Source organism: Devosia sp. (assembly GCF_017307495.1).
Classification (GTDB): domain Bacteria; phylum Pseudomonadota; class Alphaproteobacteria; order Rhizobiales; family Devosiaceae; genus Devosia_A.
This window is the reverse complement of record NZ_JAFKHE010000032.1, coordinates 1-54,893: the sequence shown is the minus strand read 5'-3', so window position 1 is coordinate 54,893 and position 54,893 is coordinate 1. Positions and strand designations below refer to the sequence as shown.

The 54,893-nt window shown below is 67.5% G+C and carries 58 protein-coding genes (1 of these 58 running past the window's edge); 20 read left to right on the top strand and 38 right to left on the bottom strand.

Features of this window, described 5'->3' with window-relative positions:
• Window positions 1-70: the 5' portion of a D-lactate dehydrogenase gene (gene dld / locus J0I99_RS19670; RefSeq protein ID WP_291399156.1), read on the bottom strand. The gene continues 1,640 nt to the left of window position 1, outside the view; 70 of the gene's 1,710 nt are visible here — the first part of the coding sequence; its start codon is at window positions 68-70; its stop codon lies beyond the left edge, outside the window.
• A 184-nt stretch (window positions 71-254) separates the two neighbouring features.
• On the opposite strand from dld, the gene J0I99_RS19665 reads away from it, so the two are divergent.
• From J0I99_RS19665 to J0I99_RS19640, 6 genes are all read left to right on the top strand, one after another.
• Window positions 255-719 carry a MarR family winged helix-turn-helix transcriptional regulator gene (locus tag J0I99_RS19665; RefSeq protein ID WP_291391645.1) on the top strand — a complete coding sequence of 155 codons (465 nt, stop codon included), beginning with the start codon at window positions 255-257 and terminating at the stop codon, window positions 717-719.
• Between the two features lie 2 nt (window positions 720-721).
• Window positions 722-1,876: an HlyD family secretion protein gene (locus J0I99_RS19660; RefSeq protein WP_291399155.1), complete on the top strand. Its 1,155-nt coding sequence runs from the start codon at window positions 722-724 to the stop codon at window positions 1,874-1,876.
• Between the two features lies 1 nt (window position 1,877).
• Complete coding sequence (locus J0I99_RS19655; protein WP_291391647.1) at window positions 1,878-3,428, top strand: DHA2 family efflux MFS transporter permease subunit; 1,551 nt, start codon at window positions 1,878-1,880, stop codon at window positions 3,426-3,428.
• A gap of 62 nt (window positions 3,429-3,490) precedes the next feature.
• Window positions 3,491-4,012 (top strand): TetR/AcrR family transcriptional regulator, encoded by a 522-nt coding sequence (locus J0I99_RS19650; protein ID WP_291399154.1) that lies wholly within the window; start codon window positions 3,491-3,493, stop codon window positions 4,010-4,012.
• Window positions 3,993-4,343: a helix-turn-helix domain-containing protein gene (locus J0I99_RS19645; protein ID WP_291391649.1), complete on the top strand. Its 351-nt coding sequence runs from the start codon at window positions 3,993-3,995 to the stop codon at window positions 4,341-4,343. The genes J0I99_RS19650 and J0I99_RS19645 overlap by 20 nt, the downstream gene beginning before the upstream one ends.
• Before the next feature lie 170 nt (window positions 4,344-4,513).
• Window positions 4,514-5,800: an NAD(P)/FAD-dependent oxidoreductase gene (locus J0I99_RS19640; RefSeq protein WP_291399153.1), complete on the top strand. Its 1,287-nt coding sequence runs from the start codon at window positions 4,514-4,516 to the stop codon at window positions 5,798-5,800.
• Between the two features lie 56 nt (window positions 5,801-5,856).
• Here the strand turns inward: J0I99_RS19640 and J0I99_RS19635 are convergent, their stop codons facing one another.
• Together J0I99_RS19635 and J0I99_RS19630 are read right to left on the bottom strand one after the other, a co-directional pair.
• A complete protein-coding gene (locus J0I99_RS19635; RefSeq protein ID WP_291391651.1) occupies window positions 5,857-6,066 on the bottom strand; it encodes a cold-shock protein in 210 nt (69 codons plus the stop codon).
• Window positions 6,067-6,264: 198 nt separating this feature from the next.
• On the bottom strand, window positions 6,265-7,653 hold the full coding sequence (locus J0I99_RS19630) for an aminopeptidase P family N-terminal domain-containing protein (RefSeq protein ID WP_291399152.1): 1,389 nt from the start codon (window positions 7,651-7,653) through the stop codon (window positions 6,265-6,267).
• A 183-nt stretch (window positions 7,654-7,836) separates the two neighbouring features.
• Between J0I99_RS19630 and J0I99_RS19625 the strand changes: the two genes are divergently transcribed.
• From J0I99_RS19625 to J0I99_RS19615, 3 genes are read left to right on the top strand one after another with little or no spacing between them, the layout of a single operon-like run.
• On the top strand, window positions 7,837-9,183 hold the full coding sequence (locus J0I99_RS19625; RefSeq protein ID WP_291399151.1) for an Nramp family divalent metal transporter: 1,347 nt from the start codon (window positions 7,837-7,839) through the stop codon (window positions 9,181-9,183).
• Between the two features lie 42 nt (window positions 9,184-9,225).
• Entirely contained in the window at window positions 9,226-9,411 is a 186-nt protein-coding gene (locus tag J0I99_RS19620; RefSeq protein ID WP_291391654.1) for a type II toxin-antitoxin system CcdA family antitoxin, read from the top strand.
• A complete protein-coding gene (locus J0I99_RS19615; RefSeq protein ID WP_291391655.1) occupies window positions 9,411-9,707 on the top strand; it encodes a CcdB family protein in 297 nt (98 codons plus the stop codon). Before J0I99_RS19620 ends, J0I99_RS19615 begins: the two co-directional genes overlap by 1 nt.
• On the opposite strand, the gene J0I99_RS19610 is transcribed toward J0I99_RS19615, so the two are convergent.
• The 6 genes from J0I99_RS19610 to J0I99_RS19585 form a co-directional block, all read right to left on the bottom strand.
• The gene (locus J0I99_RS19610) at window positions 9,704-10,624 is read right to left on the bottom strand and encodes a DMT family transporter (protein ID WP_291399150.1); all 921 of its coding nucleotides are present in this window, start codon (window positions 10,622-10,624) and stop codon (window positions 9,704-9,706) included. The genes J0I99_RS19615 and J0I99_RS19610 overlap by 4 nt on opposite strands.
• Complete coding sequence (locus J0I99_RS19605; RefSeq protein ID WP_291399149.1) at window positions 10,624-11,535, bottom strand: DMT family transporter; 912 nt, start codon at window positions 11,533-11,535, stop codon at window positions 10,624-10,626. The genes J0I99_RS19610 and J0I99_RS19605 overlap by 1 nt, the downstream gene beginning before the upstream one ends.
• A gap of 159 nt (window positions 11,536-11,694) precedes the next feature.
• Complete coding sequence (locus tag J0I99_RS19600; protein ID WP_291391658.1) at window positions 11,695-12,468, bottom strand: sulfite exporter TauE/SafE family protein; 774 nt, start codon at window positions 12,466-12,468, stop codon at window positions 11,695-11,697.
• A 77-nt stretch (window positions 12,469-12,545) separates the two neighbouring features.
• Entirely contained in the window at window positions 12,546-12,875 is a 330-nt protein-coding gene (locus tag J0I99_RS19595) for a TIGR01244 family sulfur transferase (protein ID WP_291399148.1), read from the bottom strand.
• Window positions 12,876-12,919: 44 nt separating this feature from the next.
• Entirely contained in the window at window positions 12,920-13,813 is an 894-nt protein-coding gene (locus J0I99_RS19590) for an MBL fold metallo-hydrolase (protein WP_291399147.1), read from the bottom strand.
• Window positions 13,813-14,034: a DUF2892 domain-containing protein gene (locus J0I99_RS19585; RefSeq protein ID WP_291399146.1), complete on the bottom strand. Its 222-nt coding sequence runs from the start codon at window positions 14,032-14,034 to the stop codon at window positions 13,813-13,815. Before J0I99_RS19585 ends, J0I99_RS19590 begins: the two co-directional genes overlap by 1 nt.
• Window positions 14,035-14,106: 72 nt before the next feature.
• Here J0I99_RS19585 and J0I99_RS19580 point away from each other — a divergent pair, with 72 nt between their 5' ends.
• From J0I99_RS19580 to J0I99_RS19570, 3 genes are all read left to right on the top strand, one after another.
• A complete protein-coding gene (locus J0I99_RS19580) occupies window positions 14,107-14,412 on the top strand; it encodes a helix-turn-helix transcriptional regulator (protein WP_291391662.1) in 306 nt (101 codons plus the stop codon).
• A 136-nt stretch (window positions 14,413-14,548) separates the two neighbouring features.
• On the top strand, window positions 14,549-14,956 hold the full coding sequence (locus J0I99_RS19575; RefSeq protein WP_291399145.1) for a DUF4260 family protein: 408 nt from the start codon (window positions 14,549-14,551) through the stop codon (window positions 14,954-14,956).
• Window positions 14,940-15,494: a TetR/AcrR family transcriptional regulator gene (locus J0I99_RS19570; protein ID WP_291399144.1), complete on the top strand. Its 555-nt coding sequence runs from the start codon at window positions 14,940-14,942 to the stop codon at window positions 15,492-15,494. Before J0I99_RS19575 ends, J0I99_RS19570 begins: the two co-directional genes overlap by 17 nt.
• A gap of 217 nt (window positions 15,495-15,711) precedes the next feature.
• On the opposite strand, the gene J0I99_RS19565 is transcribed toward J0I99_RS19570, so the two are convergent.
• Entirely contained in the window at window positions 15,712-17,580 is a 1,869-nt protein-coding gene (locus tag J0I99_RS19565; RefSeq protein ID WP_291389505.1) for an ABC transporter ATP-binding protein, read from the bottom strand.
• Window positions 17,581-17,819: 239 nt separating this feature from the next.
• Entirely contained in the window at window positions 17,820-19,670 is a 1,851-nt protein-coding gene (locus J0I99_RS19560; protein ID WP_291399164.1) for an ABC transporter ATP-binding protein, read from the bottom strand.
• A gap of 316 nt (window positions 19,671-19,986) precedes the next feature.
• Here J0I99_RS19560 and pepN point away from each other — a divergent pair, with 316 nt between their 5' ends.
• A complete protein-coding gene (gene pepN / locus J0I99_RS19555; protein WP_291399143.1) occupies window positions 19,987-22,629 on the top strand; it encodes an aminopeptidase N in 2,643 nt (880 codons plus the stop codon).
• A gap of 249 nt (window positions 22,630-22,878) precedes the next feature.
• Window positions 22,879-24,129: a HAMP domain-containing sensor histidine kinase gene (locus J0I99_RS19550; RefSeq protein ID WP_291399142.1), complete on the top strand. Its 1,251-nt coding sequence runs from the start codon at window positions 22,879-22,881 to the stop codon at window positions 24,127-24,129.
• Window positions 24,130-24,228: 99 nt separating this feature from the next.
• Here the strand turns inward: J0I99_RS19550 and J0I99_RS19545 are convergent, their stop codons facing one another.
• Genes J0I99_RS19545 through J0I99_RS19535 form a run of 3 tightly spaced genes read right to left on the bottom strand, consistent with a single transcriptional unit; the run spans window position 24,229 to window position 27,674 of the window.
• Window positions 24,229-24,615: a type II toxin-antitoxin system VapC family toxin gene (locus J0I99_RS19545; RefSeq protein ID WP_291399163.1), complete on the bottom strand. Its 387-nt coding sequence runs from the start codon at window positions 24,613-24,615 to the stop codon at window positions 24,229-24,231.
• Window positions 24,615-24,857, bottom strand: coding sequence for a type II toxin-antitoxin system Phd/YefM family antitoxin (locus tag J0I99_RS19540; RefSeq protein ID WP_291399141.1), 243 nt, complete (start codon window positions 24,855-24,857; stop codon window positions 24,615-24,617). Before J0I99_RS19540 ends, J0I99_RS19545 begins: the two co-directional genes overlap by 1 nt.
• A 33-nt stretch (window positions 24,858-24,890) precedes the next feature.
• The gene (locus J0I99_RS19535) at window positions 24,891-27,674 is read right to left on the bottom strand and encodes a bifunctional [glutamine synthetase] adenylyltransferase/[glutamine synthetase]-adenylyl-L-tyrosine phosphorylase (protein ID WP_291399140.1); all 2,784 of its coding nucleotides are present in this window, start codon (window positions 27,672-27,674) and stop codon (window positions 24,891-24,893) included.
• A gap of 170 nt (window positions 27,675-27,844) precedes the next feature.
• On the opposite strand from J0I99_RS19535, the gene J0I99_RS19530 reads away from it, so the two are divergent.
• Window positions 27,845-28,450: a hypothetical protein gene (locus tag J0I99_RS19530; protein ID WP_291399139.1), complete on the top strand. Its 606-nt coding sequence runs from the start codon at window positions 27,845-27,847 to the stop codon at window positions 28,448-28,450.
• A gap of 57 nt (window positions 28,451-28,507) precedes the next feature.
• Here the strand turns inward: J0I99_RS19530 and J0I99_RS19525 are convergent, their stop codons facing one another.
• The 10 genes from J0I99_RS19525 to ccmI all read right to left on the bottom strand — a co-directional run bounded on the left by J0I99_RS19525 (window position 28,508) and on the right by ccmI (window position 37,430).
• Complete coding sequence (locus J0I99_RS19525) at window positions 28,508-28,717, bottom strand: hypothetical protein (RefSeq protein WP_291393701.1); 210 nt, start codon at window positions 28,715-28,717, stop codon at window positions 28,508-28,510.
• 59 nt (window positions 28,718-28,776) lie between these two features.
• The gene (locus J0I99_RS19520) at window positions 28,777-30,195 is read right to left on the bottom strand and encodes a HAMP domain-containing sensor histidine kinase (protein WP_291399138.1); all 1,419 of its coding nucleotides are present in this window, start codon (window positions 30,193-30,195) and stop codon (window positions 28,777-28,779) included.
• 3 nt (window positions 30,196-30,198) lie between these two features.
• Complete coding sequence (locus J0I99_RS19515; protein ID WP_291391102.1) at window positions 30,199-30,870, bottom strand: response regulator transcription factor; 672 nt, start codon at window positions 30,868-30,870, stop codon at window positions 30,199-30,201.
• A 137-nt stretch (window positions 30,871-31,007) separates the two neighbouring features.
• Window positions 31,008-32,564, bottom strand: coding sequence for a Do family serine endopeptidase (locus J0I99_RS19510; protein ID WP_291399137.1), 1,557 nt, complete (start codon window positions 32,562-32,564; stop codon window positions 31,008-31,010).
• 134 nt (window positions 32,565-32,698) lie between these two features.
• Window positions 32,699-32,914, bottom strand: coding sequence for a CopG family antitoxin (locus J0I99_RS19505; protein WP_367115454.1), 216 nt, complete (start codon window positions 32,912-32,914; stop codon window positions 32,699-32,701).
• Window positions 32,901-33,173 carry a BrnT family toxin gene (locus J0I99_RS19500; protein WP_291399135.1) on the bottom strand — a complete coding sequence of 91 codons (273 nt, stop codon included), beginning with the start codon at window positions 33,171-33,173 and terminating at the stop codon, window positions 32,901-32,903. Before J0I99_RS19500 ends, J0I99_RS19505 begins: the two co-directional genes overlap by 14 nt.
• Window positions 33,174-33,213: 40 nt before the next feature.
• Window positions 33,214-33,663, bottom strand: coding sequence for a cytochrome c-type biogenesis protein (locus tag J0I99_RS19495; protein WP_291399134.1), 450 nt, complete (start codon window positions 33,661-33,663; stop codon window positions 33,214-33,216).
• Window positions 33,660-35,627 carry a heme lyase CcmF/NrfE family subunit gene (locus J0I99_RS19490; protein ID WP_291399133.1) on the bottom strand — a complete coding sequence of 656 codons (1,968 nt, stop codon included), beginning with the start codon at window positions 35,625-35,627 and terminating at the stop codon, window positions 33,660-33,662. The genes J0I99_RS19495 and J0I99_RS19490 overlap by 4 nt, the downstream gene beginning before the upstream one ends.
• Window positions 35,628-35,916: 289 nt before the next feature.
• Window positions 35,917-36,360 (bottom strand): cytochrome c maturation protein CcmE, encoded by a 444-nt coding sequence (gene ccmE / locus J0I99_RS19485; RefSeq protein ID WP_291390027.1) that lies wholly within the window; start codon window positions 36,358-36,360, stop codon window positions 35,917-35,919.
• Window positions 36,357-37,430, bottom strand: coding sequence for a c-type cytochrome biogenesis protein CcmI (ccmI, locus tag J0I99_RS19480; protein WP_291399132.1), 1,074 nt, complete (start codon window positions 37,428-37,430; stop codon window positions 36,357-36,359). Before ccmI ends, ccmE begins: the two co-directional genes overlap by 4 nt.
• A 130-nt stretch (window positions 37,431-37,560) precedes the next feature.
• On the opposite strand from ccmI, the gene J0I99_RS19475 reads away from it, so the two are divergent.
• On the top strand, window positions 37,561-38,622 hold the full coding sequence (locus J0I99_RS19475; RefSeq protein WP_291399131.1) for a hypothetical protein: 1,062 nt from the start codon (window positions 37,561-37,563) through the stop codon (window positions 38,620-38,622).
• Entirely contained in the window at window positions 38,619-40,616 is a 1,998-nt protein-coding gene (locus J0I99_RS19470; RefSeq protein ID WP_291399130.1) for an FAD-dependent oxidoreductase, read from the top strand. The genes J0I99_RS19475 and J0I99_RS19470 overlap by 4 nt, the downstream gene beginning before the upstream one ends.
• A gap of 110 nt (window positions 40,617-40,726) precedes the next feature.
• Here J0I99_RS19470 and J0I99_RS19465 read toward each other — a convergent pair whose 3' ends face one another.
• The 5 genes from J0I99_RS19465 to J0I99_RS19445 all read right to left on the bottom strand — a co-directional run bounded on the left by J0I99_RS19465 (window position 40,727) and on the right by J0I99_RS19445 (window position 45,391).
• Window positions 40,727-41,926 (bottom strand): hypothetical protein, encoded by a 1,200-nt coding sequence (locus J0I99_RS19465; protein WP_291399129.1) that lies wholly within the window; start codon window positions 41,924-41,926, stop codon window positions 40,727-40,729.
• Between the two features lie 103 nt (window positions 41,927-42,029).
• Window positions 42,030-42,518, bottom strand: a complete 489-nt coding sequence (locus J0I99_RS19460; protein WP_291393341.1) for a hypothetical protein — start codon at window positions 42,516-42,518, stop codon at window positions 42,030-42,032.
• A 28-nt stretch (window positions 42,519-42,546) separates the two neighbouring features.
• Window positions 42,547-44,028: a HAMP domain-containing sensor histidine kinase gene (locus tag J0I99_RS19455; RefSeq protein ID WP_291399128.1), complete on the bottom strand. Its 1,482-nt coding sequence runs from the start codon at window positions 44,026-44,028 to the stop codon at window positions 42,547-42,549.
• Between the two features lie 218 nt (window positions 44,029-44,246).
• On the bottom strand, window positions 44,247-44,906 hold the full coding sequence (locus J0I99_RS19450; protein WP_291393339.1) for a response regulator transcription factor: 660 nt from the start codon (window positions 44,904-44,906) through the stop codon (window positions 44,247-44,249).
• Window positions 44,907-45,100: 194 nt separating this feature from the next.
• A complete protein-coding gene (locus tag J0I99_RS19445) occupies window positions 45,101-45,391 on the bottom strand; it encodes a hypothetical protein (protein WP_291393338.1) in 291 nt (96 codons plus the stop codon).
• A gap of 95 nt (window positions 45,392-45,486) precedes the next feature.
• On the opposite strand from J0I99_RS19445, the gene J0I99_RS19440 reads away from it, so the two are divergent.
• The 3 genes from J0I99_RS19440 (at window position 45,487) to J0I99_RS19430 (ending at window position 46,832) form a co-directional block, all read left to right on the top strand.
• Entirely contained in the window at window positions 45,487-45,735 is a 249-nt protein-coding gene (locus tag J0I99_RS19440; protein ID WP_291399127.1) for a type II toxin-antitoxin system RelE/ParE family toxin, read from the top strand.
• A 12-nt stretch (window positions 45,736-45,747) separates the two neighbouring features.
• A complete protein-coding gene (locus J0I99_RS19435; protein ID WP_291399126.1) occupies window positions 45,748-46,089 on the top strand; it encodes a helix-turn-helix transcriptional regulator in 342 nt (113 codons plus the stop codon).
• A gap of 71 nt (window positions 46,090-46,160) precedes the next feature.
• A complete protein-coding gene (locus J0I99_RS19430) occupies window positions 46,161-46,832 on the top strand; it encodes a hypothetical protein (RefSeq protein ID WP_291399125.1) in 672 nt (223 codons plus the stop codon).
• A 125-nt stretch (window positions 46,833-46,957) separates the two neighbouring features.
• On the opposite strand, the gene J0I99_RS19425 is transcribed toward J0I99_RS19430, so the two are convergent.
• The 9 genes from J0I99_RS19425 to J0I99_RS19385 all read right to left on the bottom strand — a co-directional run.
• Window positions 46,958-47,236 (bottom strand): hypothetical protein, encoded by a 279-nt coding sequence (locus J0I99_RS19425; protein WP_291399124.1) that lies wholly within the window; start codon window positions 47,234-47,236, stop codon window positions 46,958-46,960.
• Window positions 47,218-50,901, bottom strand: coding sequence for a glycoside hydrolase/phage tail family protein (locus tag J0I99_RS19420; protein ID WP_291399123.1), 3,684 nt, complete (start codon window positions 50,899-50,901; stop codon window positions 47,218-47,220). The genes J0I99_RS19425 and J0I99_RS19420 overlap by 19 nt, the downstream gene beginning before the upstream one ends.
• A 347-nt stretch (window positions 50,902-51,248) precedes the next feature.
• Complete coding sequence (locus J0I99_RS19415) at window positions 51,249-51,695, bottom strand: NlpC/P60 family protein (RefSeq protein ID WP_291399122.1); 447 nt, start codon at window positions 51,693-51,695, stop codon at window positions 51,249-51,251.
• Window positions 51,692-52,582 (bottom strand): DUF2163 domain-containing protein, encoded by an 891-nt coding sequence (locus tag J0I99_RS19410; RefSeq protein WP_291399121.1) that lies wholly within the window; start codon window positions 52,580-52,582, stop codon window positions 51,692-51,694. The genes J0I99_RS19415 and J0I99_RS19410 overlap by 4 nt, the downstream gene beginning before the upstream one ends.
• Window positions 52,579-53,205, bottom strand: coding sequence for a DUF2460 domain-containing protein (locus tag J0I99_RS19405; protein ID WP_291391240.1), 627 nt, complete (start codon window positions 53,203-53,205; stop codon window positions 52,579-52,581). The genes J0I99_RS19410 and J0I99_RS19405 overlap by 4 nt, the downstream gene beginning before the upstream one ends.
• 266 nt (window positions 53,206-53,471) lie before the next feature.
• Window positions 53,472-54,005 (bottom strand): phage tail tape measure protein, encoded by a 534-nt coding sequence (locus tag J0I99_RS19400; RefSeq protein WP_291399120.1) that lies wholly within the window; start codon window positions 54,003-54,005, stop codon window positions 53,472-53,474.
• A complete protein-coding gene (locus J0I99_RS19395) occupies window positions 54,005-54,202 on the bottom strand; it encodes a rcc01693 family protein (protein ID WP_291399119.1) in 198 nt (65 codons plus the stop codon). Before J0I99_RS19395 ends, J0I99_RS19400 begins: the two co-directional genes overlap by 1 nt.
• Window positions 54,199-54,513, bottom strand: coding sequence for a gene transfer agent family protein (locus tag J0I99_RS19390; RefSeq protein WP_291389983.1), 315 nt, complete (start codon window positions 54,511-54,513; stop codon window positions 54,199-54,201). The genes J0I99_RS19395 and J0I99_RS19390 overlap by 4 nt, the downstream gene beginning before the upstream one ends.
• A 116-nt stretch (window positions 54,514-54,629) precedes the next feature.
• The coding region (locus tag J0I99_RS19385) for a phage major tail protein, TP901-1 family (protein WP_291399118.1) at window positions 54,630-54,893 on the bottom strand (264 nt) is incomplete at its 5' end.

The window sequence follows — 54,893 nt, the reverse complement described above, 5'->3', positions numbered from 1 at the left end:
GCTCGCCGACAACGCCTTTGAGTTGCGCTAGCAGCGTTTCACCGCTGATCGAGGACGAAGCCATGGTCATGACAGGGAATTGGTATGGCAAAGGGCGACGCCAGAGATAGGCGGATTTGGCCGCCATGTCGACGGCCGGGAGGCGCGGCGACGCTGCCTCTTTCGTAGCGCTTCATACCACCCATGCAGAAATCGCTGGCCTTCGAACATGCGCCGGCGTTGACTCCGTAAGTGCACTTATTATATGTGCGCTTATGAATTTGAAACAGGACTACAAGGCGCAAGCCCCGCTGGGCTATCTGATCCACGAAGTGGCGCGGCTGATGAAGCGGCGCTTCGAGGACGGGGCGAGTATGCAGGGCATCACCATGCCGCAGTGGCGCGCCCTGGCGCACGTCTCGGCCCATGAGGGGATCACCCAGAAGGCCCTGGCCGACGCCATCGACACCGATCCGATGACCATCTCGGGCATCCTCGACCGGCTGGAGAAGCGCGGGCTGATCGAGCGCTACGTCGACCCCACTGACAGTCGCGCCAAACTGGCGCGGGTCACCGAGGCTGGGGTGGATGTGGTCCGCGGTGCCCGCCAGGTCGGGCTTGCCATGTATGAAGCCGCGCTTGAGGGAATATCTCCCGAGGAACGCGCGGCCGTTGTCGCCGTGCTCGCCAGGATGCGCGGCAACCTAATCGGCCAGACTGCCGAATGCGAGGAAGCCTGAATATGAACGCCCGCGTCACCCCCCCGGCTCCCGGGGAAGCCAAGCCCGTCGAAGTCCCCGCCGCCGATGCACCCAAGGCGGCGCCGGCAGCGGCTGCCGCGCCGGAAGCACCGACGAAGAAGAAGCGCTCGGGCCGCCGCCTCGCGATCATGCTTGCGGTACCGGTCGTTCTTGCCGCCGGTGGCGGCTATTTCTGGCTGACCGGCGGCCGCTATGTCGAAACCGACAACGCCTATGTGCAGCAGAACAAGGTGTCGATCTCCTCGGACGTCGCCGGACGCATTGCCTCGGTGGCGGTGAAGGACAGCCAGGCGGTCAAGGCGGGCGATGCCCTCTTCACCATCGACCCCGAACCCTATCGGATCGCCCTGGCCCAGGCCGACGCGGCGCTGGCCTCGGCGCGCGTCAATGTCGAGCAACTGCGGGTGGCGCACTCGATCGCGCTCGCCAAGCTCCAGGCGGCCAGGGACGCGCTGGACATCCGGCAGAAGGAATGGGACCGCACCTCCAACCTGCGCCAGCAGGGCATCACCGCCGAATCGAGCCTCGACGACTCGCGGCTGGCGCTGCAGCAGGCGCAGTCGACCGTGGCGCTCGAGCAGCAGGACGTCGCCAACACCATCGCCGCGCTCGGCGGCAACCCGGATATCGCGACGGACGATCATCCGGCGGTCCGCGCCGCCCTCGCAGCGCGTGACAACGCCCAGCGCAACCTCGACAAGACCACGGTGGTGGCTCCAGCCGACGGCATCGTCGCGCAGGTCGGCAGCCTCAATGTCGGCCAGTTCATCAACACCGGCTCGACCATCGCGACGCTCGTCGAGAGCAGCGATGTCTGGGTCGAGGCCAACTTCAAGGAAACCCAGCTGACGACGCTCAGGAACGGCATGCCGGCGGAAATCACCGTCGACGCCTTCCCGGGCAAGAAGCTCAGCGGCCATATCGACTCGATCGGTGCGGCGACCGGCGCGGAATTCGCCCTGATCCCGGCCCAGAACGCCACGGGCAACTGGGTGAAGGTGACGCAACGCGTGCCGGTCAGGATCGTCGTCGACTCGACCGGCGGCGAGCCGCTCGTCGCCGGCATGAGCGCGACGGTCAACGTCGATACCAAGCCGGACGGCTCGCAGGCGCCGGAAGCCCCGAAGGCGAACTAGCATGGCCGCCGCCACTGCCATTTCGGCCCCCAACGTCGTGGTCAAGAACAAGGGCCTGCTGACGGCCGCCATCATGGTGGCGGTCATCATGCAGGTGCTCGACACCACGATTGCCAACGTCGCCCTGCCGCATATGCGCGCCAGCCTCGGTGCGTCGCAGGACGAGATCAACTGGGTGCTGACCTCCTACATCGTCGCCGCGGCCATCGCGACGCCGCTGACCGGGTGGTTCTCCGACCGCTTCGGGCGGCGCAACCTGCTGCTGATGGCGGTCGTTGGCTTCACCGCGGCGTCGCTGCTGTGCGGCATCGCGACGAACCTCGAGCAGATGGTGCTGTTCCGCGTCATCCAGGGCGTCTGCGGCGCCATGCTGGTGCCGCTCGCCCAGGCGACGATGATGGACATCAACCCGCGCGAGCTGCTCGGGCAGGCGATGGCCATCTTTGGCGCCGGCATCATGTTCGGGCCGATCATCGGGCCGACACTGGGCGGCTGGCTGACCGAGACGTTCAACTGGCGCGCCGTGTTCCTCGTCAACCTGCCGGTCGGCGTCGTGGCGTTCTTCATGCTCGCCGCACTGATGCCGAACACACCGATCAGGATCCGCAAGTTCGACTTCTTCGGCTTCGGCATGCTGGCGCTCGCCGTGGCGGCGCTGCAACTGCTGCTCGACCGCGGCCAGGGGGTGGGCTGGTTCGACTCGGCCGAAATCTGGCTCTACCTGCTGCTCGCCATCTCGGGCCTGTGGGTCTTCGTGGTGCACTGCCTGACAGCGGACAACCCGTTCATGGACATGGGAATGTTCAAGGACCGGAACCTCGTCACCGGGCTCGTGCTCATCTTCATCACCGGCATCACGCTGTTCTCGGGCCTCGCGCTGCTGCCGCCGATGCTGCAGAACCTGATGGGGTTCCCGGTGATCGAGACCGGGCTGCTGATGGGACCGCGCGGCATCGGCACGATGGTGTCCATGATCCTTGTCGGACGGCTGGTGGCACGGTTCGATCCGCGGCTGCTGGTGATCTTCGGCACGCTGGTAATGGGCTACTCGCTCTACATGATGACCGAGTTCGACATCGTGATGGGCACCGGCCCGATCCTGATCTCGGGCTTCATCCAGGGCGTGGGCATGGGCTTCGTGTTCGTGCCGCTCAACTCGCTGGCCTTCGCCACCATCTCGGCCAAGTACCGGGTCGACGCCACCGCCATGTTCAGCCTGATCCGCAATGTCGGCCAGGGCGTGGGCATCTCGATCGTCACCACGATCCTGGCCCAGATGCAGGTGGTGAACTATGGCGAGCTGGCCGAGAGGGTCACGATGGACTCCGGGCCGCTGCGCGACTTCGCCACCGCCTATGGCGGGTTCGCCAACGTCGTCGGCACGCTCCACCGACTCATCACCCAGCAGGCGGCCATGCTCGCCTTTCTCGACGACTTCAAGCTCATGATGGTGCTGACGTTCGCTTCGCTGCCCATCGTCCTGCTGCTGCGCCGTCCCAGGGCGGCACGGCCGATGACGGCCGAGGAACGTGCCCACGCCATGGGCGAGTGACGGCACCGAGCATACCCAGGCCGCCGAAGGGCGGTCGTGGCAACCACCAAGGCAGACCAGACATGACTCCCGACCACCCCCCTGCCCGCCGCATTCCCAACTTCCGCCGCTTCGACTGCCGCCGCGAGCAGATGATCGACGCCGCGCTGCAGGTGTTCTTCGACAAGGGCTATGATCGCGCCCGCATCGAGGATGTCGCCAAGCTCGCCGGTGTCGGCAAGTCGGCCGTGCTCTATCATTTCCGCACCAAGCTCGCCCTGTTGGCGCATGTCGTCGCCAAGCATTGTCTGCCGGCACAGCCCATGGGCGCGGGCCCCGCCGAACAGGTGATCGAGGCAAGCCTTGCCGATCCGGCCGCAACCAAGGTGCTGCGCTTCGTCATGACCGAGCAGCGCCGCCTGCCGTCGCTGGGGCGCCTCTACGTCGTCGCACTCATGCGACGGGTTGCTAGCTGGCAGAATTTCGAAAGCCTCGAAGCCATGAGGAGCGGTGTCGGGCATGCCTTCGGCCGGATGGCGTCCCGGGTTCTGCTCGAGGGGTATCCCGCTGTCGAAGGAGAGTCCCATGGCGGCAACGCAGTATGAGATCGTCCACGAAGTGCTCGATCTCGCCGGGGCGCGCTGGACGGTCGAGGTCCTGTCGGTGCTGCGATCCGGTCGGAGGCGCTTCAACGAGATCGCCCGCGAGGTCAGCGGCATCTCGCAGAAGCAACTGACCCTCACCCTGCGCACCCTGCAGCGCGACGGCTTTGCCACACGCGCTGCCTTCGCCACCATTCCGCCTCGCGTCGAGTACGAGCTGACCGCGCTCGGTCTCGAATTCGCCAACAGCGTCAGGCCACTCGGGGCCTTCGCCGTGCGCAACCGCGACAGCATCGAGGCGGCGCGCCGCGCGTTCGACGGGCCGGCGGAATAGACCGCCCTCTCCCCAGCGGACACGCGGATCGGGTCACTCCCGGACCTAAGGGCCAGCCCCTGCCCCGCAAGGAGGGGTGACGGAGGCGCATGCCACCCGTGCTCGCCCGTTCATTGGCCCGGCAGGGTTCGCCTCCTACATTGGCAGCGGGGCACTGAACGGGGTTCGATATGACCAACGGGGCTCAACGACATCGCGTCGCCATCGTCGGCGGTGGCTTCGGCGGACTGGCCGCCGTGCAGAAGCTGAAGGGCGCCGACGTCGACATCACCATCATCGACAGGCGCAACCACCACCTGTTCCAGCCGCTGCTCTACCAGGTGGCGACCACCGCGCTCAGCCCGTCGGAAATCGCCTGGCCGATCCGCATGCTGCTCAAGCACCGGCCAGAGGTGACGACGCTGCTCGGCAACGTCACGGACATCGACGTGTCCGCCCGACGGGTCATGCTCGAAGACGGCGGGCAGGTTCCCTATGACACGCTGATCCTCGCCACGGGCGCACGCCACGCCTATTTCGGCCACGACGACTGGGAGCCGTTCGCGCCGGGGCTGAAGACGCTCGAGGACGCAACCGCGATGCGCCGACGCCTGCTCCTCGCCTTCGAGGCGGCCGAGCGCGAGACCGACCCGGAGCGACGCCAGGCGCTCCTCACCTTCGCCATCATCGGGGCGGGCGCCACCGGCGTCGAACTCGCCGGCGCGATCATCGAGCTGGCGCGCACGAGCCTGAAGGACGAGTTCCGCGCCATCAGGCCCGAGCAGGCACGCGTCGTCCTGATCGAAGCGGGGCCGCGCGTGCTCGCCAACTTTCGCGAGAGCCTGTCGATGTACGCGAAGTCGGCGCTGGAGAAGCTGGGCGTCGAGGTCATGCTCAACCGGCCGGTGACCCATGTCACCGCCGATACAGTCGAATTCGATGGGGACGTACTCCACGCCGGCACCATCATCTGGGCGGCAGGCGTGCTCGCCTCGCCGGCGGCCAAGTGGCTGAACGCCGAGGCCGACCGGGCGGGTCGCATCAAGGTCGAGGCCGACCTGACGGTCCCGGGCCACCCCGAGATCTTCGCCATCGGTGACACGGCCACCGTGGCCGGTCCGGCCGGCAAGCCGGTGCCCGGCATCGGGGACGCAGCCAAGCAAGGGGGCAAGTACGCGGCGGCGGTGATCCGCGCCCGGCTCACGGGCCGGACGATCGGCCCATTCCGCTATCGGCACCTGGGGGACATCGCCACGGTGGGCAAGAGCGCCGCGCTGATCGATTTCGGCTGGCTGCAGCTCACGGGCTGGATCGGCTGGTGGACGTGGGGCCTTGCCCACATTTACTTCCTGATCGGGCTCAAGAACCGCGTGTCGGTCGCGATCAGCTGGCTGTGGATCTATCTCACCGGCCACCGCGGCGCCCGGCTCATCACCTGGGGCGAGGCAGGCGCCGCCAAGCCTTCCGGGCGCCAATAGGACAGGGCCGGGCACTCACATGCCCGACCCCTCGAAATCAGACCCCTAGTCGCCGATCAGGCGGCCGAAATCTCCGTGACGGCGATCTTGCCGGTGCGGCGGTCTTCGCCGGTCTCGAACGAGACCTTCTGGCCTTCGGCCAAGCCGTTCAGGCCCGAGCGCTGCAGCGCGGTAGCGTGGACGAACACGTCCTTGCCGCCGTTGTCAGGCTGAATGAAGCCGTAGCCCTTCTGATCGTTGTAGAATTTGACGGTGCCCTTTTCCATAGGGTAGTCCCTCATGCGCAGTTGTGTGGTGGACAGAACGCGACCAACTCGGCCTGCCTGCCCGGTCAGTTCGAAATTGGAGTCCCTTGGTGCGCCTGACCGGTGAGCGGGGGCATACGGCCGGAAATCAGCCAAATGTCGATACAGAACGGATAGAGAGCGCCGAACCGCTTGGCAAGACAGAAGGATACGGTCGCATCACGCCCTGCTAACGATCCGCTCGGGCGCCAGCCAGAACGGCGGCATGGCGCCAGCGAGGTTGGATAGCGGCAGGACTTCCGGTTTCAGGCGTATTCCCAGAACATCGCCCATGAAGGCGCGCCGCGCCTCGATGCGGTTCCATACGTCGGGGAACGAGGCCCTGAGCTCATCCCTGCCCCGCGCGTCGAGCAAGGCGATGCCGTCCTCGATATTGGCGCCGTAGTAGGGCGGACCGGCGGCCGGGATGATGTCGACCTGCACGCACTGGCCCGACAGGAACGGTTCGGTCGATCCCGGATAGACCTGGGTGTTCATCCACTCGTCGATGTGGATGAGGTGGCCCGGGTTGAGCACCAGCTTGAAGAAGGGCGTATCGAGGTGCCGGCGCGCCAGCGCGTCGAGCTCGCCCCCCGTGACGCCGATGCCGATCGTCTCGTACCACTCGGCGGCGCAGGCGAAATACGGGCCGGCGAGCCGTTCGACATAGTCGCGCGCATCGTCCGGCAGGTCGCCGGCGTCCTCGGCGAGCCAACCCATGCGGCTCGACAGGCCGCCCCAGTAGCCGACCGCCGTGGTCATTGGATCGCCCTTCTCGAGCACCCGGCCCGTGGGGCTGTTGAGCCCGACGAGTTCGTCGCCCGACGAGAACATGGTGTGACAGGAGTGCGGCAGGACACCCAGCCGCATGTTCTGAACTGCCTCGAATCCGCTCATTCCGGGCCGCACGCTGCCGATCAGGGCCTTCACCGCCTCCGAGCAGGCGACGGCGCCGAACTCGAACTGGGCGATCTGCACGATCTCGTTGACGGCGCGCAGGCCGGTGACCGGGTGCATCAGCAGGGCATTGGCATTGACCACCCTGCCCTCGGGACCGGCGATCTGGCGCAACGTGTCGATAATGTAGCTGGGCGTTTCCAGCCACGACTCCGGCTTTGACGCTTCGCTGGGGCCGAAATACTTCCAGCCCAGCACGCCGATGCGCTGGTTGGCGGCGATGCCGGCGTTGCCCAGCACTTCGTCGAGGGCCGGCGTCTTGGTGCGATCCTGCCCCATCAGGCCGAATGGCGGGTAGAGCCGCGCTTCGACCTCGATGGCGGCGGCATTGGCTCGTCCCAGGTTTTCCGGTCCGGTCAGCAGGGTTGGCGTGGCGTCGGGCGCAATGACCAGCAGCGCTTCCTCGAAGCGCGGGTCAAATCCGGTGAGGTAGGCCAGGTTGGCGGCGTGCTCGCGGTCGGCATAGACCACCAGCACATCCAGCCCGGCGGCGCGCCGCGCCCGGTTGAGGGCATTGAAGCGCGCGACATGGACGGAGCGGTCCAGTTCGGGACGGGTCTTGGGAACGCCGAAATCCGGCAGCTTGGCGTCGATCAGTTTGAAGGCAGGCATAGAGTGGGTCCCTGGCCCGGAGTCGCACGTGGGTTCGCACAATCGTCACGGAAAGCGCGACCGAAAGCAACCGCCGCGCGCGGCAGTTGACAAGCGCGTCGAAACCAGTTGCTATTGCGAACCATTCGCAACAAAGACCGGACAACACCTGTGCGTGGCCCGGCGAAATCAGGGTTCGAGACGATGGATACGGGATCCGGCGACATTTTCAGCGGCTGGCGGCAGGGTCGGCTCGATCCGTCGCTGGCCGACGTACATCGCAGCATCAAGGTCTCGCAGTCGGGCAGCACCTGGCGCCGCGCCCTGGCGTTCTTCGGCCCTGGCTACCTGGTTGCGGTCGGCTACATGGATCCAGGCAACTGGGCCACATCGCTCGCCGGTGGCAGCAAGTTCGGCTACACGCTGTTGGTCGTCGCGCTGGTCTCCAACATCATGGCGATCATCCTGCAATCGCTGTGTGCGCGCCTCGCCATCGCCTCGGGCCGCGACCTGGCGCAGGCCTGCCGCGATGCATTTCCGCGCCCGGTAGCCTTCGTGCTGTGGCTCTTGGCGGAGATTGCGATCATTGCCACCGACATCGCCGAGGTCATCGGCACGGCGATCGGCCTCAACCTGATCTTCGGCATCCCGCTCGAGCTCGGCGTCGTCATCACGGCGATCGACGTGTTCCTGATCCTCTACCTGCAGAAGCTGGGCTTCCGCTGGGTGGAGGCCCTGGTGATCACCCTGCTCGGCGTGATCGCGGTGTGCTTCGGGGTGCAGATTGTGCTTGCCGATCCCAACTGGGGCGACGTGATCCGCGGCTTCGCGCCGACGACGGAAATCGTGACCAACCCCGAGATGCTCTACCTGGCGCTCGGCATCCTGGGCGCCACCGTCATGCCGCACAATCTCTACCTGCACTCGGGCATCGTGCAGACCCGTGCCTATGGCGAGACGCTCAAGGAGAAGAAGGAAGCCCTCACCTTCGCGACCATCGACTCGACCGTCGCGCTGATGTTCGCGCTGCTGATCAACGCGTCGATCCTGATCCTCGCGGCGGCGACCTTCCACGCCAGCGGCAATACCCAGGTGGCTGAGCTCGGCGAGGCGCACACGCTGCTTTCCCCCCTGCTCGGCCTGGCGATCGCGCCGACGCTGTTCGGCATCGCGCTGCTCGCCTGCGGCATCAACTCCACCGTCACCGCGACGCTTGCCGGACAGATCGTGATGGAAGGCTTCCTCAACATCCGCCTGCCGCCGTGGCTGCGCCGGCTGATCACCCGCGCCATCGCCATCATCCCCGCCGCCGCGGTGACGATCTGGTACGGCGAAAAGGGGACGGCGGAACTGCTGATCCTGACCCAGGTCGTGCTCAGCCTGCAGCTCAGCTTCGCGGTGTTCCCGCTGGTCATGTTCACCGCCGACAAGCGCAAGATGGGCGCGCTGGTGGCCCCGCCATGGCTGATCGTGGTCGCCGGGATTGTCGCCGTGCTGATCGCCGCACTCAACCTGAAGCTGCTGCTCGATTTCACGGGCGCGCTGTTCTGAGGAGCAATTCCGTAGCAACGAAAGATCGGCTAGTCTCCGGCGATGAGCAAAGCGCTTAAGAAATCCGACCACACGACGCCGGCTGGTTCGCGGAACAGGCAGGCAGGCGAAGGCAAGCTCTCGCCCGAGGCGCTGCGTTGGCGTGAAGAGAACGCGGAAGCCATCAAGGCGTGGAATGCGTGGGTCGAAGAGAACGGCTTGCCACTCGAAGAATACCGCATGTTCTGATGGCGCGCTTCGACGTCTATCGCGACGCCAGAGGTCGTTTGCTGCTTGACGTTCAGACGGACCTGCTTCCCGACCTCGTCACGCGGCTCGTAGTCCCACTTCTGCCGGTTGAGGCTGTACCGTCGCCGATGAAGCGTCTTCAGCCGATATTCGCGTTCGACGGCCGGTCATACGTGATGGCGACCCAGCTGATGGCTGCGGTGCCCGTGCGCAGCATGGGCCGGCCGTTGGGATCTCTGGATGAGCGCTACGACCAGATCAAAGCCGCCATCGACATGGTCTTCAACGGCTTCTAGTCCTCCACCACCACCTCGGTCACCACAGCCTTCGACAGCTGCCGCTCGCGCAGCCAGATGTAGAGGCCGGAGGCGATGACGATGGGCGCGCCGACCACGATCCAGACGTCGGGAGGCTGGTGGAAGATGAACCAGCTTGCCCCGGTCATGAAGAAGATGTGCAGGTAGCCGAAGGGCGCCAGCGTCGAGGCGGGCGCATAGCGGTGCGCCGTGGTGACCAGCAGGTGCGCGATCAGCGCTGCGAGACCAATGCCGCCGAACAGTGTCCAGGTCAGTGGATCGGACGGCCAGACCCAGTCGCCGAGCGAGAATGGCGCGATGCACAGCGTCGCCACCGCCGAAGCCCAGAACTGCTGGGTGATGGTTGAATCCACCCCGGCGAGCTTGCGGGTGAGCAGGTTGTAGAGGGCACTGAACACGGCAGTGATCAGCGACAGGATCACGGCCGGATGGAACGCCTCGGTGCCGGGACGGACGATCACCAGCACGCCGATGAAGCCCACCCCGATCGCGGCCCAGCGACGCCAGCCGACCGTCTCGCCGAGCAGCGGAATGGAGAGCGCGCACAGGATCAGCGGCATGGTGAAGGAGATTGCCGAGGTGACGGTGAGCGGCAGGAAGGTGATGGCGATGAAGTTGAAGATGGTCGAGCCGAGCAGGCACAGGCCGCGCGCGGCCTCCAGCTTCCAGTTGCGCGTGGCGCTCAGCGCCCGTGCGCCCTGACGCGGCGCGAAGATGGCCATCACGAGGAGAAACTGCCCCAGGTAGCGGACGAACACGACCTCCATGGTGGGCAGGCCCGAGGCGCTGAGCAGCTTCGCGCAGCTGTCGATGATGGTGTAACACAGGTAGCCGCACAGCATCAGGCTGATGCCGAGGAGGCGCCGATCCTCGATGGGCTTTACTGCCTGCGCCATCAGTCTTCCACCTGGTCGACGGTGATCTGGCGGTTGAGCTGGCGCTCGCGGAACCAGATGTAGATGCCGGAGCCGATGATGATCGGCGCGCCGAGATAGAACCAGGCATCGGGCGGCTCGGCGAAGATCAGCCAGCTGGCGAGCGCCAGCAGCAGCAGCTCGGTGTAGCTGAACGGAGCCAGTGCCGAAGGCGGTGCGAAACGGTGCGCGATGGTGTTGAGCTGGTGCGCGATCATGCCGGTGATGCCGATGGCGATGAAGGCGAACCACCCTCCCCCGCTCGTCGGCCACACCCAGTTGCTGAACGCAAACGGGGTGATGCAGGCGAGCGCGATGATGCCCGAGTAGACCTGTTGCGTGGCGGCGGAGTCGACGCCCGCGAGCTTGCGCGTGATGATGCTGTAGAAGGCGGCCGACAGCGCGCCGGCAAGGCAGATCAGCGAGGCGGGATGGAATGCCTCGGTGCCGGGCCGGACGATGATCAGGATGCCGACAAAGCCGATGCCGACCGCCATCCAGCGGCGCCAGCCGATGGTCTCACCGAGGAACGGTCCGGACAGCGCCGTCACCATCAGCGGCATAGTGAACATCAGCGCGCCGGTCACCGTCAGCGGCAGGAAGCGCTGGGCGAGGAAGTTGGCCCCTGTCACCCCCAGCAGGCAGAGCCCGCGCAGCAGTTCGAGGCGCCAGTTGCGCGTGCGGAACAGGTCGCGCTGCAGCGGCAGGAACAGGGCGACGGCCAGCACGACATGCACCGCGTAGCGAATGAACACGATCTCGCCCAGCGGCAGGCCGATGAACGAGAGATACTTGGCGGACGTGTCGAGCGTGGCAAAGAACAGCTGTGCGAACAGCAGAAGGCCGATGCCGAGACTGCGGCGCTCCTCGACGGGGGCGATGGTGGAGGTCATTTCAAGTCCGCGGCCGCGATTGGTGGGGTCCGGCCTCGTCCACCAATCGGCGGTGACGCACCGCCCTGTCAATGGCGGCGCGGCACCAATGCGTTCGGCGCGACGAAAGTCTTGCTGGGCCCGCAGTTGGCTATGCTGTGCCCCGCCCGCCCGATGCGGTCAGGCCGCGCCCTGCACCAGCGTGCCCACGCCCTGCACCGTCACATAGACTGCGGCCGACAGGATGATCAGCGCGAGCACGGTGTTCAGCGCCCGCTTGTGCTGCGCAAGCCGCCCCGCGACAAGCGCACCCGCGATTCCGCCGCCGATGCCGCCGACGATGAACTTTGCGGCCACCATCCACTCGACATAGCCCGAGAGTGCGTAGTTGAGGCTGGTCAGGAGGCCGAAGACGGTGACGGCAACCAGCGAAGTGCCGACCGCTTCGATGATCGGCATGCGCGTCGCGACCAGCAGGGCCGGCACGATCAGAAAACCGCCGCCGATGCCGAAGAAGCCCGAGGCGGCGCCGGTGAGCAGGGCGAGCACGGGAAGCACCCATCCGGCAGCCGGGGCGCTCGCGGCATCGAGGGCACGGGGCCGCAGCATCAGCAGGCCGACAACGAACATGACGCCGCCGAACAGGACGAGCAATTGCGTGCCGTCGATCGCCTTGCCAAGGGTCGAGCCGGCGAGGGTGCCGGCAGCGCCGATGGCGGAGAAGATGATGGCGGGACGCCAGCGGATCCAGTGCTGGCGCCAGTAGTTGGCGAGATTGAGCGCCGCGCTCACCGAGACAGCGAGCGCGCCAGTGCCGATGGCGACATGCGGATTGGCGATGCCGACCACGTAGAGCAGGAGCGGCGTCGCGAGGATCGAGCCGCCGCCGCCCACCAGGCCGAGCACGAAGCCGACGAGGCCGCCAGACAATATGGCTGCGATGCTGGCATACATGGCGACGCTCCGGGCGCGGCCCTCCCGGACGGCGGATCGATCCGCTGCCCGGGCAGGCTCACTTCATCAGCGAAGGCTCAGGCGCGCTTCAGCATGGTGTAGAGGCTGGCGGCCCGGCCGCCGGAGCGGCAGTAGGCGAGAACGGGCTTGGGCATCTGCTCCATGGCCTGCTCGAACTTCATGAACGCACCCTGCCCGACCACGCCGCTGACCGGCACGTGGACGATCTGCAGCCCGGCCTTCTCGGCCTCGCGCGCCACCTCGTCGAACGACGGCTGGCCGTGGTCCTCGTTATCGGGACGGGCGCAGACGATCGACTTGAAGCCGGCGGCAGCGATGGCCGGAATCTGCGCGGGGAGGATCTGGCCGGAGACGGCGTAGTCCTTGTCGAGGTTCTTGAAGTTCACTTTCTTGTCTTTCGGTTCGGTGGAGGAAGAAAAAGGCCACATGGTCACAATCCGTTGACGGGGACTTTCAGGAAAACCTTGCCGTCCTCGTCCTTGGGCGGCAGGTGTCCGCCCCGCATGTTCACCTGCAGGGACGGAATGATGAGGCGCGGCATGCCCAGGGTCGCGTCGCGGGCTTCGCGCATCTGGACGAACTCGTCCTCGCCGATGCCGTCGCGGACGTGCACGTTGTGCGTGCGCTCGGCGCCGACGGTGGTTTCCCACTGGATGTTGCGACCGTTCGGGCCGTAATCGTGGCACATGAACAGGCGCGTCTCCTCGGGCAGCTCGAGGATGCGGCGCATCGAGCGGTAGAGCGTGCGGGCATCGCCACCGGGGAAGTCGGCGCGAGCCGAACCGGCATCGGGCATGAACAGCGTGTCGCCGACGAAGGCGGTATCGCCGATGACGTGCGTGGTGCAGGCCGGCGTATGGCCCGGCGTATGCAGCACATGGGCAGTCATGGTGCCGATAGTGTAGATGTCGCCGTCCTTGAACAGCCGGTCGAACTGGCTGCCGTCGCGCTGGAACTCGGTTCCCTCGTTGAACACCTTGCCGAACGTCTGCTGCACGACGGTGATGTACTCGCCGATGCCGAGCTTGCCGCCGAGCCGTTCCTGGATGTAGGGCGCGGCGGAGAGGTGGTCGGCATGTACGTGCGTCTCGATCAGCCATTCGAGCGACCAGCCACGCTCGCGGATCGTCGCGATGATGGCGTCCGCACTCTCATAGGTGATGCGCCCGGCGGCGTAGTCCATGTCCATGACGGAATCGACAACCGCACAGGCGGTCGAGCCCGGGTCGCGGACGATGTAGGAGATGGTATTGGTGGCCGCATCAAAGAACGGCAGCACCTCGGGGTGGACCGTCATGTCGGGGGTGAACGGAATGGCCTCCATCACCTGGCCTCGCGCTTGCGGGTCGACAGGCCGAGGGCCGCGTAGATCGGGCAGAAGGCGAGAAACGCCGTGACGACCAGCACGACGCCGAGGACTGGCAGGCCCACGGCGAGGACCGGGTTGGCGAAGGCGGCGCCACCGAAGATCGGCAGTACGATGAGCAGCACCCCGACGATCAGCCTGAAAATCCGGTCCGGCGTTCCTACATTGGCGGTGAGCATGGCACTCTCTCCAAAGGGTGATAGTGATCGGGTTCAATCTCCCGTTGCATTCATATATTCTAATGTTCTAATATGATCAAGATGGAACCGACACGACTGGCCGAAAATTCCGAGACGGCCGCCGGCCTGCTCGCCGCGATGGCGAACCAGAGCCGGCTGATGATCCTTTGCCACCTGCTCAACGAGGAACTGACCGTCACGGAACTGGCCGAGCGCGTGAGGCTCAACCAGAGTCCCCTCTCCCAGCATCTTGCCAAGCTGAGGGCCCTGGGACTGGTGAAGACCCGGCGCGACGGCCAATCGATCTACTACCGGCTGGCAAGCGTCGAAGTCGAAGCGGTGCTCAACACGCTCTACCAGATCTACTGTTCGGTCTGAGCCGTCCTCGCCCATCGCAGGTGCGATCGCGCTGGCGTGTCCTGCTGCAGTGGGTGGGGCGATCCGGCGAGTGCTTGACATAATAGGCTAATGTATGTAGCCATCATAGCTACAATCATTAGCAATGAGGTCTGCGATGCATGCCGCGCCCGGTTTTCCACCCAGCTCCGTTACCCGCCAGTTGCGCATCGAAGGCCTGGCCGGGTTCGCAGCCGCGGTCACCGTGTACTGGTTCCTCGGTGGCAACTGGTGGCTGTTCGCGCTGTTGCTGCTCGCCCCCGACCTGTCGTTCTTCGGCCTCTATGCGGGCGAAAAGACGGGAGCGAAGGTCTACAACCTCGCCCACACCTACACCGTGCCAGCAGTCCTGGGCGCCATCGGCTGGTTCGGGGATATCCACTGGCTCGTCGAAATCGGCCTGATCTGGGCCGCGCATATCGGCATGGACCGTGCGCTCGGCTACGGGCTCAAGTACCCCGGTTTCGACCACCACACCCACCTGGGGCTGATCGGGAAGGCGCGGAAGCTTGCCAACGCCGGCTAAGACATCGCGTGAGGCGCTCGCCCGCATCGCCCGGGAGCTCGTCGAAGCCTCCGGACCCGACGCACTGACGGTGGGCGCCGTTGCCAATGCGGCCGGCATCAAGCCGCCCTCGCTCTACAAGCACTTCGCCGACCGCGCCGCCCTGCTCAAGGCCGTCGAGATCGACGTGCTGCGCGAGCTCGAGGCGCATATCCGGGCCGGGACCGCGGGCACAACCCCGAAGGCACGGCTCAAGTCGATGGCGCATGCCTACCGCGACTTCGGCAGGGCGGCACCCGACCGCTATCGGGTGATCTACTCGGGCAACGCCTTCATCGACCCAGAAATCCGCGCCGCCTGCCTGTTCGCGGCGCAACCGCTGTTCGAGGAACTGCGCGCCGCCGACGTCCCGGACGATCGGGTCCTGCCCCTGTCCCGCACCATCGTCCCCTTCCTCCATGGCTTCGTGCTGATGGAGATCGGCAGTGCGTTCAACCTCGGCGGGGATGTCGACGAAGCGTTCGAAGTCGGGCTGGAAACGATCCTGGCGGGGCTGTGAGGCGCCCATGACGGTGCCCGCATGCCCGACGGGCGCTTGACATGCATCAAGTCCCGTCCTCCGGGCACCTTCATCATGACCGATGTCGCGGTTCCTTTTCCCGTGACCTCGGCTGCCGGTGGCATGTGGCAGTCATATGGTTGCGCGACCGCCTGCACGCGGTGTCGCGCGACTGTCGGGGGCGGACCTCAGCGGCCCGCCCCTTTCCTGACGCCGGCTATTCCGCCGCCTCGGCTTCGCCCTTGATGTCGAGGAACCCGCCGGACTGGCGTTCCCACAGCTGGGCGTAGTGCCCGCCGCGGGCGAGCAGCTCGGCATGCGTGCCCTCCTCGACGATCTGGCCCTTCTCGAGCACCACCAGCCGGTCCATCGCCGCGATGGTCGAGAGCCGGTGGGCGATGGCGATCACGGTCTTGCCTGCCATCAACGACACCAGTTGGTCCTGGATCGCCGCCTCGACCTCGCTGTCGAGCGCCGAGGTCGCCTCGTCGAGCACCAGGATCGGCGCGTTCTTGAGCAGCACGCGGGCGATGGCGACGCGCTGGCGCTGACCACCGCTCAGCTTCACGCCGCGCTCGCCGACATGGGCGTCGTAACCGCGCCGTCCCTTCGGATCGACCAGCCCGGCAATCACCTCGGCGACCTTGGCCTGCTCGGCCGCCCGGATCATCTCGTCATCGCTCGCCGACTGGCGGCCGTACTTGATGTTCTCGCGCACCGAGCGGTGGAGCAGCGAGGTATCCTGGCTGACCAGCCCGATCGCGGCGCGCACGCTTTCCTGCGTCACGTCGCGAACGTCCTGCCCATCGATGCGGATCGAGCCGGATTCCACGTCGAACAGACGCAGCATCAGGTTGACCAGCGTCGACTTGCCGGCGCCCGAACGGCCGACCAGCCCAACCTTCTCGCCCGGCTTGATGGTGAGGTTGAACCTCTCCATCACGGTGCCTTCCTTGCCGCGCCAGTAGTTGAAGCTCACGTCGTCGAACTCGATGCGGCCCTCGTGGACCACGAGTTTGGGCGCCGCCGGCTTGTCGAGCATGGTGATCGGCTGCGCGATGGTGTCCATCGAGTCCCGGGTCGTGCCGATCTGGCGGAAGGTGTTGGAGCCGATGTCGAGGATCCAGCCACTCATGTTCATGATCTGCAGCGCGAACGGGATTGCCGTCGCCACCGCGGCGGCGTTCAGCGTGCCGTTGTTCCAGGCCGAGAGCGCAAGCCAGGTGATCGAGATCACGAGACCGGCGTTCAGGATGAACAGCATCGACCACATGTAGGTGAACACGCGCATCAGCTTGTTGAACTCGACAGCGTGGTCGTTCACCGACTCCGACACATAGGCGTCCTCGTGCTCGTCGCTCGAGAACGTCTTCATGGTGTGGATGTTGGTGTAGCTGTCGACGATCCGCCCGGTGACCACCGACTTGGCCTCCGACAGATCCTCGGAATGCTTGGCAATCAGCGGCATGACGATGGTGAACAGGATCCCGTACAGGATCAGCCAGATCGCAATCGGCACCAGCAGCACCCAGTCGAGTCCTGCCATCACCGTGATCGCCACCACCACGAAGATCGCCGCGTACCATACCGCGTCGATAGTCATGTTGACCGAGGACTCGATCGACTCCCCCGCCTGCATGATCTTGTTGGCGATGCGGCCGGCGAAGTCGTTCTGGAAGTAGCTCCAGCTCTGCCGGATCACGTGCCAGTGGCTCTGCCAGCGAACGATGTTGACCAGGTTTGGAACGATCGCGTGGTTGCGGACCAGCGTGTCGAGGATGAACGTCAGCGGCCGAACCAGCACGATGACCGCGACCATCCACAGGAAGGTCTGCCAGTGCAGCTCGAACATCTGCCCCGGCGGCGTGGTGGCGAGCATCCCCACTATTAGGCCGACGAAGATCGGCATCATCGCATCGGCCACCGAACCGATCGCAACCAGGACCATGCGCAGCGTGAACGCTGCCTTGAACTGGTTGATGAAGTAGAAGGTGAACTTGGTGACCCCCATCGGGGGCTGCGTGTTCTTGGCCAGCGCTACGGGCGAGTAGCGGGTGTTGAACCAGTCAATGACTCGGTTGAGCATCTTGAACTCATTTGTCCGAGCCCCTGTCCGACTATCTGAGTCAGGTCAGGGCTCTAGTGGATTGTTTTCGCTTAGGTTTCGAGCGGAGCAATTGGGGTGCGGCAGTGCGGGCCGTAATCAGCATATTGGGCGTATCCATCTGTCCCTCCTTGGGATGGTTGATGTGGCATTCGCAGAACCAGCAGCCGGCGCCTTCTCCCCTTGCGGGAGAAGAGAGGCCCGCTGCGACAACTCGGCCATTACTCCGCCGCCTCGTCCTGCAGGTCCGGCTCGAGGAAGCCGCCGGACTGGCGGTTCCACAGCTGGGCATAGGTACCGCCGTGCGCGATCAGCTCGGCATGCGTGCCCTGCTCGATGATCCGGCCCTGCTCGATCACCACCAGCCGGTCCATGGCGGCGATGGTCGAGAGGCGGTGGGCGATGGCGATCACGGTCTTGCCATCCATCAGCCGGTTGAGCTGGCCCTGGATCGCCGCCTCGACCTCGCTGTCGAGCGCCGACGTCGCTTCGTCGAGCACCAGGATCGGGGCGTTCTTGAGGAGCACGCGCGCGATGGCGATGCGCTGGCGCTGGCCGCCGGAGAGCTTGACGCCGCGCTCGCCGACATGGGCGTCGTAGCCGGTGCGGCCCTTGAGATCGACGAGGCCCCGGATGAAGTCGTCGGCCTCGGCGAGCCGCGCCGCCGCCAGCATTTCCTCCTCGGTCGCATCGGGCCGCCCGTACATGATGTTCTCGCGCACCGAGCGGTGCAGCAGGGACGTATCCTGCGTCACCACGCCGATCTGCTCGCGCAGCGTATCCTGCTGCACCGAGGCGATGTCGGTGCCGTCGATCGAGATCACCCCGCCCTCGCGGTCGTAGAAGCGCAGCAGCAGGTTGACGATGGTGGACTTTCCGGCCCCCGAGCGGCCGACGAGGCCGATCTTCTCGCCCGGCTTGATCTGCAGGTTCAGGTGCTCGATCACGCCGGAGGCCTTGCCGTAGTGGAAGCTCACGTCGTCGAAGCGGACCTCGCCCTTCACCCGCCCGAGCGGCTGGGCCCCGGGCCGGTCGGCGACGACGCGCGGCAGCGAGATCGAGTTGATGCCGTCGCGGACGACGCCGATATTCTCGAACAGCGCCGACATCTCCCACATCACCCACTGGCTCATGCCCTGGAAGCGCAGCACCAGCGCCGCGGCAACGGCGATCGCGCCCGGGGTCATGGCAGCGCCCAGCCACAGCACGATGCCGATCGCAACCACGGCGGCGAGCAGGATACAGTTCATGATGGTGATGATGACCTGCAGGTACGTCACCATGCGCATTTGCCGGTGCACGGTGCCCATGAACTGCTGCATGGCGTCGTGCGCGTAGGCTTCCTCGCGGTTGGAGTGCGAGAAGAGCTTTACCGTCGCGATGTTGGTGTAGCTGTCGACGATGCGCCCGGTCATCAGCGAGCGGGCATCGGCCTGCTGCTCGGAGACTTTCCCGAGCTTGGGGATGAAGTACCACAGCAGCGCCACGTAGGCCGCCAGCCAGACGAGGAACGGCACCGCCAGCCAGAGGTCGCTCATCGCCGCGAGCACCACGGCGCCGGCAAAATAGACGACCACGAACACGGTGACGTCGAGCAGCTTCATCACCACTTCGCGGACGGCCAGCGCGGTCTGCATCAGCTTGGCGCCGATGCGGCCGGCGAACTCGTCCTGGAAGTAGCTCATCGACTGCCGGATCAGGTAGCGATGCGCCATCCAGCGGATGCGTTGCGGGAAATTGCCGAGCAGCGTCTGGTGGATGATGTGGGTGTCGATGAGCTGCAGCAGCGGCAGGCCGAGCAGCAGGAAGCCGCCCATCAGCCAGAGCTTCCAGCCCTCGGTCTGAAGGAACGTCGCCTTGTCGGCCGTGCCGAGCCAGTCGACGATCGAGCCCATGAAGCCGAACAGCGCGATTTCACCCAGGGCAATGGCCGCGCCGAGCAACGCCATGGCGACCAGCCAGCGCTTTGCTCCCCTGCTGTAGTGCAGGCAGAAGGCGACCAGTCCCTTGGGCGGCTGTTCCGGCTCGCCCAGCGGATAGGGGTTCAGCCGGCTCTCGAACCACTTGAACACAGGATCAATCACGGCAGTCTCCCTCGACCCATCAGATGCGGCACGGCTACGACCTCAACCAGGGTTGAGGTCAAGCGGCCCTTGCCAAGTGAGGCGTCACCCTCATTATCGCTTTGGATTGCGCACGCGACGGGCCAATGAACCCTTCGGAGGTGCGCGCCGGCGGCCAGCCCGGCTGTCGATCCTACTACCGCCCAATTCGGCAGGGATCGTGTCCAGTGGCTGGTTGTCAGCCGCATAGGATACACTAAGGGTTGGATTCGGCTGTTGCGAACGCGCCACAGTTGGTTAACGAGTTGATGTTGCGGAGCATTTGATGCGCGGCGAGAACGAAGAAACGATCTTCCTCAAGGACTACGCGGAGACGCCCTATGCGATCGAAAGGGTCGATCTGGATGTCCGGATCGCTCCTGACACCGCGATCATACGGGCACTGCTGACGCTGGTCCCGCGCCGGGGCACCGAGCCGGGAACGCCGCTGGTGCTCGACGGCGCCGAGACCCTGGCGCTGCGCTCCATCGCCATCGACGGGCTGCCGCTGGCGCTCACCGCCTACGAGGCTACGCCCGAGGGGCTGACTGTCCACCAGCCGCCGACCAGGCGCTTCGTGCTCGAGACCGAGGTCGCGGTCGAGCCGGAAAAGAACATCAAGCTGATGGGCTTCTACCGCTCGAGCGGCACCTGGTGCACGCAGTGCGAGCCGGAGGGTTTCCGCCGCATCACCTATTATCTCGACCGGCCGGACGTGCTGGCGCCGTTCAAGGTGCGCATGCAGGCCGACAAGGCTCTCGCCCCGGTGCTGCTGTCGAACGGCAACCTCGTCGAGCAGGGCAACCTCGGCAACGGCCAGCATTTCGCCGTCTGGGAAGACCCGTTCCCGAAGCCGGCCTATCTCTTCGCCATGGTGGCGGGCGATCTCGGCTCGATCCACGACACGTTCACCACCGCCTCGGGCCGCAAGGTGGCGCTCGGCATCTACTGCACGCACGGCAAGGAGGACGAATGCCTCTACGCCATGGACTCGCTCAAGCGCTCGATGGCCTGGGACGAGCGCCGTTTCGGGCGCGAGTACGACCTCGACATCTTCAACATCGTCGCCGTGTCGGATTTCAACTTCGGCGCGATGGAGAACAAGGGCCTCAACATCTTCAACGACAAGCTGGTGTTCGCCAAGCCCGAGACGGCGACCGATGCCGACTACATCAACATCGAGAGCGTGATCGCGCACGAGTATTTCCACAACTGGACGGGCGACCGCATCACCTGCCGCGACTGGTTCCAGCTCTGCCTCAAGGAAGGGCTCACGGTCTATCGCGACCAGGAGTTCTCGATGGACGAGCGCTCGCGGCCGGTGAACCGCATCGAGGACGTGCGCCAGTTGCGCCAGACGCAGTTCCCCGAGGACGGCGGGCCGCTGTCGCATCCGCCGCGGCCGGACAAATACAAGGAAATCAATAACTTCTACACCGCGACCGTGTACGAGAAGGGTGCCGAGGTGGTCCGCATGCTGGCAACGCTGCTGGGCGAGGCCGGCTTCCGCAAGGGCATGGATCTCTATTTCGAGCGCCATGACGGCGAGGCGACGACCATCGAAGCCTTCATCAAGGTGTTCGAGGATTCGTCGGGCCGGGACCTGCAGCACTTCCAGCAGTGGTACCTGCAGGCCGGCACGCCCGAACTCGACGTCGTCGACCGCTACGATGCGGCCGCCCAGACCTACACGCTCGAGCTGACGCAGACCAACCCGCCGACGCCGGGCCAGCCGGACAAGCAGCCGCTGGTGCTGCCGATCCAGTTCGGCCTGATCGGCCCGAACGGCAGCCCGATGAGCTGGACCTCGGTCTCGGGCGCCGAGGTGCGCGACGACCTGATCGTCCTCGACAAGGCCAGCGCCACCGTCACCTTCACCGGCATCCCCAACAAGCCTGTGCCCTCGCTGCTGCGCGGCTTCTCGGCGCCGGTGAAGCTTACCACCAACGCCACCGAGGCCGACCAGCTCTTCCTCGCCCGCCACGACAGCGATCCGTTCAACCGCTGGCAGGCGCTGCAGGACGTGGCGATGAAGCTCATGGTCGACGCCGTCGGCGGCACCGCCTGGAGCGAGGCGCAGACCTCGGCCCTCGCCGAGGCGCTGGACGAGACGCTCAACTCCAAGGAACTCGATCCGGCCTACAAGGCACTGGCCCTGAGCCTGCCCAACGACCAGGCCGTCGCCCGGCAGATCGCGACCGATGTCGATCCCGACCGCATCCACGCCGTACGCGGCCAACTGATCACCGCCCTCGTCGCCCGCCTCGCGCCGGCGCTCGAGAAGATCTACCTCACCAACGACAGCCGCCTCGCCTATTCGCCCGATTTCCAGCAGACCGGACGGCGCTCGATGAAGAACATGGCGCTCAGCCTGCTCGTTCAGGGGGGCGCTACCGATGCGACGAGGCTGGCGCGCGAGCAGTACAGCCGCGCCCTCAACATGACCGACCGGCTGGCGGCGCTCGGCACGGTCGTCCACGCCTGGACGGACGATGCACAGGGCCTGCTCGACGACTTCCGCGATCGCTTCACCGCCGACCCGCTGGTGCTCGACAAGTGGCTGTCGCTCAATGCCATGGCGTCCGACGAAGGCGTGGTGGAGCGCATGCGCGCGATCCTCGCGGCCCCCGACTTCCCGCGCAACAACCCCAACCGGCTGCGGGCCCTCATGGCCACCTTCGGGATGAACAACCCGACGCAGTTCGCGCGGACCGATGGCGCCGGTTTCCGCTTCCTTGCCGAGTTCGTGGGCGACGTCGACAAGCGCAACCCGCAGGTGGCCGCCCGCGTGCTGACCGCCTTCCGCATCTGGCGCAGCTACGAATCCGGACGACGGGCCGAGGCCGAGAAGGCGCTGAACGCGCTCAAGGATTCAGGCACGCTGAGCCGCAACACGGCCGATATCCTCGACCGCACGCTCGCGGGGTAAGCCGAGCTGCGGGACTGCCCAACCCCCTCCTCCCCCTCAGCGGAGGGGGGAGGCACCAGCCACGGTTAACGAGACCTTACCGTTGGAAGAATTTTTCTTCCGGCGCTAAGTGATTCAACCGACTCATGATTTTGCACTGCGCCGCCACCTCGTCCCGAAACCCCTCTGGACAGTGGCGGCGAAGCGGATTCAAAGTCCCCGCACGGGGCAAATCACTGGGTCGTCCCAATCACATAGGCGGAGAACTTGATGCGGCCGACGGAGCAATCCGGCGACGAGGCGAAGCGATTCCGTGCGCCTGACGGCGTGGTACGAGGCAGCTGGCTGCACCGCACCGTCGTCGGCGTGCTGGAGGGACTGCTCACCCGCCTCACCGGACGCGACGCGACCAGCGGCTATGCCGCCCTCATCGAGACCTTGCCCTTCGGGGTCGCCTGCTGGGGCCCAGATGCCCGGCTCATCGCCAGCAACAGCCGCTTCGCCGAACGGCTGCGGGTCGACGTGCTGCCCTCCGGTGCCGCCTACCACGAGGTGGTCAAGACGCTGGCGCAGGGCGGCTACATGCAATCGGTGCGCGAGGACCTCGAGAACCGCCTGCTCGAACTGCATCGCGAGGATGGCTCGACCCTGCTTATCGAGGAGCGCCCGCTCGATGGCTCCGGCTTCGTCACCCTCGTGATGGATGTCACCGAGAGCCGCCGCACCAACCAGTTGCTCACCACGGTGCGCGAGGAGCAGCGCCTGCTCGCCCGCCGCTACCACGAGGAAAAGCTGCGCGCCGAGGCGGCCAGCCGCTCCAAGACCAGCTTCCTTGCCCATCTCAGCCACGATATCCGCACGCCGCTCAACCACATCATCGGCTTCGCCGACATGATGCGGCAACAGCCCTTCGGGCCGCTCGGCGACGCCAAGTACCTCAGCTATGTCGAGGCGGTGAAATCGTCGGGCGAGCGCCTGCTCGGCTTCTTCGGCTCGATCCTCGAACTGGCCGAACTCGAGGGCGGCCGGCGCGAGCTGCGCCGCGACCGCTTCACCGCCGACGAACTTCTGCTGAGCGTGTTCCGACGCTACACCGGCCAGGCCCAGGCGGCCGGCGTCATCTTCGGCCTTGGCGGCCCCTGCAACGCCCTGCTCAGCGCCGATCGCTTCGCGCTCGAGCGCATGGTCTCCAATCTCGTCGAGAACGCCGTGCGCTTCACCCCGCGCGGCGGCAAGGTCACCCTCGCCGCCTATGCCGGGGCCGATGGGGTGGTGCTGGAGATCACCGATACCGGCATCGGCATGTCCGCCGAACGCCTCGCCACCCTGTCGCAGCCGTTTGTGTTCGGCGACGCCGCCCTGACCCGCGATCGCGAGGGCGCCGGCCTCGGCATCGCCATCTCCCGCGCCATCGCCGAACTGAGCGGCGGGCACCTCGCCATCGACAGCCGCCAGGGGCTGGGCACGACGGTGGCGGTGAGCCTGCCGATCATGACTCAGGAAGAAGCGAAGGCGGCTTAGTCCGTTTCACGGCCCAATTGAGCCGCAGTCATCGCCGTGAGGCACTTTGCTGCCCCCATACAGGGTAAGCGGCATCGTTCAGGCTGACAGCGAAATGCTCTAGAACACCCGGATCGGGCCGGGGTATCGGGCGAGCTGCGCGTCTGCGGTGATGAGTTCCACGCCTTCGACGATCGCCTGGGCGACGAGAAGGCGGTCGAACGGGTCCCTGTGATAATTGGGAAGGGCGGCCACGGCGACGGCGTGCTCGCCGAAGACCGGGAGCTCGACGTAGCCCTCCTCCAGCAAGCGGCGACGCATCACGCTCGGATCCACTTGAAAGTCCGGCCGACCCAGCGCGTGCTTGATCGAAATTTCCAACAAGCTGATCGTGCTGAACAGCGCCTGAACGTCAGGATCCTCTACCAGCTCGAGCACCTCCGAGGGCAGCCTATCGCTGTCGCCTGCCGCCCAAAGCAGCACATGGGTGTCGAGCAGTATCCGGATCATTTGCCGTAGAACATCTCGGCAATCTCGTCCTCGAACATGCGGTCGAAGTCGTCGGGTACCTTGATCTGCCCCTTGAGGAAGCCGACGCGCCGCTTGGGCTTGGGCGCTTCCTCCAGCGGCACGAGTCTGGCCACAGGCTTGCCTGCGCGCGAAATAACCAACGTCTCGCCATTTTCGGCCCGTTCGACCAGCCGAGAGAAGTTGGTCTTGGCTTCGTGGATATTGACGGTGGCGGGCATAGGACACCTGATACTGGACTTAGTCCACAGAACTTAGTCCACTTCACCTCGCTTTTCAATCGCGCCCCGCGCCTTCGCGTACCACGCCTCCGCCGCCGCGCTGACCTCGCGCTCCATGCCTCGGATTTCCGCCTCCAGCCGGTCGAAGCTCGGCATGTTGGTGCGCTGCGCCAGCAGCTCGCGGAAGGCCGGGGTCCAGCCTTCGTCCTTGAACGGATCGGCGAGTGCCGCGCTCATCACCTGCAGCACGGTGGAATAGAGTTCGAGGATTTCGGCCAGCCGCAGCCCCTCCGGTACGAGCCCGGTCTCGGCGAGCCGGCGCAGCACCACGCCGGTAGTGGCCTGCGGGGCCGCGACCCGGTCGCCGGCCACCAGTTGCGCCGACTGGGCCATGAACTCGAGGTCGACCAGCCCGCCGGGGGCGAGCTTGAGGTCGAACGGATGGCGCGGCGGACGTTCCTTGGCCATCAACGCGCGCATGGTCAGCACATCGGCGATGGTGGTCGCGCTGTCGCGCGGCCGAGCGAGGATGGCGGCCACCTCCCGGTCGACGTCGGCGCCCAGCGCGTCGTCGGCGTAGATCACGCGGGCCCGGCTCAGCGCCAGCCGCTCCCAGGTCCAGGCGCTGTCGTTGTGGTACTGCACCAGGCCCCGGAGGCTGGTCGCCAGCGGCCCCGCATTGCCGGAGGGCCGCAACCGCATGTCGGCCTCATAGAGCACGCCTTCGGAGGTCGGGGCGCTGACGGCCGCGATCAGGCGTTGAGTCAGCCGGGCGAAGTACTGGCTTGCCGGCAAAGGCTTTTCGCCGTTCGACTCGTCCGCCCCGGCGAGGTCGTAGAGCATGATGAAGTCGAGGTCGGAGCGGGCCGTCATCTCGCGGCTGGCCATCTTGCCGAAGGCCAGCAGCGCCACCCGTGCGCCGGGCACGACGCCGTGTCGCTTCTCGAACTCGCGCCGCACCGCGTCGAACAGCTTCCCCACGAGCGACTCCGCCAGCGTCGTGAACTGCTCCCCGGCCCGCGCCGCATCGATGCTGCCGGCGAGCAACCCGGCGGCGATCAGGAACATCTGCTCCTGGCCAATGATGCGGGCGCGGTCGATCACCTCCTGGTAATCGCGCGCCTCGGCGAAGAACGACTCGATCTTGCCGAGCAGGATCTCGCGACGGCGCACGTCGTCGGCGAAGGCCGGGTCGATCAGCCCGTCCATCACATGGGCGCGGTGGATCACCGCCTCGGCCATACGCGGCGCCGAGGCCATCAGCGCGACCAGCAGGCTCCTGAGGTTCTCGTGGTTGCGCAGCAGCGCGAAGAGCTGCACGCCGGAGGGCAGGCGCGAGAGGAAATTGTCGAAGCGCATCAGCGCGTCGTCGGGATTGCCGGCCTCGGCGATGGTCGACAGCAGCGCCGGCAGCAGCTCGGTCAGGTGGGCGCGGGCGGCGGCGGCGCGGGTCGCGCCATAGCTGCCGTAGTGCCAGTGCTTCACCGTCGCGATCGCCTTCGCGGGATCGCGAAAACCCATGCCCGAGAGCGTCTCCAGCGTCTCCGGATCGTCGTCGGTACCGGTAAAGACGAGGCTGCCGCCCGTCACCGCCAGGCTCTCGCCCTCGGCGAACAGATCAGAATAGTAGCCGACGACCTGATTCAAGGCCCGCCGGTAAACCGTTTCAAACGCTGGCAAATCCATGCCCATCAGCGCGGCGACGGTGGCGATGCCCGCCTCGCTTTCCGGCATCACGTGGGTCTGCTCGTCGCGCAGCATCTGCAGCCGGTTCTCGACCGCGCGCAGGAACCAGTAGATGCGCGTCAGGTCCTCGGCGGCGCGGCGCGAGATCCAGTTGGCCTCGGCCAGGGCGGCCAGCGCGCCGGCGGTGGGGCGCACGCGCAGGGTGACGTCGCGGCCGCCGGCGATCAACTGCTGGGTCTGGGTGAAGAACTCGATCTCGCGGATGCCGCCCAGCCCGAGCTTCACGTTGTGGCCGGCGACGCGCACATCCCCGACGTTCTTGGAAATGTTGATCTGGCGCTTCATCGCCTGGATATCGGCAATGGTCGCGAAATCGAGGTGCTTGCGCCAGATATAGGGCGCGAGGTCCTTGAGGAACTGCTCGCCCACCGCCTTGTCGCCGGCACATGGCCGCGCCTTGATCCAGGCGGCCCGCTCCCAGTTCTGGCCGCGGCTCTCATAGTAGGCGAGCGCCGCCTCGATCGGCAGCGCCACCGGGGTCGCGCCGGGATCGGGGCGCAGGCGCAGGTCGGTGCGGAACACGTAGCCATGCGCCGTGCGGTCCTGCATCAGCCCGGCCAGCCGCTGCACGATGCGGGTGAAGATCCTGGTCTCCTCACCAGGATCGCCGAGCGAGGCCTTCTCGGGATCGAAGAAGGCGACGATGTCGATGTCGCTGGAGTAGTTGAGCTCGCGCCCGCCATGCTTGCCCAGCGCGAACAGGGCGAGGCCGCAGTCCGCCGCCGACCCGCCGGCGTTCCCGCGCAGCCGCAACAGGGCCTCGAGCCCGGCCTGCAGCGCCGCATCGGCCAGGTCGGACAGCGCCGCGGTCGATTGCGCCGTGGTCCAGCGACCACCCACTTCCGATGCGGCCGCCAGCAGCGCCACCCTGCCCTTGGCGATCCGCAGCTCGCGCCCGATCTCGTCCTCGCTCGCGGCCGTCTCGCCGGCCACCCGGACGGCGTCGAGCACACCGGCGAGCGCTGCGTCCGGCGCTTGCCTGCTGGCCGCGGCGAACCACTCGGCATGGCGCTCGGACAGGTCCTTCAGGTAGGGGGCGGAATCGAGGAGTGTCTGCAGCGCGACTGTCATGTCCCCTCGATAGCCTGCCCCACGGCCGATGTCATTGCGCTGTCTGCAGTAACGGGGGTGAAGTGTTCCTGCCGATCGGCGCGATGTCTGTTGATCGACGGACGAAATCCACTGGATTTCCCCGGGGCCGCCGCTATCTTCCCGCACCAGCCCAACCGCCGCGAGCTCGCATGCCCCCCCGTATCGCCGCCCTCCTTGCCGCCCTCGTCCTGAGCACCGTCCCCGCGTCCGCCGCATCGCTCGGCGGCATGGGGCTCGCCATCTTCGGCAACAGCTTCAACTTCAGCAAGGCCAACCTGGAGAAGGCGCCGGTGAAGACGATTGCGGCCGGCAAGCTCCAGGTCACGCTGCAGCGCACCAAGCTGAAGGACGTTCAGAAGGTCTTTGGCGGCACCATCCAGTCCGATGGCGACGGTGCCGGCCGGGCCGACTGGCTCTGCTACGGCAGCGAAACCGGCAATGTCTGGTTCATCTCCAACGCGCTCGGTGGCTACGAGTTCGTGATGATGGTGGCGGCCGAGGCCGGCAAGCCGAGCAAGGCCTGCGATGCGGCGCCCGCCGATTTCGCGCTACCGGATTTCGGCGTCCCCGGCATCGGCGCCTCGACGGCCGAGCTCAAGGCCAGCTTCGGCGCCGCCTCGGGCAGCAAGATCGCCTACCGCTCCGACCGTCCGGGCGGCTATGCCGACATCGCCCAGTACATCGGATACGTGCTCAAGGGCGGCAAGGTTGCCGGCATCGGCGTCGGCGAAACCTCGGTGCCGACAGTCCACTGACGCGTCTTCATCCTACGCTGCGAAGCGGGGGGAGGGGCAGCCAGGACCAGGGGTGGATCAGTTCCCCAGCAGGGCCTGAAAGCGCCAGTCGGGGAACATCTTGGCCATCTTGTTCACCGTGCGGAACGTGGCGCGCACGACCATGATGGCACGGTCGGGCCTGAGGCTCACGAGTTGAGGCGAGGGCACGCGCTGGACGGCGCCCGGGTTAAACAGCGACATCCGGCAGATGTCTTCGGCCGGCAGGTGAACGACGAAGGTTGTCATGACCCGTTCATGCCATGCCGCCCGTGTTCATATGCTTACACGAGCGGCGCAATTTGCGCCTAGTTCTGGGGCGTTGCGCCCTGGGCGGCCGGCAGGTCCACCACGGCGCGCACGCCCGGCGCGTTGTCCTCGAGCCGCAGTTCGCCCCGGTGCAGCCGGGCCACGGCGGCGACCAGCGACAGGCCGAGGCCGGATCCCGCCTCGGTACGGCTCTTTTCCAGCCGCACGAAGCGCTCCACCACCCTGCCCCGGTCGGCCTCCGGGATGCCCGGACCGTTGTCGGCCACCGTGATCAGCACGCGGCCGCCGGCAGACTTCAGGCTCACCTTGATCAGCCCGGCCTTGCCCTCGACCGGCTCGTGGTACTTGAGCGCATTCTCGATCAGGTTGACCAGCGCCTGCCCGAGCAGTTCGCGATTGCCGTGGATCCTGACGCCCTCGTCGATGTCCGTGTCGAGGGTCAGTCCCTCGTCCTCGGCGAGCGGGCCGTAGAGTTCGGCCACGTCCCCGACGACGGCGCTGAGGTCGATGTCGGTGAGCGCCCCCGACGGCGTCCCGGCTTCGGCGCGAGCGATCATCAGCAACGCGTTGAAGGTCTTGATGAGCTTGTCGCTCTCCTCGATCGTCGTCTCCAGCGCCTCGCGCCGGGCGCCCTCGTCCTGGTTCTCGCGCAGCGCCGATTCCGCCTTGTTGCGCAACCTCGTCAGCGGCGTCTTCAGGTCGTGGGCGACGTTGTCGGTGACTTCCTTCATGCCCTGCATCAGCGTCTCGATGCGGTCGAGCATGGCATTGAGGTTGGTGGCGAGTGCGTCGAACTCGTCGTTGCGGCCGGTCACCGGCACGCGCTCGCTAAGGTCGCCGGCCATGATCTTGTTGGAGGTCGAGGTGATCGTGTCGATGCGGCGCAGCACCCGCACCGAGGTCACGACGCCCGCGATGAGCGAGAACAGCAGGATGCCGCCGACGCCCATGGCGAACCACTGGAACACGATGGCGGTGAAGCCGCGGCGCTCCACCACGTCGCGTCCCACCACGAGGATCAGGCCGCTCGACAGCCGCTCGGTCCGCACCACGGCAGTGCCCTGGCGCTGCGCCGCGCCCACCTCGTCGAACGGCGGCGTACGGGAGTAGTTGAAGCTGTAGGTGCCCGGCTCGGCCACCACTTCCGGCGGCAGGTCGGTGACGTTGCCCACGATCACCTGGCCCGACGGATCGGCGAGGTAGTAGATGCCCGGCCCGGGCAGCGTCGACAGGCGCTGCACCGCGACGATGGTGGCACGGAAGCCGCCGTCGCTGTCGAGCTTCATCAACTGGGCGGCTTCGCGGTCGATGGCGTCGGTCTGCTGGCGCTGCAGTTGCACCGAGGTCTGCCAGAAGACGAGCCCCAGGAGGCCCACGGCAAAGACCACGAAGATCAGCATGAACAGCGCCGTGAGGCGCACCGTGGTCGTACGCCACAGCTGGGACAGCCTGAACATCGGTCAGTCGCGGATCATGTATCCGGCGCCGCGGATCGTGTGCAGCAGCGGGTTGGCGTGGCCCTTGTCGATCTTGGCCCTGAGCCGCGACATGTGCACGTCGATGACATTGGTCTGGGGGTCGAAGTGATAGTCCCAGACGTTCTCGAGCAGCATGGTGCGGGTCACCACCTTGCCGGCATTCTTCATCAGGTACTCGAGCAGCCGGAACTCGCGCGGTTGCAGCAGGATGGCCTCGCCGTCGCGCTCGACCTTGCGGCTCAGCCGGTCGAGCTGCAGCCCGCCGACCTCGAAGGTGGTGGCCGCCTCGGCCGGCGTCGAGCGCCGCGCCAGCACCTCGATCCGGGCAAGCAGCTCGGTGAAGGCGTAGGGCTTGACCAGGTAATCGTCGCCGCCGGCCCGCAGGCCGGTGACCCGGTCGTCGACTTCGCCAAGGGCGGAAAGGATCAGCACCGGGGTGTGGTTGTTCTCGGCCCTGAGGCTCTCGATGATCGAAAGGCCGTCGCGGCGGGGCAGCATGCGATCGACGATGAGCACGTCGTAGTCCATCGAGGAGGCCATGGCGTAGCCGGTCTCCCCGTCGCTGGCATGGTGGGTGACGTGCCCTGCTTCGTCCAGCGCCTGGATCAGGTAGGTCGCCGCCTCGCGGTCGTCCTCGATCAGCAGAATCTTCATGTCACCGGCCCCGGGGTGAGTAGCGAATGGCGAATGGCGAACAGGTTCGTAGCTCAACACCACTTTCTACTCGCTATTCGCTATTCGCCACCCGCTCAAGAAGAGGCTCCGGAGCAATGCCCCGGAGCCCAGATGCGTCAGGAGTTGTTGGCGTCGATCGGCAGGCCGATGAAGCGGGTGTTGCCGTCGCGCTGCGCCTTGACCAGCGCCGTGTTGCGGCCGGAGTCCTTGACCGCCTTGATCGCCTTCTCGAAGTCGGCGACCGACGAGACCGCCGTGTTGTTGACCTCGAGGATGGTGTCGCCCACGGCCAGGCCCTTCTCGGCGGCAGCCGAGTTCTGGTCGACGTCCTGGATCAGCAGGCCGTTGCCATCCGCGTTCGGCACGAGCGTCAGGCCGACGCTGGTCGAAGCAGGCTCCGGCTGGACCGGCTGGGCCGGCTGGGTCTGGTTGTCGTTGGCGGCCAGCTTGCTCTCGTCCAGCTTGCCCAGCTCGACCGAGATCTTCTGCTCCTTGCCGTCACGCCAGATGGTCAGCTCGACCTTGGTGCCCGGGTTCTTGCCGGCGATGGTGCGGCTGAGATCGAGCGCGTTGGTGACGGCCTTGCCGTCGACGGCGGTGATCACGTCACCCGACTTGACGCCGGCCTTGTCAGCCGGGCTGTCCTTGGTCGGCTCGGTCACCAGCGCGCCGGCGGCATCCTTGAGGCCGACGCTGTCGGCGATGTCGCGGGTCACGTCCTGGATACCGACGCCGAGGAAGCCACGGGTCACGGTGCCGCTCTGGATGAGCTGGCCGGTCACCTGCTTGACGACGCTGGCCGGGATGGCGAACGCGATACCCACATTGCCACCATTGGGGGAGAAGATCGCGGTGTTAACACCGACCACTTCGCCGTTCATGTTGAAGTCCGGGCCACCGGAGTTGCCGGTGTTCACCGCCGCATCGATCTGCAGGAAGTCGCCGTAGGACGAGCCCTGGATGTCGCGGCCGCGGGCCGAGATGATGCCGGCGGTCACAGTGCCGCCGAGGCCGAACGGGTTGCCGACCGCGACCACCCACTCGCCGACGCGCGGCTCGACGTCGCTCAGCTTGACGAACGGCAGGTCGGTCTCGCCATCGAGCTTGACCACCGCGAGGTCGGTCTTCTGGTCGGTGCCGACCACCTTGGCCTGCTTCTGGGTGCCGTTGTCGAACACCACGGTGACCTTGTCGGCATTCTCGACGACATGGTTGTTGGTGACGATGTAGCCGTCAGCGGAGATCACGAAGCCCGAACCGGCCGCCATGAACTTGCGCGGCGGGGTCGGCTGCGACTGGCCCTGGTTGCCCTGGCCGAATTCCTGGCCGAACTGGTTGAAGAAGTCCTTGAACGGATGATCGTCGGGCAGGTCGGGGAAGTTGAACTGGAACTGCCCGCCGCCGCGCTGCAGCTGCCGCGCCGGGCTCTTCTCGGCGCCCTCGACGATGATCGAGACCACGGCCGGCTTCACGGCATCCACCAGGTCAGCGAAATTGGGGACGTTGGTGACCGCCGGGGCCGTGATCTGCGCGGCCGGCACGAGCTTGGCGCTTTGCGCGCTGGAGGGCGCGGTCGCAGCAACGAACGCGGTCCCGCCGCCGATGCCGGCAAGGATCGCGAGGGCCGAGGCCCCGATCCAGCGGCGGGCGCGGGAATTCAGAATCGAGCGCATCGTGTTCTCCTTCAGTCAGGCACTCATTGATGGCCCTGACATATGGAGAACGGCCCCTTTCTGCAGCGTGTCGCCCGCGTTAATTATCGGTAAGGTTGCCGGTCGCGTGCGGGTGCGACGGTATGGGGGCCGGCCTACTGCAACCGCTCCGCAATCCACATCTTGATCAGCGACTGGCGCGTGACACCGAGCCGACGGGCCTCACGGTCCAGCCTGTCCACGACCCAGGTCGGAAAGTCGACGTTGACTCGCTTGGCCTCAAGGCCGGGACGGCGGGCGCTCGACCAGTCAATGTACTCGTCGATGTCTTCGCCGTCATCGAACTTGCGGTCGAGTTCAGCTGCGCTGATTGTCTTCATAGCTCTTGGTCTCCGACTGTCGGGCTCGCCTGACCGAAATCAGGCGTACCCTGTCACCGCGCAAGGTATAGAACGCCGCCCAGACCTTGGTTCCAATCCGGCCGACCAAAACCAAACGCGGCTCTTCATCACTTCGAGCATCAAACTCGATCCGATTGTCATCATCCCACAAGGCCTGCGCTTCATCGAAATCGATGCCGTGCTTGTCCCTGTTCGATGCGCTCTTTTTCGGATCGTACTCAAAGGGCATGAGCGAATATAGTATAGAAACTATACCAATTCCACCCCGCCTACCGCTCCAGTTCCTCCAGCGCCTTGCGCTCCTCGTCGCTCAGCTCGGCATCCGTGACCACGGCGCGCTTGCGTCGGGCGCCGATGAACACCGCGATGCCGCCGATCACCAGCGCCACCGGCGCCGCGATCCACAGCAGCAGGGTATGCGGCGCGATCACCGGGTTGAGCAGCACGTATTCGCCGTAACGCGCGACGAGGTAGGCCCGCACCTGGTCGTCGCTATCCCCCGCCGTCAACCGCTCGCGCACGATGACCCGCAGGTCGTGCGCCAGGTCGGCGTCGGAGTCGTCGATCGACTGGTTCTGGCAGACGAGGCAGCGCAGCCCTTCCGAGATGGTGCGCGCCCGCGCCTCGAGCGCCGGATCGGCCAGCATCTCGTCGGGCCGGACGGCGAGCGCCGGCACGCTCAGCACCAGCAGCATCAGCACGGCGAGCAGCGCCCTCATTCGGCCGGCACCCGGCTGGCCGACGGCTGCGGCGCGCCGATGCGCAGGCGCCGGTAGCTCAGCGACAGGAAGCCGGCCCCGGCCATCAGCAGGCACCCCAGCCAGATCAGCGTCACGTAGGGCTTGAACCACAGCCGCACCACCGACTTGCCGTCGGCCTGCGGCTCGCCGAGCTGCAGGTAGAGCTGGCTGAAGCCGTAGGTGAGGATCGAGGCCTCGGTGGTGGGCATGCGGCTCTGCACATAGACGCGCCGCTCCGCCACGGCCGTGCGGATTTCCCCGCCGGGCGCGCGCACCTGGAAGGTGCCGGCATCGGAGGCGTAGTTGGGGCCTTCCTCGTGGGCGATGCCGCTGAAGGTGACCTCATGTCCGGCGATCGTCGCCACCTGCCCCGCCGTCATGGTGGTGACCAGCTCGGCCTGCCAGGCGCTGGCGGCGACGATGCCGATCACCGAGACGCCAAGCCCGAAATGGGCGAGCGCCGTGGCCCAGGCCGTGCGCGGCAGCCCGAACAGGCGCCGGAACGAGGTCACGACGTCGGTGCGGAAGAACTTCGCCCGGTCGACCAGTTCGGCCAGCGCCCCGAACGCCACCCAGAAGCCGAGCAGCAGCCCGAGCGGGGCCAGCGACACCGAGGCCCCGGTCAGCGCAAAGCAGAGCACCGCCGCGAACAGCGCCAGCCCGGCCGCGCCGGCCAGCCGTTGCGTTACCCCGATCAGGTCGCCGCGCTTCCAGGCCAGGAACGGCCCGAACGGCAGGATGATCAGCAGCGGCGCCATGATGGCCCCGAAGGTGAGGTTGAAGAACGGCGCCCCCACCGAGATGGTCTCGCCGGTGAAGGCCTCGAGCAGCAGCGGATAGAGTGTTCCGACCAGCACCGCCACGGTGGCGGCAGCGAGGAACAGGTTGTTAAGGATCAGCGCGCCTTCGCGGCTGATCGGCGCGAACAGACCGCCGGCCCGGAGCGCCGAGGCGCGGAAGGCGAACAGCGAGAAGGCCCCGCCGATGAAGGCGGCGAGCAGCGCCAGGATCACCATGCCGCGTGTCGGATCGGTGGCGAAGGTATGCACCGAGGTGAGGATGCCCGAGCGCACCATGAAGGTGCCGAGCAGGCTCAGCGAGAAGGTGATGATGGCGAGGAAGACCGTCCAGATCTTAAGCGCGTTGCGCTTCTCCATCACCAGCGCCGAGTGCAGCAGCGCGGTGCCGGCGAGCCAGGGCATGAAGCTGGCGTTCTCGACCGGGTCCCAGAACCACCAGCCGCCCCAGCCGAGTTCGTAGTAGGCCCAGTACGAGCCCATGGCGATGCCCAGCGTCAGGAAGGCCCAGCTGAACAGCGTCCACGGCCGCACCCAGCGGGCCCAGGCGGCGTCGATCCGGCCCGAGATCAGCGCGGCGATGGCGAAGCTGAAGCAGACCGAGAAGCCGACATAGCCGGTGTAGAGGAGCGGTGGATGGATAGCGAGGCCGATGTCCTGCAGGATCGGATTGAGGTCCTTGCCTTCGAACGGGGCCGGGCTCAGTCGCAGGAACGGGTTCGAGGTGAACAGCGTGAAGCCGAGGAAGGCCGCCGCGAGCAGGCTCTGCATCGACAGCACCAGCGACAGCAGGTCCTTGGGCAGGTTGCGCCCGAAGGCGGCGACTCCGGCGCCCATGATCACCAGGATCAACACCCACAGGACCATCGAGCCCTCGTGGTTCCCCCACACGGCGGTGATCTTGTAGATCAGCGGCTGCGCGGAATTGGCATGCTCGGCAGCGAGCTTGAGCGAAAAGTCGGAGGTGACGAAGGCCTGCACCAGCGCGGCGAACGCCGCCACGACGAGCAGCAGCTGCAGCACCGCGCCCTGCTGCAGGTAGCCCGCGATCGTCTCGCGCTTCCAGAAGACCAGCCCGGTGACCGCCGAAATCGCCGAGATGGCGAAGGCGAGAACGAGCGCGAAATGGCCGAGTTCGATGCTCATTGGGCAATCCCTCCCTTGAGCCTTGCTGCCCACCATCCACTCGGTGTCATCCCAGCGAAAGCTGGGACCCAACTCACGGCTCGGGCGGGCGGAGAAATGGGTCCCTGCTTTCGCAGGGATGACACCCGAACGGAATTGGCAACTTTGCGCCCAGCAACGGGGCCCCCTCGTTGCGCCCCAATCACCGGGTCATCCCCGCGAAAGAGGGGACCTTCGTTTGCGATTGGGCCGCAAGCGCCGAAAACAGAGGTTCCCGCTTTCGCGGGAATGACATCGCGGATGTGGAAGCTCACAGCGCAGCCCCCTCGCGCTGCCACTCGCCGCGCTTCTTCAACTCGTCTACCACTTCGCGCGGCATGTAGGTCTCGTCGTGCTTGGCCAGCACGTTGGTGGCGGCGAACGTCCCCGCCGGCGAGACGCTGCCCTCGATCACCACGCCCTGCCCTTCGCGGAACAGGTCGGGGAGGAGCCCGACATAGTGCACGCTCATGTCGGTGGCGCCGTCCGTCACCACGAAATCCGAGGTCTCGCCCTCGCGCTTCCAGGACCCCTGCTTGACGAGGCCGCCCAGCCGGATCGGCGTCCCCGCCGCGATGGCTTTCTCGTGAATCTCGCTGGGTGAATAGAAGAACACGATCTGGTCGCGCAGCGCGACGAAGATCAGCCCGGCGGCGACCACCAGGACGGCGCCGAGCCCGGCGATGATTGCGAGTCTTTTCTGCTTGCGAGTCAATTGTTTGCCACCAGTCCATTATCCGCCGCAAGAACGTCGAGCGCGGCGCGATCGGCCGCATCGGGATAGGCCTTGCGGGCCGCGTCATAGGCCTGTTGCGCCAGCTCGGGCTGGCCGAGCACGAGGCGCGAACGAACCAGCCGCGTCCATTCGTCCACCGTGCCGCCGCCCTGCATCAGGCGCGTCGACAGCCCTTCCACCATGCCGGCAATGGCCGAGCCATCCGGAATGGTGCCACCGTTGAGCCCGGCCTCGGCCGCAGCAAGCCCCGCCGTGGCATTGGCGTACCAGGGTTCGTCGCCCTTGCCGAGCTTCAGCAGCGCCTGCCAGTCCGCCTTGGCGGTGGCATAGTCGCCCTCGCGGGTCGCCTCGGAGGCGAGGTAGTAGCGCGAACGCACATGCGCCGGGTCGCGCGCTGCGGCGCTCTTGAACAGCGCGAGCGGCTCTCCCGTGGCGTCGCCCTTGTTGGCCATCATCACGGCCTCGCCGAGGTCGGTCTCGCGGTCGGCGGTCGGGCCGTCGAGTTCGATCACCCGGCGCAGCGCCGCGGCCGCATCGGCGTAACGGCCCAGCTGCATGTAGGCCGGGGCGATCACGGTCCAGCCGCGCAGGTCGTCGGGCTGCTTCTTGAGCTGCGCCTCGATCCGCGCGATGGCGTCGTCGAGGGTCATCTCCGGTGGCGGCGTATCCGCGCGCTCGGCCAACGGCTGTGCCGGCAGGTCGGGACGACCCAGGGCGCCATACACCCCGAGGGCCAGGATCGCCGTCGCCAGCGTCGCCCCGGCGACGATGCCGCGCCGGCTGTCAGCGCCGGCAGGGACCGGCTTTTGTGCGCCCTTGAGCCTGAGCAGCTCGCGCGCCAGCTCGCCCTTGGCCGCCACCGCTTCCGCAGCGCCCAGCCGGCCGTTGGCCGCGTCGGTCTCGATCTCCTTGAGCTGAAGCTTCAAGTGCTGCACCTCTGGGCTGTCTACAACCGGTGCGGTCGCGTTGACCCTCCGCCCGGCCCCCGCATAATAGAGTGCGGCGCAGGCGATGGCTGTGACCACGATAGCGAGCGACCAGAAGATCATGAACAGGTCTTTGCCTCATGTGACGGTGCTGAAACGCGCCCGATCTATAAAGGCATTCGGGCAAATTATGCACCTGCACACTACGATGTGTGGGGGGCGCATTGCCGCAGCCCGTGCGGTGGCCTGATTCATGGCGGACAGCTTCGACCACCTGATCCTGGGCTCGACCCCGTTGGCCGGTCTCATCGCCGGCCTGCTGGCGGCCGCGCACGGCAGGCGGGTGTGCCTCGTGGGCGAGCCGTTCTCGCCCTTCCGCCTGCAGCGTAACCTCGGCCTCTCCATCGCGCCGGTCACCCGTCCCGAGACGCTGATCCTGCTCAAGGCCAGTGCCGCCGAGACCGTCAGGCTGATCGGCGGCTGGGGCAAGGGCCTGCTCACCCGCGCCGACGCGCTCTTCGTCGCCGAGACGCCGGCGAGCATCGCCGCGCTCGGGCACTTCCGCCACCTGGCGCTTGCCCTCGGCTACACTATCGAGCCGTTGGCCGACCGCAGCATTGCCGGCGGCCTCATGCTTCGCGTCCGCGACGCGCAACTGATCGGTCACGGCCGGCTCGAGCCGGAACTCGAATCCTGGCTGGCCGGACTGGGGGTTCGCCATCTCGATGCTGCCGTCACCGACGTGACGCTGCGCAAGGACGGGAGCGCACGCATCGCAAGCGAGGGTCGCACGTTCGAGGCCGCACAGGCCGTGCTGGCAGGGGACAACGTGATCCGCCAGTACCTGGGCGACGACAACCTCGACCGCAGCCTCGAGACGGTCCCCGCCAGCAGCGTGTTGCTCGAGGGCGGCCGGCCCCTGCCCTCGCCTTTCGTCGCCTTCCTCGATCGCGGCGTGACGCTCGAGCAGGACGGGCGGGTCGCCGTTTCCGGTGTCGTCACCGGCGATCCGGCGACGGCGCGCGCGCGGCTGGGCAGTGCCGTGGCCCGCGCCGGCACGCTGCGGCTGGCCGGCGAAACCGCGCTCCACGCCGTCCGCACCATCGATGGCGCGCCCTATTTCGGCCCGGCGCGCGGCGCCAGGACCCTGCTCATCGCCGGGCTCGGCCCGGCCGCCCCCTTCTATGCCCCGGCCATCGCCCGCCACCTTGCTGGCGCCAGCCCGGCCGACGAGGCGAGCTGGTTCGCGGCGCGCGGCCCGACGCGCGGCAACCTCCGCCTCCAGGTCGCGGATTACAGCGCGGTGCCGGCTTGAGCGACACCCCCAACCGCCTCCCGGCCGATGCGCCGCACGGCCTCGGCGGCGCCGCCATCGACCGCTCGCGCCCGCTGCGCTTCCGCCTCAACGGACGGGTCATCGATGGCTTTGCTGGCGACACCGTCCTCTCGGCGACCCTCGCCGCCGGCATCGGGATCGCCGGACGCCACGGCGACGAGGCGCTGGCGCTCGACGAGGGCTTCGCGCCGCTCGTATCCGCCGGCAGGGATCTCGTCCTGCCCATGGATCGCACCCCGGCGCTCGACGGGCTCGAACTGACCACCATCGGCACGCGGCGCGACCCCATCGCTTCGGGTGGGCTGCTGGGCGCGCTGCGCAACCGCCTCCTCGGCCCGGCGCGCACCCTGAACCATCGCTTCGGCGACGTCAGCGCGCCCTTGCCGCCCTGGCACCATGCCGCGCCAAGCGAGACCCTGTCCGTCGACTTCGTTATCATCGGCGGCGGCGTCGCCGGGTTGAGCGCTGCTGCGGCGGCCGCGGCGGCCGGCAAGTCCGCCGTACTGGTCGAGCGCAGCGAAGCCCTCGGCGGCGCCGTCGGCTATTTCGGCGCCGTCGACAACGAGGCGCCACCCGAGGCGACCATAGCAGCGCTCTCCGGCAGACTCGGACCAGCCGTAACCGTGCTGACCCGTGCCGAGGCTTTCGCCATCGCTGGCACCACGGTGCGCGTGCACCAGGTCAGGATCGAGGGCAACCGTCCCGCGGCGCGCGTCCTCGCGATCGAAGCGCGCCATGTCGTTCTTGCCACCGGCGCCGTCGAACGCCTGCCGGTGTTCCCGGGCAACCGGACGCCCGGCATCGTCGGTGGCCTCGCCGCCTACCAGCGCGCCACGCGCCATGGCGTGTGGCCGGGCCGGCGCGCCCTGTTCACCACGCCGCACAGCTTCGCCTACCGGCTTGCGCTGCATGCCGCCGACGCTGGGGTCGCGGTGCAGCGCATCGTCGATGCACGCCTCGCGCCGCAGTCGCGTTTCGTCGATTTCGCCAAGGCCACCGGCATCACGCTCGCCTCGGCGCTGGCGCCCAGCCACGCCGAACCGCTCGCGCGCAACCAGCCCGGCCTGCGCGTCGGCTTTGCCGTCAACATCGACGCCATCAGCCAGGATTCGACCGCCATCGAGACTGACCAGCTGGTCGCCTCGGGCGGCTGGCAGCCCGATATCCGGCTCTGGCTGAGATCGGGCGGTCAGGCGAAGTGGAACCAGGCCGAGGGCTGGCTCGCCCCCGAGGGCACGTTGCCTGCCGTCAGCCTCGCCGGCGCCGCCGCGGGCCTGCGCTCGACCACCGCCGCCATCGCCAGCGGCAAGGCCGCCGTCCTCGCGGCTCTCGGCAAGTCCACCCCGCCCGTCGTCGACCATGTCGTCGACGCAGCCTTCGAGACGCCCGACGCCCGCACCTCGATCGCGCCGTTCCGGCCGCACGCCAGGGGCAACACCTATCTCGACCGGGGAAGTTCGCTGGTCACGCGGCGCGCCGCAGCCGCCAGCCGGCACGGGGTCTCGGGCATCGCCACGCGCGCCATCCAGCTCGGCCTCGGCGACATCGCCGCGGCCGTGGACATCGGCGCGCTGGCTCCGCGCGATGCCGGCCCGGTCGCCGCCGAGCGCTGCGGCCTCGCCGGCGAGATCACCGACAGTGGCTGGCGCGTTCCTGCCCCTGATCCTGGCGTCGGCGACGATGTCCCGGCTCCGCCTCCCTACCTCACCGGCCGGTTCGGCGACAGGCCGCAGGTCTGGACCCTCGCGGCGGCCGACGCCCGCACCTTCGAGCCCGGCTGCCTTGTCTTCGAAAACTCGCATGCCTCCGATCCGCTGAAGGCGATCGGCGTCACCTACGCGGCGCCGAAGGCCCCCGCCAACGGGGCCATCGCCCTGATGGCTTCGGCACCCGAAGGGGTGCAGCTCTTCGTCCGCGACGCCGGCACGGCGGTGGCGGCACGGCTGGTCGAGAGGCTGAGACTGAAGAGCTGATGGCTGCGCTTCCCTCCCCCTTGAGGGGAGGGAGCGAGGGAGGGGGTGGTCCTGTGATCACCGATGGACCCCCACCCCAGCCCCTCCCCTCACGGGGGAGGGGAGCCAAGCTACCCCACCCGGCGCTCCGCCCCGTAGCGGGCGCGGCGCAGCACTTCGGCATAGTCCGGGTTGAAGCGCAGTTCGGCCATCTTGATCGCCGCGTCGAGACGCGCGCCGATCACCCGGTCGGACGGGCTCTGCCGGAACAGCTCGAGATTGCGCTGCACGTGGATTTCCAGCGCCTGCCCGACCTGGTTCCAGATCTGGTCGAACAAGGCATTGAGAGCCAGCGATTCCCGGCAGTCGCGCACCGTCGCCAGCACGTAGCAGCCGTTCAGCGCGGACAACACCTGGTCGCTGTCGATCCGGTCGGTGCCGGAGTGGCGGCGCAGCGCCAGGTTCACGTTCGGCCCGACATCGCGCAGCTTGGGCTCGATCAGCTCGGACACCGTCGTGGTCAGCCCGGCGACGATGGTCGACCAGCGCGTCACCCGCCCGAGTTCGACAAAGCCGGTCACGGCGCGCATCAGGCGGTGGAAACGATCGACGGAGCGGCAGATGAGATCGATATCGGCGAAGGCGCCGAACTGCTGCAGCGCCGGAATCTGCGCCTGCGCATGGCTCAGCATGGCCTCGACCAGCGGGGCGAAGCCGGCGCGCTGCACCGCCTGTTCGGTGGCCGAGTCGGCGATGCGGATCACGGCGCCCATCATCCGGCCGGGGCTCTGCACCTGGCCGAGCGCCGCCTGCATCAGCAGGGCGGTCACCGCCTGGTCCTGCAGCGGCATGGACTGCAGGGCGAGCCCGAGCGCGGCGTCGTCGGTCATGCCGTTGACCGCACGGCCGAAGGCGCGCGCCTTCTCGAACAGGCTGCGGCACTTGACGGCGTGGAGGATGGCCGGCAGCCGGTCGAACACCTCGTCGCCCCCGACCTGCATCCTCAGCCGGCGCTCCGCCTCGCCCCTGGCTTCGGCCAGGGTGCTGCGGGCGCGCAGCAGCAGCTCGGGCACGAGCCGGTCAAGCGCCTCGCGCGCGGCCGGGTCGGCATCGTCGGCATTGGCATCGACGAGGTCCGGCGCGACATCGCGCACCATCCAGGTCCAAACAGCGCGGGCATGATCCTCGGCCACGGCGCCGTCGAAGTCGAAGGTTGGCCGGCCCGGCACCAGCACGGCATCGATCAGGCCGAGAAACGGCCTCTGGGCCGGGCGCTGGCGGCGCGATAGCGCGCTCTCGTTGGATGCGGCAGCGGCAGGACTGTCGTTCATGAAAACCGGTGGGCGAAGGGGCCAGCGTCGTCCCCGAACCTAGCCCTCACCGGTAAACAAATGGCTATTCAGTGGCTTGCGCCCCGATCACGTTTTTCCGGCTTCAGCCGGCGACGGACCAATTGCCGGTTGCGTCGCGGCACGCCGTGCCCTTGCGCGCATGGGGTGCACCGCCGATGGTCACCGTGTGGGTGAAGTCGCGGCAATCGATGTTGTTGACCCGGACATACGGGCCCACGGTCACCGAGCCGGTGACGCCCTTGTCGCCGCTCCAGGCCCGCGGGGCCCCCGGCCGGCCGAAGGTCAGGGCGTTGAACTGGGCGCTCGCTGCCTCGGACTTGTCCTTGGCGCTGAGCTGGGCGACGATCGTTCCGTCGACGAAGGAGGTGACATCGTTCATCGCCACGGTCGAGGGCTGCACGGCGGTCGTCGTCGGCAGCGCCGCGGGCATGAGCGCCGGCTGGGCCGCCAGCGCCGAATTCGGCTGCGGCAGCGTCGGACCCGTTGCCAGGTTCGAGGTCGTCGGGCTCGAGCTGCAACCGGCAAGCAGAAGCATGGCGAGGACGGGAAGGGCGCGAACGGTCAGCTGCATGTCGGTCTCGAGCGGGAAGGCCGTGGCCTTATTCCTTGCGTATTGAGGCGAAAGTGCGGAAGCCGGCGACCTTTGCGGCAGGTAGCCGCAATTCGGCGAGCAGGCCCCCCAGCACCGAACGCTTCAATTGCAGGGAGCCACCGTAAACGTCAACCAGTTCCTTCACGATATCCAGCCCCAGACCCGATCCGGGCGCCTTCTCGTCCAGCCTGACGCCGCGCTGCAACGCCTTCTCGGCTTCTGCCTCGGTAAGGCCCGGCCCGTCGTCGTCGATCTTGATCAGCAGATTCGTCGTGCCGTCGCGCCGCTCGGCCACCACGGTGACGCCGATCGCGGACTTGGCCCACTTGCAGGCATTGTCGAGCAGGTTCCCCGCCATCTCCTCGAGGTCGCCCTCGTCGCCCCGGAACCACGGAAGCGAAGCATCCGGGCGCACCATAGCGATGGTGATGTTGGGGTTGAGCTTCTGCATCACGCGGGTCAGCCGCAGCATCACGTGCGTGGCGTCGGCCTTCTTGCCGACCACGGCCGAGCGCGCCGCGAGCCGCGCCCGGTCGAGATAGGTGGTCACCAGCTGGCTCATCTTCTCGGTCTCGGTGGCAACCACGGCGGCCAGCGGACTCTTGCGGTCGGCGCTCGCCTCGTTGCGCAGCACGGCGATCGGCGTCTTCAGCCCGTGCGCGAGGTTGCCCACCTGGTTGCGGGCCCGCTCGACGATCTGTGCATTGGAGCGCAGCAGCTCGTTGATCTCCTCGCTGAGCGGCGCGATCTCGGCCGGGTAGATGCCCGTCACCGAGGCCACTTCGCCCTCGCGCACCCGCTCCACCTCGCGGCGCAACTGCCCCACCGGCCTGAGCGAGATGCGCGCCACGATGGTCGACATCACCGCCAGCATGATCGCCACCGCGCCGAGCACGATCAGCGTCTGGCCGCGAAACTCCTCGACCAGCGACAGGATCTCGTCCAGCGAACCGGTCACCATGATGTGCAGCGGCAGCCCGTTCACCGTCACCGCCCGCTCGACCACGCGGATCTTGATGCCGAACGGGTCGCTCAGCACCGCCGACTTGGTATTGGTCGCATCGAACGGCCCGGGCAGCGGCCCGAGCACCATGCCAACATAGGAATTGGAGAAATTGAGCAGCTCGCCATCGTCGTTGCGGATGGCCCAGTACCAGCCCGAACCGGTCCGGTCGAAGCGCGGGTCGGCCACCTTGATCTGGTCCGACTTGGGCGTGTCGGCGAGTAGGCTCAGGTCGGTCAGCGTCTCGATGTGGAACTCCAGCGTCTCGACCAGGCTGTTGTCGAGCGCACGCTGGTAGAGCTCGGTGAGCAGGAACGCCGTCGCCACCAGCGCCACCGCCAGCCACCCGGCCGAGAGCAGGAACAGCGACGCCGCGATCGAGCGCTTGCGATGCGGATGCAGTGTATCGGCGACCGGACGGCGCCGGAGGCGGGCGCGGACGGATTCCCACAGAGCGGACGCCCGTTGTATGATTGAGGTGCTCACCCTAGACACGCCGCGGGCTCCAACCTGCCTTCTCCCCTTGCGGGAGAAGGTGGCCGGAGGCCGGATGAGGGGTTCGCAGACGAAGTCTGCGCGGCCGGCGCAATGCGACGGACGACACGGCGCGTTGAGAGAAACCCCTCATCCGCCCTTCGGGCACCTTCTCCCGCAAGGGGAGAAGGCAGGAGAACCGAAGCCGTCCAGTCGGAATGTCCGCCCCCTCAGTCCTCGGCGATCTGATAACCCAGCCCGCGCACGGTCTGGATGCAATCATCCGGCAGCTTCTTCCTGAGCCGCCCGACGAACACCTCGATCGTGTTGGAATCGCGGTCGAAGTCCTGATCATAAAGGTGTTCGGTCAGCTCGGTGCGCGAAATCACCTTGCCCTTGTGGTGCATCAGGTAGCTCAGCAGCCGCAATTCGTGGCTGGTCAGCTTGATGGCGTGGCCGTCGACGGTGACCTTCCCCGCCTTCACATCGAGCCGCACGGAGCCAGCGACGATCTCGTTGCTGGCCTGCCCGGCGGCGCGGCGCACCAGCGCGCGGACGCGGGCCAGCACCTCCTCCATATGGAAGGGCTTGGCGACGTAGTCGTCTGCGCCGGCGTCGATCCCCTGCACCTTGTCGCTCCAGCGATCGCGGGCGGTGAGCAGCAGCACTGGCATCTTCTTGCCGCCGCGGCGCCATTCCTCGAGCACCGACAGCCCGTCCATCTGTGGCAGGCCGATATCGAGCACCACCGCGTCGTAAGGCTCGGTGTCGCCGAGGAAATGGCCTTCCTCGCCGTCGAAGGCGACGTCGACGACATAGCCGGCCTCGGTCAGCGCCTCTTTCAGCTGGCGGTTGAGATTGGTGTCGTCTTCCACGACGAGAATGCGCATTCGAACGTCCCCTTCAGAGCGCTTTCAGGAAAAGTTGCAGACTTTTCCGGTTCGAAAGCGCGACAATTCAAAGACCTGGAGCATATCGACGTTTCAGCGAAACGGGGATACGCGGAAGCCGCCACGACCGCACCCCGCGCCCGGCTGAGCCGGCCCTGCGCGCGGACGGTCAAGCACGGATTCTACGTGAGGCCCTACTGGGCCGGCAAGCTCACAGGTTTGCTTTCGCCATATGCATCCATCACGTTGACCTGCCATTCCCACTGGCCGCCAACCAGGCACACCTTGGCCTGCGACGAGATGATCTTGCCGTCGACGCCCGACTGCGCCAGCGCCTGGCTCAACTGCACCAGTTCCCCGCTGTCGATTTTCTGCTGGATCTCGCGCTTGCTCAAGCACTCCTCCGCCAGGGCCGGCGCGGCAAACCCCACCCCCAGCCCCAGCGCCAAGACGCCGGCCAGCACTGTCGATGCAAAGTTGTTCATGCCAGCGTTATGCGGGCGGGGGGATGAATGGGGGATGAATGGGGTAGGCGCCCCCACCCATTGCGCACTCTGTAGCCATCCGCTACATTTTGCCGATGAAGCAGATCGCCTACACCAGGGACGCGCTGAAGGCACTTAGAAAGATGCCTGCCAACACGGCCGAGAGGATCAAGGCGAAGATCGAAGCATACGCCACCGACCCTGCCTCGCAGGCCAACAACGTCAAGGCGTTGCAGGGCCGGTCCGGCATCCGCCTGCGGGTTGGAGACTGGCGCGTCATCATGGAAGACGGCGTCGTGCTGGCCGTGCTGGAGATCGGGCCGCGCGGCAGAATCTACGACTGAAGGAGACTCAAGATGAACGAGATGGTGACCATCCCCAGGGCGGAGTACGAGCGTCTGCTTGAGGCCGCTGAGGACCTGGCGGACATCGCCGCCTACGACCGCGCCAAGGCTGCCCTTGCCTCGGGCGCTGACGAGCTGATCCCCGCCGACTTCGCCAACCGGCTGATTGCCGGCGAAAACCCCGTGCGAGTGTACCGGGACTTTCGCGGCTTGACCCAGGCCGCACTCAGCGAGGCCTCCGGGGTCAACCGCGTGCAGATCGCCAATATCGAGTCCGGTACGAAGCGGGGGTCTATCGACACGTTGAAGAAGCTGGCTGGCGCGCTGGGGGTGTCGCTGGACGACCTGGCTTGAGTAGCGCCAAGGCGCGGGCGTCACTGGTGACGGCTTCCGTTCAACCCGTAACTACACGGGTGAGACAAGCGATGACCTGCCTCAGCATGGCTCCTTTGCTCGATTCACCAACACAGGGTACCATTCCCGCCATGAGTCTTGGTTGCTGGGGGCAGATGAACTCGATCGATTGGCTGAAGGACTATGCGCCCGTAGCCCAGTTCGCAGCCTACAGCGTACTAACGGTGGCTAGCGTCTTCGTTGCAACGATTCAGTTCTTTTTGGCTAGGCGGCAGAATTTTGGATGGGGTCCAGTCCTCTTTCTGCGCTACAGCGAGCACCTGACGGTTCACCATAGTCCGACCTTCAGCTACCTGAGTTTTGGCTTCGAGTTTTGGAACCGTCGAAGGTACCCACTTCTCGTACGCGACGTGTTCGTTTCAATTGAAAATATGCGATTCCAGCGCACCGAGAACGACGACCCAACTAACGGGTTTTACTTCTTGGGCGACCGCAATCTTGTACAATCCGACGAGCTAATAGTTGAGCCGACCGGCCACATGAGCCGGGACATATCGCTCCCGGTTGTCCTCCCGCCGACTGGCAGCGTTCCTGAGAATGTGAGCGTGCGGATAAACTTTTTCGATCCGAGATTGAACAAGGACCTTAGCCTGACGATGTCGCGGCTCTATCAGGTTGGTGCAGAGAACGCCCACACTCTGCCAGTGCGACGAAAGAACCTGGGTTTTGGGTTACCCGGGTAGTATGAGCGACGAGGTCGGACTGGCTAAGCCATCGACCCGAATTAGGCGGCGCATACCCAGCCGCCGAGAAACACTGCGACCATTAGCTCCGCTGGCAGTCGTTGAGACGCGGCGCCGGCACGCAGTCAGCCAGCCTTCACGCCCTTCCGCAGAAACAGGATCGCCAGCCCCTCCATCAGCAACTGCCCCGCCGATTGCCCGTCGAAGCTGGGCGGGTCGACGCCGACCAGCTGGCTGAGCGCGGCCAGCACCATGGCCGCGGCGACGATGTAGGTCTTGAAGCCGTTCAGGATTCCGAGATTCACGAGAGTTCTCCGTAGGTTGGATGTGAAGATGCCCACCAGGAGCCTGAGCTTCTGGCGGGCGATGGCCTCGCCGAGGCCGTCTAAGATGGTCTTACGCATGGAAGCTCGCGGCCCCCGCGTGTCCGGCGCCGAACACCGGGCTCAGTTGCGCGACGGTGAAATCGAACGCCGCCGGCAGCGTGCCGAAATCGGCGACCTGCGCGGCGGCGGCATAGGTCGCGGCGGGCGTCGAGACTTCGATCGTCCGCACCGCATCCGCACCGTCGTAGATCGTCACGCGATAGGCCTCCGGCACATGCTCGAGCGGCACTTCCGCCACCGCCCATGACCCGGCATCGGCCCGGCTCCGCCGCACCCAGCCGAGCGCGACATCGCCCCCCGCCCCACGCACGGCCCTGAGATGCACCGGCGGCAGCGGCAGCACCGGCGCGAGCGACAGCGTCGCCGTCACCGCCGCCCCGGCGCCATCGTGCCGCCCGGCAAACGCCCGCAAGTCTAGCTCGCCCCCGAGCCAATCCGCTTCCACCGGCACCGCCGTCACATTGCCGTCGAGCACCACCAGCCGGTTGCCCGCCGCCGCCGCCCCCATGGCGACATCGGTGCCGCCCAGTCCGCGCAGCAGCTCCGTCAGCCGATACCGCCCCGGCGACACCAGTTCGGCACCGGCAAAGCCGATCACCTCCCATTCGCCCGCGTCGGTCTCGACCGCCATCCGGTTGGCCCCGGCCAGCGCCGCCGCGAAATCCACCGGCGCCAGGTGGCCGCCGCTCAGCTCGATCTCGACGCTGCGCCGATCCCGCACATGCACCGGCCCAGCCGTGAGCGGCGTCACCAGTTCCCCGATCGCCGCCGCCCGCGACAGTCGCGCCAGCCGCACCCCCGGTCGTTGCCAGATGCACCTCCACCTCGCCCGGCCACGGGCTGGCATAGGCCGCGAGCAGCAGTTGCGATTGCCCGGGCGTCGCCGGATCGCCCGGCAGGTGCGCCACGATCACCACCGGTTCGGCCACCGGCGCCGGCCCCGGCGCCACCCGCGCCGGCCGGTCGGACAGCACCGCCGCCTTCAGCACCGGCGCCAGAGCCTTCGCCGTCACCTTGCGCGCCAGTCCATCGCGGATCTCGGCAATCTCGAACGGCCCCTCGCCTTCGCCCGCGACGGTGACCACGTCGCCCACCTCGAGCGCCGCGAAGGATGGCGGCAGCGTGAACTCCAGCGTATCCCGCTCCGTCCCCCGCGCCCGCAGCAGCTGCTCGGCCGCGCCCCGCGCCGAGGCCGCATCGAGCACCAGCCCGGTATTTTCGCCCGAAACCGCCGCCCCCTCCGGCCGCATTGCGGTCACCGTGCCCGCCAGGTATTCCCGCTCGCGATCGACAAACCCCACCGCCAGCCGCGCCACCGTCTCGGACGGATCAGGCCGCCGCCTTGACGCCAACGGCCCCTCCTCCTTCACCAGCTCGTCCCTCGACACCGTCACCGCCGCCGCCAGTTCCGGTCGCACCAGTTCCAGCCCCTCGGCCCCGTCGCGCACCGACAATCCGGCCGCAGCCAGCGCCGAAGCCGTCGCATCGCGCCAGCTCACCACGCCTTCGATCGCCATGCCCTGCACCAATGTCCCCGCCACATCCGCCGCCCCCAGCTCCACGCCGAAATCCGCCGCCACCGCGCGAGAAAGTTCATCCGGCGCCAGCGCGCCGAGCCGTCCGGTCAGCCAATGTCCTGCGGCATGGTTCTGCGCGTCGGCCCAGGTCGTCGTGTCCGACGGAAAGGCCGGATAGGGCCGCGCATCCCAGGTCCAGAGCGAGATCCGCCCCACCATCGGGTCGCCCGCCCAATGGCCGAGGTGCGCGCGCAGGAACTGCCGCTGCATCAACCCATCCGGCGCCCCGGACGAGAAATACGGCCGCCCGTCCTCCGACGACTTGCCGTCCGGAAACACGTTCGGCTGGTTCGCCCCCTTGTCCACCGCGCCGCAGCCAAGCTCGGTGAACCACACCGGCTTCATCCCCGGCACCCAGGCCGTCGGCGACGCCGAGCGCACCCCACCCACCCGGTCGTGGTGCGCACTGGCCCACCAGCCGGCGATATCCTTGAACCGCCACACCCAGGGCTCGCCATGCGCCCCGTCGCTGATCGGCGTGCGCGCCCCCGCCAGCCGGTCAGCGTCCGAGGCGTAATACCAGTCGAACCCTTCGCCGCCGTCGATTCCCGCCTCGAGGTAGCCGAGCCCATACGGTCCGTCGGCCGCCGCGTCCGGCCCGTCCTCGCCGTCGCGCCAGTCGGCGATCGGCATGTAGTTGTCGATTCCCACCGCCGCGATATCGGGCGAAGCCCAGAGCGGATCGAGATGGAACCACTTGTCCCCGGGCGCGTCCGGCGGCTGGAACCCGTGATACTCGCTCCAGTCCGCCGCATAGGTCAGGTCCACCGACGGCGCGAGCGCCTTGGCCTCTGCCGCGAGCGTCACCAGCGCAGTAACGAACGGAAACCCGCCCGCCGCCCGCGCCGCGGTCAGCCCCACCAGTTCCGAGCCGAGCACCAGCGCATCGGCGCCCGCCTCTTCGGCCAGCGTCGCGTAGTGCCGCACGAAGCGCCGATAGCCCCAGTCCTCCGTTCCGCCGACGAACGCCGCGACCTCCGCCGCTGCAGCCGCCACCGGCGCAATCCGCCCGCGCCAGGGATAGGCCGGCTGCCCCATCGCATTGTCCGCCGGAATGTCCATCAGCAGCATCGGATAGAGCGTCACCCCGAGCCCGCGCGCCTTCAAATCGGCAATCGCCGCCCGCACCGCCGCGTCCGATGGTGTGCCGCCATAGGCCGGCCCGCCCTCATGCATCGACACCACCGCGGCCGCGGCGCGCGACAACCCGGCCACGCCCCACTCCGCCCCCTTCACCGCGCGGGACGCCGCCTCCACCTTCGGCCGCACCGCGCATTCTCCGGCGCGCAGGTCGTCGCCGAACCAGCTCACCACCAGCGCCACGTGCTCGAGGTTGGGGCACAGGTCCTGCAGCTCGTCGAGCGACAGCATCCAGTCGCTGGTCAGCGCCGAAGCATGCGCGTTCTCGCGCTCGGCCGAGCCCCGCCCCACCACCCGCACCCGCGCCACCGGGTCGTAGCCGAACTCGGTCGCCCCGGGGATCAGCGTCACCGAGCGGATCAGCGGCTCGAGCTCGCCGACCACGCGGCAGAGCTCCACCGTGATGTTGGGGATGCGGTTGCCAAACTCGCCGAGCGGCAACCGCTCGAACACCAGGTAGCAGAGCCCGCGGTAGGCCGGCGCCGCGCCCGCCCCCTGCCTCGCCTCGATCAGGCTGTCCGCCTCCTGCGACTCGGTGCCGCGATAAAAGCGCAGGTTCAGCCCCTCCGTCTCGAGCAGCTGCCCGTCGGCCCAGATCCGCCCCAGCCGGCTCACCTCGCCCTCGCACAGCCCGATGGCAAAGCTCGCGACGATCTCCTCGTCCTCGGCCTGCTGCGTGCCCTTGGCCCCGGACTCCTCGCTCTTCAGCCGCTCCAGTTCCGTGGCCCAGATGATGTTGCCGCTCAGCCGGCTCCAGCCATAGAGCCGCGGCACCGCCCCGCCCTCCGACGACCCGGAAATGCGGATATCCGCGCCAGTCCTCGCCGCCGGCTTCTCGCCGAACAGCGCCTGGTCCACCACCGACCCGGCCAGCGCCCCCAGCGCCCGCCCGATGGTCGCCCCGATCGCCCCGCCAACCGCCGCGCCGACGAACTGCCCGGCCACCGATAGTGCCAGTGTTGCCATGTGTCCTTCCTCGCAATGGTCTGCTCCCCTCCCCCTTGAGGGGAGGGGGTGGGGGTGGGGGTCCATCGGTGATCACCGCACCACCCCCTCCCTCGATCCCTCCCCTCAAGGGGGAGGGAGGCGTTCCGGCAACCCCGACACCCCAACCCTCTCCCCAGAGGGGCGAGGGGGCGTTAGAGCCGCAAACTCAGTGTCTGTAGTCGCTCACCAGACGAGCCACATCGTCCCCTCGCCCCTCCGGGGAGAGGGCCAGGGTGAGGGGCGCCAAGCGCACCACTCCCTCAGTCGTCATCCGCGGACTTGATCCGCGGACACAGCGATGCCGCGACACCCCGTGGGTCCCCGGGTCAAGCCCGGGGATGACGGTGGATTGTTTCAGGGTCGGATTCCGGAAACTCCCACACCCCAGCCACCCGCTTCCGCCAGCCCTCGCTCAGCGCGCCCTCGACCACGCCCAGCCGCTCCTGCGCGTGCACGAACCGCCCGTCCGTCACCATGATCCCGCAATGCCGCGGCAGCGCCGCCGCGCCCATCCGGAACAGCAGCACGGCCCCCGGCCCCGGTACCCCCGGCACCAGCCACCGCTCCGCCAATCCCTGCAGTTCCGCTGCGTGTGAAAGGTCCCGCCACTCGGCCCGATAGTTCGGCAGCAGCGGCGGCTCCGCCCCCGTCACCTCGCGCCACACCCCCACCAGCAGCCCCAGGCAATCGCAGCCGACGCCGCGCAGGGCCGCGCGGTGCCGGTAGGGTGTCCCCACCCAGCCCCGCGCCGCCGCAACGATCTCCGCGCTCATCCGACCAGCTTCCGCCCGTCGAGTTCGGCGCCGGACTTGGGGTAGCGCAGCACGTAGTCGTTGCCCGGAATATGCGGAAAGCCGCGGAAGTTCACGGCATTGCCGAACCGCTCGCGGCGGGTCGCAAACCGCCGGTCGCACCCTGCCGTCAGCACCAGCGCGTCGCCCGCTTCCACCCAGTCCCCCACCGCCGAGCCGAAGCCGAGCACATCCACCCCGCCCAGCCGCTCGTGCGTCACCACGCGATCGCGCAGTCCGGCTCGCTTGCCGGCACCCCACGCCGCCATGCCGAACGCGAACCAGCCCGCCTCGAACCCGTCGATCCCGGACACCGCCACGCGGAACCGGTCCCGCACTCCAACCACCGTCGCCTCGGCGCGAAACGCCGGATCCTCGAGTTCCACCCCACAGCGCGCGTCCCCCAGTTCCGCATCGCACAGCGCCTGCCAGATCCGCCCCTGCGGCTGGTTGATCGCCTGCTGCCCCGAGCGCAGTTCGGCGCGGAACACCCCTTCCTCGCGCACGATCTCGCCGATCGTCGTCCGGCTCACCAGCAGGCGCTGGCTCGTGTCGCGCCAGTTCACCCGCCAGGTCGCCACCTCCGCCCCGTCGAAGCGCCCGAGCAGGATGTCGTCCTCGGCGATCGCGTCCGAATGCAGCACGCCCACCACCTCGGTCGTGTCCACGCTCGCCCCGAGCTTGCCGACGCGTTCCCCGCCATCGAGCCCATGCGCCGGCACGTAGTCGGTGCCGCCGAAGCTCAGGCCCGCGTCATGGTCGGTGAACCCCAGCACCAGCCCGTCGGCCCGCTCGATCCGCCAGCACGTCGCCAGCGTCGTCGCGCCGCTCGCGACATGGCTCGCGAACCCCGCCTCCAGAACCCTCATTCGCGCACCTCGATCAGCGGGATGGATGGCACCTCGGCAGCGTCGAAGCTCGTCAGTTCCACGTCCAGCCGGTCGATGTCGAAGCGCACCGGCACGTCGAACAGGAACCCCGCCGTCACCGCCGCGCCAAGCGCCGGCGCCACGTCGAAAGTCACCACCCCGGTCAGCGCATCGACGGAAAAGTCGGTGGCGGGCATCCCCGAACCCGCCACCGCCATCACCACCGTACCCGCGACGGGCTTGGTGATGGGTCTGAGATACGGGTCGAACGCCGTCCCGTAGTGCTTTGTCAGCGCAAACGAAACCGTCGCGCCATCGCCGGTCCCGATCACCTGGTCCAGCGCCGTCGGCGCATCGGTCCCGTTCGATGACCAGTCGAGCCCGTCGCGCCACAGGAACGAATGGAACCGCCCGCGCCGCTCCTCGAAAAACGCCAGCACCGCCGCCATGTCGGCCCGCGATTTCACGCCATACCCGGCATTGTACCGCCGCCGCGAATGCAACCACCGGCTGTTGCGCTCCTCGCGGCCGGAGGCGAGCGTCACGATGTCCGTCGCGCGCTCGGGGCCGCCGCGAGCGCCGAGCGAGATGTCGAGGGGAAAGCGGATGGGATGGAAGGTCATCTGATATTCCGTGTGCTTGGAGTTGCTCCCCTCCCCCTTGAGGGGAGGGGCCGGGGGTGGGGGTCCATCGGCGCTCACCGAACCACCCCGAAGGCGGTGGAGGGGGCGTGAACCGAAGTCTGTCAGTCGGTACCCCTCCCCCCTGAGGGGAGGGGCCGGGGGTGGGGGTCTTTCGGCGCTCACCGAACCACCCCCCCTCAATCCCTCCCCTCAAGGGGGAGGGAGGCGAAAGAGCCGGTGGGTGGGGGTTGCCGCCCACACCGGCTCTAGCTCCCCCGCGTCCCCCGCCGCACCGCCCGCAGCAGCATTGCCGACACCTCCGCTTCGCTCGCGGCAAAGCTCCGGGCATCGGTCGCCGTCACGTTGAAGGTCACGTTCACCGCCCCGGCGCCGGCCGCGACACCCAGCCGCCCGTCCGGGCCGCGCGCCAGCGGCAGCACCGCCTCGGCTCCCGCCTCCCCCGCCAGCCCAAGTCCCTGCCCCAGCCCGAACCAGGTCGGGCTCTGCAGCACGCCGCCCTTGGCAAAGGCGGTGACGCTCGGGTTGGTGGCGGTGAACAGGCTTTCGATCGCGCCGCTCACCAGCGACCCGATCGGCTGGAACGCCGCCTTCAGCGCGATGTCGGCAAAGCTCGCCGCCACCTCGCCCAGCACCGATTTCAGCGATCGGCTGTCGAGGACCGCGCCGCGAAAGGCCCGGCTCAGCGCCTTGCCGACGCCATCCGCCAGGTCGCCGATGCGCTCGAGCTCGGCCGACACATCGCCCAGCCCCGAAAGGCTGTCGCCAAACGGATCCGCCATCACTTCACCTCGTCAGGGAACGCCGCCATCAGCCGCCCCAGCACCTCGCGCCCCGGCGCAACACCACGCGCCCGCCCGGCCCGCGCCTCGAACGCCGCCGCCAGCTCGCGCGGCGTCAGCCCCCAGAACTCCCGGCTGGAGAGCCGCAGCACGCCGAAGCCGAAGCGCATCGCCTCGTCCCACGGGAAGGCCCTCATGCCGCCTCTCCGAAGGTCGCGCGCAACAGCCGCGCCGCAATCTCCGCCGCCCCGCGCAACCCGCCCTCGATCGACATCCGCGCCAGGTCGTCGTCGGTCACGGCATTGCCGCCACCACGCAGGCCCGCCCCGATGATCGCCGTCAGGTCCCGCGCCGACACCCGCCCGGCGGCGAAACGCTCGCTCAATCCGACCAGGTCGCCGGCCCCAAGCCGCGCCTCGAGTTCCGCCAGCGCGCCCAGCGTCAGGCACAGCACCCGCTCCTCGCCCTCGAACACGGCCGAGATTTCACCCCGCTGGATGTTCGGCATGCATTGTCTCCTCTTTGTGCTCCCCTCCCCTTGAGGGGACGGGTGGGGGGTGGGGGTCCATCGGTGATCACCGCACCACCCCCACCCTCAATCCCTCCCCTCAAGGGGGAGGGAGGCTAAGCCACCACGAAGCTGAGTTGCCCCGCGCTCTCGAGCGCCAGCTCGAACGTCACTTCCCCCGCATGGTCGGCCGAAAACTCCAGCGCCACGATCTGGAACGGCCCCTCGACCGTGCCGAAGTCGGGCAGGATCAGCTGCCAGCTGCGGATCGTGCCGGCAAAGAACAGCGCTCGGATCGTCGCGTCCGAGGCCTGGTCCTTGAAGATCCCCGACCCCGCCACCGCCGCCCGCTTGATCCCGCCGCCGGCCAACAGCTCGCG

Excerpts from the sequence above, each read along its gene's own strand:
- J0I99_RS19415 (WP_291399122.1), bottom strand. The coding sequence starts at position 51,695 with ATGAGCGCGGAGATCGTTGCGGCGGCGCGGGGCTGGGTGGGGACACCC.
- J0I99_RS19450 (WP_291393339.1), bottom strand. The coding sequence starts at position 44,906 with ATGCGCATTCTCGTCGTGGAAGACGACACCAATCTCAACCGCCAGCTG.
- J0I99_RS19580 (WP_291391662.1), top strand. The coding sequence starts at position 14,107 with ATGATCAAGATGGAACCGACACGACTGGCCGAAAATTCCGAGACGGCC.
- J0I99_RS19650 (WP_291399154.1), top strand. The coding sequence starts at position 3,491 with ATGACTCCCGACCACCCCCCTGCCCGCCGCATTCCCAACTTCCGCCGC.
- J0I99_RS19520 (WP_291399138.1), bottom strand. The coding sequence starts at position 30,195 with ATGTTCAGGCTGTCCCAGCTGTGGCGTACGACCACGGTGCGCCTCACG.
- J0I99_RS19600 (WP_291391658.1), bottom strand. The coding sequence starts at position 12,468 with ATGTATGCCAGCATCGCAGCCATATTGTCTGGCGGCCTCGTCGGCTTC.
- J0I99_RS19460 (WP_291393341.1), bottom strand. The coding sequence starts at position 42,518 with ATGCAGCTGACCGTTCGCGCCCTTCCCGTCCTCGCCATGCTTCTGCTT.
- J0I99_RS19535 (WP_291399140.1), bottom strand. The coding sequence starts at position 27,674 with ATGACAGTCGCGCTGCAGACACTCCTCGATTCCGCCCCCTACCTGAAG.
- J0I99_RS19500 (WP_291399135.1), bottom strand. The coding sequence starts at position 33,173 with ATGCCCTTTGAGTACGATCCGAAAAAGAGCGCATCGAACAGGGACAAG.
- J0I99_RS19425 (WP_291399124.1), bottom strand. The coding sequence starts at position 47,236 with ATGCGTAAGACCATCTTAGACGGCCTCGGCGAGGCCATCGCCCGCCAG.
- J0I99_RS19620 (WP_291391654.1), top strand. The coding sequence starts at position 9,226 with ATGAGCAAAGCGCTTAAGAAATCCGACCACACGACGCCGGCTGGTTCG.
- J0I99_RS19445 (WP_291393338.1), bottom strand. The coding sequence starts at position 45,391 with ATGAACAACTTTGCATCGACAGTGCTGGCCGGCGTCTTGGCGCTGGGG.
- J0I99_RS19495 (WP_291399134.1), bottom strand. The coding sequence starts at position 33,663 with ATGAGGGCGCTGCTCGCCGTGCTGATGCTGCTGGTGCTGAGCGTGCCG.
- J0I99_RS19420 (WP_291399123.1), bottom strand. The coding sequence starts at position 50,901 with ATGGCAACACTGGCACTATCGGTGGCCGGGCAGTTCGTCGGCGCGGCG.
- J0I99_RS19395 (WP_291399119.1), bottom strand. The coding sequence starts at position 54,202 with ATGAGGGCCTTCCCGTGGGACGAGGCGATGCGCTTCGGCTTCGGCGTG.
- J0I99_RS19665 (WP_291391645.1), top strand. The coding sequence starts at position 255 with ATGAATTTGAAACAGGACTACAAGGCGCAAGCCCCGCTGGGCTATCTG.
- J0I99_RS19660 (WP_291399155.1), top strand. The coding sequence starts at position 722 with ATGAACGCCCGCGTCACCCCCCCGGCTCCCGGGGAAGCCAAGCCCGTC.
- J0I99_RS19645 (WP_291391649.1), top strand. The coding sequence starts at position 3,993 with ATGGCGGCAACGCAGTATGAGATCGTCCACGAAGTGCTCGATCTCGCC.
- ccmI (WP_291399132.1), bottom strand. The coding sequence starts at position 37,430 with ATGATCTTCTGGTCGCTCGCTATCGTGGTCACAGCCATCGCCTGCGCC.
- J0I99_RS19490 (WP_291399133.1), bottom strand. The coding sequence starts at position 35,627 with ATGAGCATCGAACTCGGCCATTTCGCGCTCGTTCTCGCCTTCGCCATC.
- J0I99_RS19410 (WP_291399121.1), bottom strand. The coding sequence starts at position 52,582 with ATGAGGGTTCTGGAGGCGGGGTTCGCGAGCCATGTCGCGAGCGGCGCG.
- J0I99_RS19575 (WP_291399145.1), top strand. The coding sequence starts at position 14,549 with ATGCATGCCGCGCCCGGTTTTCCACCCAGCTCCGTTACCCGCCAGTTG.
- J0I99_RS19400 (WP_291399120.1), bottom strand. The coding sequence starts at position 54,005 with ATGGCGGATCCGTTTGGCGACAGCCTTTCGGGGCTGGGCGATGTGTCG.
- J0I99_RS19440 (WP_291399127.1), top strand. The coding sequence starts at position 45,487 with ATGAAGCAGATCGCCTACACCAGGGACGCGCTGAAGGCACTTAGAAAG.
- J0I99_RS19465 (WP_291399129.1), bottom strand. The coding sequence starts at position 41,926 with ATGAACGACAGTCCTGCCGCTGCCGCATCCAACGAGAGCGCGCTATCG.
- J0I99_RS19585 (WP_291399146.1), bottom strand. The coding sequence starts at position 14,034 with ATGCTCACCGCCAATGTAGGAACGCCGGACCGGATTTTCAGGCTGATC.
- J0I99_RS19565 (WP_291389505.1), bottom strand. The coding sequence starts at position 17,580 with ATGCTCAACCGAGTCATTGACTGGTTCAACACCCGCTACTCGCCCGTA.
- J0I99_RS19630 (WP_291399152.1), bottom strand. The coding sequence starts at position 7,653 with ATGCCTGCCTTCAAACTGATCGACGCCAAGCTGCCGGATTTCGGCGTT.
- J0I99_RS19515 (WP_291391102.1), bottom strand. The coding sequence starts at position 30,870 with ATGAAGATTCTGCTGATCGAGGACGACCGCGAGGCGGCGACCTACCTG.
- J0I99_RS19610 (WP_291399150.1), bottom strand. The coding sequence starts at position 10,624 with ATGGCGCAGGCAGTAAAGCCCATCGAGGATCGGCGCCTCCTCGGCATC.
- J0I99_RS19430 (WP_291399125.1), top strand. The coding sequence starts at position 46,161 with ATGACCTGCCTCAGCATGGCTCCTTTGCTCGATTCACCAACACAGGGT.
- J0I99_RS19550 (WP_291399142.1), top strand. The coding sequence starts at position 22,879 with ATGCGGCCGACGGAGCAATCCGGCGACGAGGCGAAGCGATTCCGTGCG.
- J0I99_RS19475 (WP_291399131.1), top strand. The coding sequence starts at position 37,561 with ATGGCGGACAGCTTCGACCACCTGATCCTGGGCTCGACCCCGTTGGCC.
- J0I99_RS19590 (WP_291399147.1), bottom strand. The coding sequence starts at position 13,813 with ATGGAGGCCATTCCGTTCACCCCCGACATGACGGTCCACCCCGAGGTG.
- J0I99_RS19625 (WP_291399151.1), top strand. The coding sequence starts at position 7,837 with ATGGATACGGGATCCGGCGACATTTTCAGCGGCTGGCGGCAGGGTCGG.
- J0I99_RS19640 (WP_291399153.1), top strand. The coding sequence starts at position 4,514 with ATGACCAACGGGGCTCAACGACATCGCGTCGCCATCGTCGGCGGTGGC.
- J0I99_RS19530 (WP_291399139.1), top strand. The coding sequence starts at position 27,845 with ATGCCCCCCCGTATCGCCGCCCTCCTTGCCGCCCTCGTCCTGAGCACC.
- J0I99_RS19540 (WP_291399141.1), bottom strand. The coding sequence starts at position 24,857 with ATGCCCGCCACCGTCAATATCCACGAAGCCAAGACCAACTTCTCTCGG.
- J0I99_RS19615 (WP_291391655.1), top strand. The coding sequence starts at position 9,411 with ATGGCGCGCTTCGACGTCTATCGCGACGCCAGAGGTCGTTTGCTGCTT.
- J0I99_RS19435 (WP_291399126.1), top strand. The coding sequence starts at position 45,748 with ATGAACGAGATGGTGACCATCCCCAGGGCGGAGTACGAGCGTCTGCTT.
- J0I99_RS19510 (WP_291399137.1), bottom strand. The coding sequence starts at position 32,564 with ATGCGCTCGATTCTGAATTCCCGCGCCCGCCGCTGGATCGGGGCCTCG.
- J0I99_RS19390 (WP_291389983.1), bottom strand. The coding sequence starts at position 54,513 with ATGCCGAACATCCAGCGGGGTGAAATCTCGGCCGTGTTCGAGGGCGAG.
- J0I99_RS19635 (WP_291391651.1), bottom strand. The coding sequence starts at position 6,066 with ATGGAAAAGGGCACCGTCAAATTCTACAACGATCAGAAGGGCTACGGC.
- J0I99_RS19655 (WP_291391647.1), top strand. The coding sequence starts at position 1,878 with ATGGCCGCCGCCACTGCCATTTCGGCCCCCAACGTCGTGGTCAAGAAC.
- pepN (WP_291399143.1), top strand. The coding sequence starts at position 19,987 with ATGCGCGGCGAGAACGAAGAAACGATCTTCCTCAAGGACTACGCGGAG.
- J0I99_RS19605 (WP_291399149.1), bottom strand. The coding sequence starts at position 11,535 with ATGACCTCCACCATCGCCCCCGTCGAGGAGCGCCGCAGTCTCGGCATC.
- J0I99_RS19405 (WP_291391240.1), bottom strand. The coding sequence starts at position 53,205 with ATGACCTTCCATCCCATCCGCTTTCCCCTCGACATCTCGCTCGGCGCT.
- J0I99_RS19525 (WP_291393701.1), bottom strand. The coding sequence starts at position 28,717 with ATGACAACCTTCGTCGTTCACCTGCCGGCCGAAGACATCTGCCGGATG.